The sequence below is a fragment of the Pseudomonas rosaeacicularis genome (assembly GCF_057128745.1).
The window spans coordinates 1-57091 of sequence record NZ_JBSKHT010000019.1; the positions used below are offsets into that span (position 1 = coordinate 1).

The 57091-nt window shown below is 58.7% G+C and carries 51 protein-coding genes and 2 pseudogenes (1 of these 53 cut by a window edge); 24 read left to right on the forward strand and 29 right to left on the reverse strand.

The window, feature by feature from the left end:
• The 4 genes from ACWKWM_RS23135 to ACWKWM_RS23150 all read left to right on the forward strand — a co-directional run.
• A partial coding sequence (locus ACWKWM_RS23135; protein WP_483848495.1) for a hypothetical protein occupies positions 1-101 on the forward strand: 101 nt, incomplete at its 5' end.
• A gap of 117 nt (positions 102-218) precedes the next feature.
• Positions 219-956 carry a 4-oxalmesaconate hydratase gene (gene galB / locus ACWKWM_RS23140; protein ID WP_483848371.1) on the forward strand — a complete coding sequence of 246 codons (738 nt, stop codon included), beginning with the start codon at positions 219-221 and terminating at the stop codon, positions 954-956.
• The gene (locus tag ACWKWM_RS23145) at positions 953-1669 is read left to right on the forward strand and encodes a 4-carboxy-4-hydroxy-2-oxoadipate aldolase/oxaloacetate decarboxylase (protein WP_483848372.1); all 717 of its coding nucleotides are present in this window, start codon (positions 953-955) and stop codon (positions 1667-1669) included. Before galB ends, ACWKWM_RS23145 begins: the two co-directional genes overlap by 4 nt.
• Before the next feature lie 166 nt (positions 1670-1835).
• On the forward strand, positions 1836-2918 hold the full coding sequence (locus tag ACWKWM_RS23150) for a 4-oxalomesaconate tautomerase (protein WP_483848373.1): 1083 nt from the start codon (positions 1836-1838) through the stop codon (positions 2916-2918).
• Between the two features lie 310 nt (positions 2919-3228).
• Here the strand turns inward: ACWKWM_RS23150 and ACWKWM_RS23155 are convergent, their stop codons facing one another.
• Positions 3229-3834 (reverse strand): TetR/AcrR family transcriptional regulator, encoded by a 606-nt coding sequence (locus ACWKWM_RS23155; RefSeq protein WP_483848374.1) that lies wholly within the window; start codon positions 3832-3834, stop codon positions 3229-3231.
• A 325-nt stretch (positions 3835-4159) separates the two neighbouring features.
• Between ACWKWM_RS23155 and ACWKWM_RS23160 the strand changes: the two genes are divergently transcribed.
• Genes ACWKWM_RS23160 through ACWKWM_RS23170 form a run of 3 tightly spaced genes read left to right on the forward strand, consistent with a single transcriptional unit; the run spans position 4160 to position 9909 of the window.
• Positions 4160-5305, forward strand: a complete 1146-nt coding sequence (locus ACWKWM_RS23160) for an efflux RND transporter periplasmic adaptor subunit (protein ID WP_483848375.1) — start codon at positions 4160-4162, stop codon at positions 5303-5305.
• A 3-nt stretch (positions 5306-5308) separates the two neighbouring features.
• Positions 5309-8458, forward strand: a complete 3150-nt coding sequence (locus tag ACWKWM_RS23165) for an efflux RND transporter permease subunit (RefSeq protein WP_483848376.1) — start codon at positions 5309-5311, stop codon at positions 8456-8458.
• Positions 8458-9909 (forward strand): efflux transporter outer membrane subunit, encoded by a 1452-nt coding sequence (locus ACWKWM_RS23170; RefSeq protein ID WP_483848377.1) that lies wholly within the window; start codon positions 8458-8460, stop codon positions 9907-9909. Before ACWKWM_RS23165 ends, ACWKWM_RS23170 begins: the two co-directional genes overlap by 1 nt.
• Before the next feature lie 273 nt (positions 9910-10182).
• Here the strand turns inward: ACWKWM_RS23170 and ACWKWM_RS23175 are convergent, their stop codons facing one another.
• On the reverse strand, positions 10183-10941 hold the full coding sequence (locus ACWKWM_RS23175) for a helix-turn-helix transcriptional regulator (RefSeq protein ID WP_483848378.1): 759 nt from the start codon (positions 10939-10941) through the stop codon (positions 10183-10185).
• A 111-nt stretch (positions 10942-11052) separates the two neighbouring features.
• On the opposite strand from ACWKWM_RS23175, the gene ACWKWM_RS23180 reads away from it, so the two are divergent.
• Positions 11053-11871: a carbon-nitrogen hydrolase family protein gene (locus ACWKWM_RS23180; RefSeq protein WP_483848379.1), complete on the forward strand. Its 819-nt coding sequence runs from the start codon at positions 11053-11055 to the stop codon at positions 11869-11871.
• Between the two features lie 167 nt (positions 11872-12038).
• A complete protein-coding gene (locus ACWKWM_RS23185; protein ID WP_483848380.1) occupies positions 12039-13364 on the forward strand; it encodes an APC family permease in 1326 nt (441 codons plus the stop codon).
• An 80-nt stretch (positions 13365-13444) separates the two neighbouring features.
• Here the strand turns inward: ACWKWM_RS23185 and ACWKWM_RS23190 are convergent, their stop codons facing one another.
• The 5 genes from ACWKWM_RS23190 to ACWKWM_RS23210 form a co-directional block, all read right to left on the reverse strand.
• A complete protein-coding gene (locus ACWKWM_RS23190) occupies positions 13445-14692 on the reverse strand; it encodes an aspartate aminotransferase family protein (RefSeq protein WP_483848381.1) in 1248 nt (415 codons plus the stop codon).
• 100 nt (positions 14693-14792) lie between these two features.
• Complete coding sequence (locus ACWKWM_RS23195) at positions 14793-15617, reverse strand: ABC transporter permease (RefSeq protein WP_483848382.1); 825 nt, start codon at positions 15615-15617, stop codon at positions 14793-14795.
• A gap of 6 nt (positions 15618-15623) precedes the next feature.
• Positions 15624-16871: an ABC transporter permease gene (locus tag ACWKWM_RS23200; RefSeq protein WP_483848383.1), complete on the reverse strand. Its 1248-nt coding sequence runs from the start codon at positions 16869-16871 to the stop codon at positions 15624-15626.
• Between the two features lie 10 nt (positions 16872-16881).
• A complete protein-coding gene (locus ACWKWM_RS23205) occupies positions 16882-17961 on the reverse strand; it encodes an ABC transporter ATP-binding protein (protein WP_483848384.1) in 1080 nt (359 codons plus the stop codon).
• A gap of 179 nt (positions 17962-18140) precedes the next feature.
• Positions 18141-19202, reverse strand: a complete 1062-nt coding sequence (locus ACWKWM_RS23210) for an ABC transporter substrate-binding protein (protein ID WP_483848385.1) — start codon at positions 19200-19202, stop codon at positions 18141-18143.
• Positions 19203-19567: 365 nt separating this feature from the next.
• Here ACWKWM_RS23210 and ACWKWM_RS23215 point away from each other — a divergent pair, with 365 nt between their 5' ends.
• Positions 19568-20203: a cupin domain-containing protein gene (locus tag ACWKWM_RS23215; RefSeq protein ID WP_483848386.1), complete on the forward strand. Its 636-nt coding sequence runs from the start codon at positions 19568-19570 to the stop codon at positions 20201-20203.
• A gap of 18 nt (positions 20204-20221) precedes the next feature.
• On the opposite strand, the gene ACWKWM_RS23220 is transcribed toward ACWKWM_RS23215, so the two are convergent.
• The 4 genes from ACWKWM_RS23220 to ACWKWM_RS23235 all read right to left on the reverse strand — a co-directional run bounded on the left by ACWKWM_RS23220 (position 20222) and on the right by ACWKWM_RS23235 (position 23903).
• On the reverse strand, positions 20222-21124 hold the full coding sequence (locus ACWKWM_RS23220; RefSeq protein ID WP_483848387.1) for a LysR family transcriptional regulator: 903 nt from the start codon (positions 21122-21124) through the stop codon (positions 20222-20224).
• Between the two features lie 92 nt (positions 21125-21216).
• A complete protein-coding gene (locus ACWKWM_RS23225) occupies positions 21217-21753 on the reverse strand; it encodes a 2,4'-dihydroxyacetophenone dioxygenase family protein (RefSeq protein WP_483848388.1) in 537 nt (178 codons plus the stop codon).
• Between the two features lie 194 nt (positions 21754-21947).
• A complete protein-coding gene (locus ACWKWM_RS23230; RefSeq protein WP_483848389.1) occupies positions 21948-22844 on the reverse strand; it encodes a serine hydrolase domain-containing protein in 897 nt (298 codons plus the stop codon).
• Positions 22845-22997: 153 nt separating this feature from the next.
• Entirely contained in the window at positions 22998-23903 is a 906-nt protein-coding gene (locus tag ACWKWM_RS23235) for a cupin domain-containing protein (RefSeq protein ID WP_483848390.1), read from the reverse strand.
• Between ACWKWM_RS23235 and ACWKWM_RS23240 the strand changes: the two genes are divergently transcribed.
• Positions 23865-24758, forward strand: coding sequence for an SDR family oxidoreductase (locus tag ACWKWM_RS23240; protein ID WP_483848391.1), 894 nt, complete (start codon positions 23865-23867; stop codon positions 24756-24758). The genes ACWKWM_RS23235 and ACWKWM_RS23240 overlap by 39 nt on opposite strands.
• Before the next feature lie 58 nt (positions 24759-24816).
• On the opposite strand, the gene ACWKWM_RS23245 is transcribed toward ACWKWM_RS23240, so the two are convergent.
• From ACWKWM_RS23245 to ACWKWM_RS23255, 3 genes are read right to left on the reverse strand one after another with little or no spacing between them, the layout of a single operon-like run.
• On the reverse strand, positions 24817-25677 hold the full coding sequence (locus ACWKWM_RS23245) for a phytanoyl-CoA dioxygenase family protein (RefSeq protein WP_483848392.1): 861 nt from the start codon (positions 25675-25677) through the stop codon (positions 24817-24819).
• Positions 25678-25681: 4 nt separating this feature from the next.
• Positions 25682-26461 carry an ABC transporter substrate-binding protein gene (locus ACWKWM_RS23250; RefSeq protein ID WP_483848393.1) on the reverse strand — a complete coding sequence of 260 codons (780 nt, stop codon included), beginning with the start codon at positions 26459-26461 and terminating at the stop codon, positions 25682-25684.
• Between the two features lie 33 nt (positions 26462-26494).
• Positions 26495-27673, reverse strand: a complete 1179-nt coding sequence (locus ACWKWM_RS23255; RefSeq protein ID WP_483848394.1) for a M20 aminoacylase family protein — start codon at positions 27671-27673, stop codon at positions 26495-26497.
• 218 nt (positions 27674-27891) lie between these two features.
• Here ACWKWM_RS23255 and ACWKWM_RS23260 point away from each other — a divergent pair, with 218 nt between their 5' ends.
• Entirely contained in the window at positions 27892-28806 is a 915-nt protein-coding gene (locus ACWKWM_RS23260; protein WP_483848395.1) for a LysR family transcriptional regulator, read from the forward strand.
• A gap of 41 nt (positions 28807-28847) precedes the next feature.
• Here ACWKWM_RS23260 and ACWKWM_RS23265 read toward each other — a convergent pair whose 3' ends face one another.
• Both ACWKWM_RS23265 and ACWKWM_RS23270 read right to left on the reverse strand, forming a co-directional pair.
• Positions 28848-29231, reverse strand: coding sequence for a GFA family protein (locus tag ACWKWM_RS23265; protein ID WP_483848396.1), 384 nt, complete (start codon positions 29229-29231; stop codon positions 28848-28850).
• A gap of 143 nt (positions 29232-29374) precedes the next feature.
• Positions 29375-29560 carry a hypothetical protein gene (locus ACWKWM_RS23270; protein ID WP_483848397.1) on the reverse strand — a complete coding sequence of 62 codons (186 nt, stop codon included), beginning with the start codon at positions 29558-29560 and terminating at the stop codon, positions 29375-29377.
• A gap of 41 nt (positions 29561-29601) precedes the next feature.
• On the opposite strand from ACWKWM_RS23270, the gene ACWKWM_RS23275 reads away from it, so the two are divergent.
• Positions 29602-30459, forward strand: coding sequence for a helix-turn-helix transcriptional regulator (locus ACWKWM_RS23275; RefSeq protein ID WP_483848398.1), 858 nt, complete (start codon positions 29602-29604; stop codon positions 30457-30459).
• Here ACWKWM_RS23275 and ACWKWM_RS23280 read toward each other — a convergent pair.
• The 5 genes and pseudogenes from ACWKWM_RS23280 to ACWKWM_RS23300 form a co-directional block, all read right to left on the reverse strand.
• Positions 30401-30988 (reverse strand): LysE family translocator, encoded by a 588-nt coding sequence (locus ACWKWM_RS23280; RefSeq protein ID WP_483848399.1) that lies wholly within the window; start codon positions 30986-30988, stop codon positions 30401-30403. The two genes, ACWKWM_RS23275 and ACWKWM_RS23280, sit on opposite strands and share 59 nt — an antisense overlap.
• Before the next feature lie 293 nt (positions 30989-31281).
• Positions 31282-32496, reverse strand: coding sequence for a putative bifunctional diguanylate cyclase/phosphodiesterase (locus tag ACWKWM_RS23285; protein WP_483848496.1), 1215 nt, complete (start codon positions 32494-32496; stop codon positions 31282-31284).
• Between the two features lie 171 nt (positions 32497-32667).
• Positions 32668-33072, reverse strand: a pseudogene (locus ACWKWM_RS23290) (GAF domain-containing protein); the annotation flags it as partial.
• A 150-nt stretch (positions 33073-33222) separates the two neighbouring features.
• Positions 33223-34308, reverse strand: coding sequence for a methyl-accepting chemotaxis protein (locus ACWKWM_RS23295; RefSeq protein ID WP_483848497.1), 1086 nt, complete (start codon positions 34306-34308; stop codon positions 33223-33225).
• A 72-nt stretch (positions 34309-34380) separates the two neighbouring features.
• A pseudogene (locus ACWKWM_RS23300) lies at positions 34381-34890 on the reverse strand (MCP four helix bundle domain-containing protein); the annotation flags it as partial.
• Positions 34891-35192: 302 nt separating this feature from the next.
• On the opposite strand from ACWKWM_RS23300, the gene ACWKWM_RS23305 reads away from it, so the two are divergent.
• Both ACWKWM_RS23305 and ACWKWM_RS23310 read left to right on the forward strand, forming a co-directional pair.
• Positions 35193-36770 (forward strand): gamma-glutamyltransferase family protein, encoded by a 1578-nt coding sequence (locus ACWKWM_RS23305; protein ID WP_483848400.1) that lies wholly within the window; start codon positions 35193-35195, stop codon positions 36768-36770.
• A 105-nt stretch (positions 36771-36875) separates the two neighbouring features.
• Positions 36876-37568, forward strand: coding sequence for a GntR family transcriptional regulator (locus ACWKWM_RS23310; protein ID WP_483848401.1), 693 nt, complete (start codon positions 36876-36878; stop codon positions 37566-37568).
• 520 nt (positions 37569-38088) lie between these two features.
• On the opposite strand, the gene ACWKWM_RS23315 is transcribed toward ACWKWM_RS23310, so the two are convergent.
• The 4 genes from ACWKWM_RS23315 to ACWKWM_RS23330 are packed head-to-tail and all read right to left on the reverse strand — an operon-like array spanning position 38089 to position 43894.
• Positions 38089-39342 carry an amidohydrolase family protein gene (locus ACWKWM_RS23315; protein ID WP_483848402.1) on the reverse strand — a complete coding sequence of 418 codons (1254 nt, stop codon included), beginning with the start codon at positions 39340-39342 and terminating at the stop codon, positions 38089-38091.
• On the reverse strand, positions 39339-41831 hold the full coding sequence (locus ACWKWM_RS23320; protein WP_483848403.1) for a branched-chain amino acid ABC transporter ATP-binding protein/permease: 2493 nt from the start codon (positions 41829-41831) through the stop codon (positions 39339-39341). Before ACWKWM_RS23320 ends, ACWKWM_RS23315 begins: the two co-directional genes overlap by 4 nt.
• Positions 41828-42697: a branched-chain amino acid ABC transporter permease gene (locus ACWKWM_RS23325; RefSeq protein ID WP_483848404.1), complete on the reverse strand. Its 870-nt coding sequence runs from the start codon at positions 42695-42697 to the stop codon at positions 41828-41830. Before ACWKWM_RS23325 ends, ACWKWM_RS23320 begins: the two co-directional genes overlap by 4 nt.
• A gap of 3 nt (positions 42698-42700) precedes the next feature.
• Complete coding sequence (locus ACWKWM_RS23330) at positions 42701-43894, reverse strand: ABC transporter substrate-binding protein (protein ID WP_483848405.1); 1194 nt, start codon at positions 43892-43894, stop codon at positions 42701-42703.
• A 185-nt stretch (positions 43895-44079) separates the two neighbouring features.
• On the opposite strand from ACWKWM_RS23330, the gene ACWKWM_RS23335 reads away from it, so the two are divergent.
• Positions 44080-44478, forward strand: coding sequence for a nuclear transport factor 2 family protein (locus tag ACWKWM_RS23335; RefSeq protein WP_483848406.1), 399 nt, complete (start codon positions 44080-44082; stop codon positions 44476-44478).
• 27 nt (positions 44479-44505) lie between these two features.
• On the opposite strand, the gene ACWKWM_RS23340 is transcribed toward ACWKWM_RS23335, so the two are convergent.
• Complete coding sequence (locus ACWKWM_RS23340) at positions 44506-45525, reverse strand: LacI family DNA-binding transcriptional regulator (protein ID WP_483848407.1); 1020 nt, start codon at positions 45523-45525, stop codon at positions 44506-44508.
• Between the two features lie 324 nt (positions 45526-45849).
• Here ACWKWM_RS23340 and ACWKWM_RS23345 point away from each other — a divergent pair, with 324 nt between their 5' ends.
• The 7 genes from ACWKWM_RS23345 (at position 45850) to ACWKWM_RS23375 (ending at position 54061) form a co-directional block, all read left to right on the forward strand.
• Positions 45850-47523 (forward strand): ABC transporter substrate-binding protein, encoded by a 1674-nt coding sequence (locus tag ACWKWM_RS23345; protein WP_483848408.1) that lies wholly within the window; start codon positions 45850-45852, stop codon positions 47521-47523.
• A gap of 156 nt (positions 47524-47679) precedes the next feature.
• The gene (locus ACWKWM_RS23350) at positions 47680-48633 is read left to right on the forward strand and encodes an ABC transporter permease (RefSeq protein ID WP_483848409.1); all 954 of its coding nucleotides are present in this window, start codon (positions 47680-47682) and stop codon (positions 48631-48633) included.
• A gap of 2 nt (positions 48634-48635) precedes the next feature.
• The gene (locus ACWKWM_RS23355; protein ID WP_483848410.1) at positions 48636-49529 is read left to right on the forward strand and encodes an ABC transporter permease; all 894 of its coding nucleotides are present in this window, start codon (positions 48636-48638) and stop codon (positions 49527-49529) included.
• A 2-nt stretch (positions 49530-49531) separates the two neighbouring features.
• The gene (locus ACWKWM_RS23360) at positions 49532-50572 is read left to right on the forward strand and encodes an ABC transporter ATP-binding protein (protein ID WP_483848411.1); all 1041 of its coding nucleotides are present in this window, start codon (positions 49532-49534) and stop codon (positions 50570-50572) included.
• A complete protein-coding gene (locus ACWKWM_RS23365; protein ID WP_483848412.1) occupies positions 50569-51576 on the forward strand; it encodes an ABC transporter ATP-binding protein in 1008 nt (335 codons plus the stop codon). The genes ACWKWM_RS23360 and ACWKWM_RS23365 overlap by 4 nt, the downstream gene beginning before the upstream one ends.
• Positions 51573-52754, forward strand: a complete 1182-nt coding sequence (locus ACWKWM_RS23370) for an amidase (RefSeq protein WP_483848413.1) — start codon at positions 51573-51575, stop codon at positions 52752-52754. The genes ACWKWM_RS23365 and ACWKWM_RS23370 overlap by 4 nt, the downstream gene beginning before the upstream one ends.
• Positions 52755-52792: 38 nt before the next feature.
• Positions 52793-54061: a Zn-dependent hydrolase gene (locus tag ACWKWM_RS23375; protein ID WP_483848414.1), complete on the forward strand. Its 1269-nt coding sequence runs from the start codon at positions 52793-52795 to the stop codon at positions 54059-54061.
• A 90-nt stretch (positions 54062-54151) separates the two neighbouring features.
• Here the strand turns inward: ACWKWM_RS23375 and ACWKWM_RS23380 are convergent, their stop codons facing one another.
• The gene (locus ACWKWM_RS23380; protein ID WP_483848415.1) at positions 54152-55045 is read right to left on the reverse strand and encodes an AraC family transcriptional regulator; all 894 of its coding nucleotides are present in this window, start codon (positions 55043-55045) and stop codon (positions 54152-54154) included.
• Positions 55046-55237: 192 nt separating this feature from the next.
• On the opposite strand from ACWKWM_RS23380, the gene ACWKWM_RS23385 reads away from it, so the two are divergent.
• Entirely contained in the window at positions 55238-55987 is a 750-nt protein-coding gene (locus ACWKWM_RS23385) for a glucose 1-dehydrogenase (RefSeq protein WP_483848416.1), read from the forward strand.
• A gap of 97 nt (positions 55988-56084) precedes the next feature.
• Here the strand turns inward: ACWKWM_RS23385 and ACWKWM_RS23390 are convergent, their stop codons facing one another.
• Both ACWKWM_RS23390 and ACWKWM_RS23395 read right to left on the reverse strand, forming a co-directional pair.
• Positions 56085-56516 carry a nuclear transport factor 2 family protein gene (locus tag ACWKWM_RS23390; protein WP_483848417.1) on the reverse strand — a complete coding sequence of 144 codons (432 nt, stop codon included), beginning with the start codon at positions 56514-56516 and terminating at the stop codon, positions 56085-56087.
• 87 nt (positions 56517-56603) lie between these two features.
• Positions 56604-57091, reverse strand: the 3' end of a protein-coding gene (locus ACWKWM_RS23395) for an MFS transporter (protein WP_483848418.1). It continues 928 nt past the right edge of the window; only the last 488 of its 1416 coding nucleotides appear in the window; the start codon falls outside the window, past its right edge; it ends in the stop codon at positions 56604-56606.

Consider the following 57091-nt stretch of genomic DNA (forward strand, 5'->3'; position numbering starts at 1 on the left):
CGGATCTGGCGCGCTGGCTGATGGAGCAGGGCATTGAGAGCGTTTCCCTGAACCCTGACTCGGTACTGGAAACCTGGCTTTATTTGGGCGAAACGCAGTGAGCTGCGGCCACGGATTATCTTCAAATCTCTCCTGAGGCCGCTTGGCAGTTAGATCGTGAAAAGGTCTAAGTTCCAAACAGCGGCGTTTTGAACAATGGAAACAAAAAGGGTTACTTCATGAATAACGCATTTAAGACCGCTTTAGTAGTCAGCGCACACAGTGCCGATTTCGTCTGGCGCGCTGGCGGCTCGATCGCCCTGCATGCCGCCCAGGGCTACAAGGTGCATATCGTCTGCCTGTCGTTTGGCGAGCGTGGCGAGTCGGCCAAGCTCTGGCGCAAGGGCGCCGAGATGACCGAAGACAAGGTCAAGGCCGCGCGCCGTGAAGAGGCCCAGGCCGCCGCCGACATCCTTGGCGCCACGGTGGAATTCTTCGACATCGGCGACTACCCGATGCGCGCTGATAAGGAAACCCTGTTCCGCCTCGCAGATGTGTTCCGGCGCGTGCAGCCCGAATTCGTGCTCAGCCATTCGCTCAAAGACCCGTACAACTACGACCACCCGCTGGCCATGCACCTTACCCAAGAGGCGCGCATCATCGCCCAGGCCGAAGGCTACAGGCCGGGCGAGCAGATCGTCGGCGCGCCGCCGGTATATAGCTTTGAGCCGCACCAGCCCGAGCAGTGCGACTGGAAGCCCGACGTGCTGCTGGACATCACTGAGGTGTGGGACAAGAAGTATGCCGCCATTCAGTGCATGGCCGGCCAGGAGCACTTGTGGGAGTACTACACCCGCGTGGCCCTCCAGCGTGGCGTACAGGCCAAGCGCAATATCGGCATTACCGCGAAGAAAAACATCATTTACGGTGAAGGCTACCAGAGCATTTTCCCGCGCGTAACGGAGAGTTTGGGATGAGCATTGTTGGCAAAACCGGTGTAGTGGTGCGCAATATCCCGCGCGCCGACCAAGCGTTGATCGCCGAGCTCACCCAGTATGGAGTAGCCACGGTGCACGAAGCTCAAGGGCGCAAGGGTTTGCTGGCGCCACACATCCGGCCGATTCAACAGGATTTCGCCCTCAGCGGTTCGGCAGTGACGGTGCTGGTGGCTCCCGGGGATAACTGGATGTTCCATGTCGCGGTGGAGCAGTGTCAGCCTGGGGACATTCTCGTGGTGGCGCCGAGTTCGCCGTGCTCCGACGGGTTTTTCGGCGACCTGCTGGCGACTTCGCTCAAGGCTCGGGGCGTGACCGGCCTGGTGCTGGATGCCGGGGTGCGTGATACCCGCACCCTGCGCGAGATGGGCTTTGCGGTTTGGTCGCGGGCAGTGCATGCACAAGGCACGATCAAGGAGACGCTTGGCTCGGTGAATATCCCCATCGTCTGCGCCGGACAGCTCGTGAACCCAGGTGACGTGGTGCTGGCGGACGACGACGGCGTGGTCATTGTATCCCGTGCCGAATTGCCGGCCGTGCTTGTGGCCAGCCGCAAACGGGCCGATCTTGAGGAGCAAAAACGCCTGCGTTTGGCGGCCGGGGAACTGGGGCTGGACATCTATGACATGCGTGGCCGCTTGGCGGAGAAGGGCTTGAAGTACTTCGACAGCCTGGAAGAGCTGCGGGGCTCATAGCCCGAACAAATGCTCTTGTCATGAGCAGTCGAATTAGAAGCTGACTTACCTGCAGGTTTTTAAAAGCGGTATGGCCACGAGAAAGCTCGCAGGCTCCCGTTCTTTAGGGCGCGCTCGTTTGCTGACTGCCCGAATAACAAACTGAAAAGATGGGGGCCTGAGAGCCATGCAACAAACCCGAATCCCCTGCCTCATGATGCGCGGGGGCACCTCTAAAGGCGCTTATTTTCTGGCCGACGATTTGCCCGCTAATCCGGCAGCCCGGGACCGCGTGCTACTGGCCGCCATGGGTTCGCCGGATCTGCGGCAGATCGATGGTATCGGTGGCGCAGACTCGTTGACCAGCAAGGTAGCGATTATCCGTCGTTCATCTCGTGCTGATGCGGACGTCGATTATCTGTTTGCGCAGGTTGTGGTCGATAAGGCTCAGGTCGACTACGGCCAGAACTGTGGAAACATCCTCGCCGGTGTTGGCCCGTTCGCGATCGAGCGCAATCTAGTCCCGGCCAAGGACCAAATCACCCAAGTGAGGATATTCATGGAGAACACCGGCCAAGTGGCGGTGGCTAATGTTCTCACTCCAGGTGCAGAGGTCTGCTATTCCGGGGATGCGCGTATTGATGGTGTTCCCGGAACTGCCGCGCCGTTGATCGTCGAGTTTGAGGATATTGCGGGGTCCAGTTGCGGTTCGCTGCTACCGACTGGAAATGCAGTGGATTATTTCGACGAGGTTCCTGTGACCTGTATCGACAACGGGATGCCAGTGGTCATTATTCAGGCGGCTGAACTTGGTCTGACCGGATACGAGACGCCCGAGGAATTAGAGGCTGACTTAAACTTAAAGAACACGCTGGAGTCGATTCGCTTACAGGCGGGGGCTGCGATGAATCTTGGGGAGGTGAGTGAGAGAACCGTGCCTAAATTGTCGTTGGTTGCTGCGCCGCTAAGTGGAGGGGCAATCTGCACGCGTACTTTTATTCCGCATCGTTGCCACACTTCCATTGGCGTATTTGGTGCTGTAAGCGTGGCGTCAGCTTGTCTGATCCCTGGCTCGGTCGCCAGCGAGATAGCGCAGATCAATCCTGGAGACGAAGTTTCGGTGTCTGTCGAGCATCCCACGGGTGAGTTTACGGTTACCCTCTGCCTGCGAGATGGACAATTCGTGCGTTGTGGTTTAGTTCGAACTGCGCGTCTGTTATTCGATGGTGTCGTACTGATCCCTAGAGAAGTGTGGTCGAATCAGTGCTAGACGAGTGACTGATTCGTCGTTACTGATCTCACCTAAAGCTGGCTATTAGTGCTTTAGGTTACGCTGGGTATTGGTATAAGCCGCCCATGGGGCGGTGCGAGAGGGCGTGTCGGCATAACTCAAGTCGCGGGCCGGGCGTGTCACATCCATCTCTAATAGAACAAGAAGGTCGGCAGTCGAGATCAAAGCAGGAGGCAGCATAACGGAGGGCGTAAAGGTCCCGTTATGCTGTCTCTCCTAGAGTCTTGTGGTGCCGGACTAAGGCATGTGTACAAGTTTACTGTGCAGTTAGTCTCAGAGCACACCACACTTATTTCGAAAACCCATACGCATTTTGAATCATCGCAGCTGCATCTGAAGACACTTGATCCAAAATCACTTCCTCGATTTCCAAGACTACCCCACGCAACCGACGCTCAATCAGATCGCTCATCAGCAGCGCTCGATACTGCAAGGCCACTGTCCAGATACCAGATTTGGGGATGCGCTCCGGATCGAGGCGCGGCTCAAGAAAGCTCACGACCTGTTTCCAGCCATCGAGCACGCCTTCTTTGTAAAGGAGCGCGCCCAACCTGCCATCTTTACCTTCAGAAATGGCCAGCCGCGTGATCTCGAGCATTTCAGGTGCAAGGTAAAAGCGCAAATAGGCCTTGCCGAACCGTTCCAAGACGGTGGTGAGGGATTTCTTTCCCGGGTTGTCGAGCTGCGCAAATGCCTGTGCGGCATTTGGACGCACAGCCAAGGTCATTACCTCGGCGAATAGCTCCTCCTTCGAAGAAAAGTAGTTGTACAAGGTCCCCTTTGAGCCGCCGATCTTAGCCGCTACTCGGTTCATAGACGCCGCCTGGTAACCCATTTCCTGGAAAACTGAGGTGGCCGCCTGGACGATGGCCAAGCGTTGCGCTTCGGTTTTCACTCTCAAAATAAATCCCTCTTAATCGTACAGCATGGTGCATTTAAGGCTTGACGCCGCTACCTGCTCTCAATAATCTACCGTACTGTACGGTTATGACTTCAAAAACACAATCATAACCCTCCTTTTGCTCGTCCCGTAAGGGGCAGCCCGACAGCTTTCCTCTGAGCAAATCTTCCGTCGCTGCGGTTTTTTCGGCTCATAGATTCGCTGGTATGTGAGCGGGTAGAGATTGGATTGATAGTTAGCTCCCTAATTATAGGGGTCGGGCGAGCGCCTGATTCCGCAATGTTTATTGCGTACACGCGCACTTAAGTCGAGGTTTCACATGCATCTTAAGACAACCATCGCTCCGCTCGTAGCGGCAGTCGCTCTCGCCGTTACGCTTAGCGGGTGCAAAAAAGAAGAAGCTGCTCCGCCGCCCCCGACGCCGCAGGTGGGTGTGGTGACCCTCCATCCTCAAACATTTACCTTGACCGCTGATCTTCCAGGAAGAATCACAGCCTTCCGTGTGGCTGAAGTCCGCCCTCAAGTCGACGGCATCATCCTCAAACGGTTGTTCAAGGAAGGTGCGGACGTCAAAGCCGGTGATCAGTTGTATCAGATTGATCCATCTGTTTATGACGCCACTTTGTCGAGTGCGCAAGCCAGCTTGGCTTCCGCCAAGTCATTGGCAGGACGGTACCAGCAGTTGATCAAAGAGCAGGCGGTAAGTCGGCAGGAGTACGACGATGCCACGTCAACCAAACTTCAAGCTGAAGCAACGCTCAAGAGTGCCCAGATCAATTTACGGTACACCAAAGTTTTGGCATCGATCTCCGGTCGGATAGGTCGTTCTTCGATTACTGAGGGGGCGTTGGTCAGCAATGGTCAGACAACGGCACTGGCGACCATTCAGCAGCTCGATCCCATCTACGTCGACGTCACACAGTCGTCCTCAGAAATACTGAAACTGCGCCGCGACCTCGCTAACGGTCTGTTGCAGAAAACTGGTGAAAACTCCGCCAAGGTGGCGCTGACACTGGAGGACGGAAGTCAATACGGCCAGCCGGGGAAATTGGAGTTCGCGGAAGTGTCGGTGGATCAAGCCACTGGCTCGGTTACGTTACGGGCGATGTTTCCGAACCCAGAACACACTTTGCTGCCGGGAATGTTCGTTCATGCCAAGCTGGATGTTGGCACCCAGGCATCAGCTATCCTCGCGCCCCAGCAAGGCGTGACTCGTGATCTCAAGGGCAGTCCTACTGCCATGGTTGTCAACGCGCAGAACAAGGTTGAGTTGCGACAGCTGAAAACAAGCCGCACTGACGGTAACAAATGGGTCATCGAGGATGGCCTGCACGATGGCGACCAACTGATCACAGAAGGTCTGCAAAATATCAAAGCTGGCGATACGGTCCAGGTTTCCGAAGCAAAGAACGTTAAGCCAGCTACTTCCAATGCTCAGGCTAACGCCTCGGCGAAGGAGGAATAGGTCATGTCTAAATTCTTCATTGATCGACCTATTTTTGCCTGGGTTATCGCCTTGATAATCATGCTGGTTGGTGGATTGTCCATCCTCAACCTGCCGGTCAACCAATACCCCAGCATTGCTCCACCCTCTATCGATATTACGGTGACCTACCCGGGGGCTTCTGCGCAAACTGTGCAGGACACGGTGGTGCAGGTGATCGAGCAACAGCTCAACGGAATAGACAACCTGCGATACATCGCGGCCGACAGTAATTCCGATGGCAGCATGACCATTACGGCAACGTTCAACCAGGGAACAAACCCAGACACGGCTCAGGTCCAGGTGCAGAACAAACTAAACCTGGCAACGCCCTTGCTCCCGCAAGAGGTACAAAGTCAGGGGATCCGAGTGACCAAGGGAGTAAAGAACTTTCTTATGGTGCTTGGTCTCGTATCCGACGATGGCAGCATGACCAAGGACGACTTGGCGAACTACATCGTGTCAAATATGCAGGATTCTATATCCCGGACCTCGGGGGTAGGCGACTATCAGGTCTTCGGTGCGCAGTACGCCATGCGCATCTGGCTAGACCCGGCCAAGCTCGACAAATATCAACTGACACCGGTTGATGTCTCCACTGCTATCACCAACCAGAACGTACAGGTTGCTTCGGGCCAATTGGGTGGTCTCCCAGCCATCAAAGGCCAGCAACTCAACGCCACCATCATTGGCAAGACTCGCCTGCAGACCGCGGAACAGTTCAAGAAGATTCTGCTAAAGGTCAACGCCGATGGCTCTCAGGTCCGTATCGGTGACGTTGCTGATGTGGCACTGGGCGGCGAAAGCTACAGCATCAGTTCTGAGTACAACGGCAAAGCAGCCTCCGGTATGGCCATTAAGCTGGCTACGGGCGCAAACGCTCTCGACACTGCGACAGCGATTCGCAATACCGTCAAACAGCTTGAGCCGTTCTTCCCGCCCGGCGTAAAAGTGGTATATCCATACGACACCACGCCAGTTGTCACCACCTCGATTCATAACGTATTGGAAACACTGGTCGAGGCAATTGTTCTTGTCTTCTTGGTCATGTACCTGTTCCTGCAGAACTTCCGTGCGACCATCATTACCACGATGACCGTTCCGGTGGTGTTGCTCGGAACCTTCGGTATTCTTTCCGCTGCCGGTTTCAGCATCAACACTTTGACCATGTTCGGCATGATCCTGGCTATCGGCTTGCTGGTAGACGACGCGATCGTGGTGGTGGAAAACGTTGAGAGGGTTATGACCGAGGAGGGCTTGTCGCCTAAAGAAGCGACACGCAAATCTATGGGGCAGATACAGGGCGCCTTGGTCGGTATTGCGATGGTGCTGTCGGCGGTGCTTCTGCCTATGGCGTTCTTTGGCGGTTCCACGGGGGTGATCTACAGGCAGTTCTCGATCACTATTGTCTCGGCCATGGCATTGTCGGTGTTGGTGGCCCTGATCTTTACGCCGGCACTCTGCGCAACAATGTTGAAGGCTGTGCCGAAAGGTCAGCCTCATGCTAAGAACCGTGGTTTTTTCGGCTGGTTCAATCGCAAGTTCGACGCCACTGTTCAAGGCTACGAGCGCAGCGTCACGCATATTCTACGACGCAAGGCACCTTATCTGGTGGCTTACCTTCTGATCGTTGTCGGGATGGTTTGGTTGTTCACTCGCATTCCTTCAGCTTTCCTTCCCGAAGAGGACCAAGGCGTGCTTTTTGCTCAAGTGCAAACGCCTCCGGGGTCGACCGCTGAACGCACGCAGAACGTTGTGAACGACATGCGCGACTATTTGCTTAAGGACGAGGCTGGCGCGGTCAGTTCGGTGTTCACCGTGACAGGATTTAACTTTGCCGGTCGTGGCCAAAGCTCTGGCATGGGCTTCATCATGCTGAAGCCGTGGGATGAGCGAGGCTCGAGCGATACGGTGGCGAAAGTTGCGGAGCGCGCTCAACAGCATTTCACCAGCTTGCGTGATGCGTTGGTATTTGCATTCGCGCCGCCAGCGGTGATGGAGTTGGGTAACGCGACGGGCTTTGATATATACCTGCAAGACCAGGCTGGTGGCGGTCACGAGAAGTTAATGGACGCGCGTAATAAGTTTCTGGCGCTCGCGGCACAAAGCAAGATTTTGAGTCAGGTGCGTCCTAATGGCTTGAGTGACGAGCCGCAGTACCAACTGCAGATAAACGATGAGCTTATCGAAGCTCTGGGCGTGACGGTCTCCGACGTTAACAATACGTTGTCCTATGCCCTGGGGGGCAGCTACGTAAACGACTTCATTGATCGTGGACGTGTCAAAAAGGTGTACATCCAGGGGCAGCCAGAGTCTCGAATGAACCCTGAGGACCTCAACAAATGGTATGTACGTAACAGTTCAGGAACCATGGTGCCATTCTCGGCATTCGCCAGCGGTACCTGGACTTATGGGTCGCCAAAACTATCCCGCTATAACGGCGTACCAGCGGTTGAGATCCTCGGCTCCCCGGCACCTGGTTACAGTACGGGTGAAGCCATGGCTGAGGTCGAGCGGATCGCGGCCCAGTTGCCATCGGGTATTGGCTTTTCCTACACCGGTCTTTCTTATGAAGAAAAACTGTCCGGGTCGCAGGCACCCGCCTTGTATGCGCTCTCCATGCTGATGGTGTTCCTCTGTCTGGCGGCGCTGTATGAAAGCTGGTCGATTCCTATCGCCGTCATGCTCGTCGTACCGCTTGGGCTACTTGGTGCGCTACTGGCTACTAGCTTGCGCGGTTTGTCCAACGACGTGTATTTCCAGGTTGGCCTGTTGACCACAATTGGCCTGGCTGCAAAGAACGCGATCCTGATCGTGGAGTTTGCCAAAGAGCTTCATGAAGAGGGCAAGAGCTACATTGAGGCGGCTGTGCAAGCCTGCCGCATGCGGTTACGCCCGATCATAATGACGTCTTTGGCTTTCATCCTCGGGGTTGTTCCTCTTGCCATTTCCACAGGCGCCGGTTCGGGCAGCCAACACGCCATCGGTACCGGCGTAATTGGCGGTATGTTGACTGCTACATCGCTCGCCATCTTTTGGGTACCACTGTTTTACGTGGTTGTATCCACACTGTTCGGCGACAAGCGCAAAAGTGATAAAGCCGAGACTGAACTGACTACCAGCGAGGCTGAGTAATGCATAAGTCCATACTAGCCATCGCTATCACTGCTGTTGCACTGTCGGGGTGTTCGTTGATTCCAGAGTACCGGCAGCCAGCCTCGCCGGTCGCGGCGCTTTACCCGCACGAGCTGTCTGATACTTCAAGTCAGGCGGGCGAATCGGCGGCCGCTGGCGAGCAAGGCTGGCGGAATGTGTTCCGTGATTCAGCATTGCAGCAACTTATCCAGGTTTCGTTGACGAATAATCGGGATCTGCGGGTGGCCGCACTGAACATCGAATCGTACAGAGCGCAGTACCGTATTCAGCGCGCTGACCTGTTCCCTGCAGTAGCAGCTAACGCCAGCGGTACCCGAGAGCGCTTGCCTGCTGATTTGAGCAGTACTGGCAGAGCGGGTATCTCTAGTAGCTATTCAGCTAACCTAGGCATTAGTGCCTACGAGCTGGACTTTTTTGGCCGTGTTCGCAGCTTGAACAAAGAAGCACTAGAGACGTATTTAGCAAGCGAGGAAGCTCGTCGCTCCACGCACATCGCCCTAGTGGCAAGTGTGGCTAATGCCTACTACGCCTGGCAAGCAGACAAGGAGTTGCTCCAGCTGACACAAGATACGCTGGGGGCTTATGAACAGAGCTTGAAGTTGACTGCGCGTAGCACTGAAGTAGGTATAACCTCAGCGTTAGACCTGGCACAGGCCCGCACTTCTGTGGAGTCTGCACGTGTCAGCCTGGCGACTTACCAACGTACTGTCGCGCAGGATAGGGACGCGCTGGTTCTGCTGCTGGGTACTGAGCTACCAGAGGACCTTCCGGCAAGTCTTCCGCTGGACTCAAAACAAATTACAGAAGTGCCGCCTGGGATTACTTCCGATCTACTGCGTCGTCGGCCAGACATCCTTGAGGCGGAGCATACACTTATCGCGTCCAACGCCAACATTGGTGCTGCGCGCGCGGCTTTCTTCCCCAGTATCAGCCTGACTGCTAGCGCCGGTTCCTCCAGTGCTCAGTTAGGCGATCTGTTCAAAGGAGGGCAGGGAAGCTGGTCCTTCGCCCCGAGCCTCAGCTTGCCGATATTTAACGCCGGTAGTCTGAGAGCAAGCCTGGATTACTCGAAAATACAGAAGGACATTAACGTCGCTAACTATGAGAAGGCCATCCAAACCGCTTTTCAGGAAGTCTCCGATGGCCTGGCAGCTCGTAAGACTTATCGCGATCAATTGCAGGCGCAGCAGGATTCCGTCAAAGCCAACCAGAATTACTACCATTTGGCGGAACTGCGTTATCAAGCAGGTACCGACAGCAACTTGACCTTCCTGGATGCTCAGCGCTCGTTGTTTTCATCGCAGCAATCGGTGATCACCGATCGCTTGGCACAGTTAACCAGCGAAGTGAATCTGTTCAAAGCCCTCGGTGGCGGCTGGATAGAAACCTCCGCTGCGCAGCGATCTGCACAGGTCAACAACGAAGGCTGACGTACCTCCCGGGGGCTGCCCAGGCAGGCCCCGTGGAAGCCACGCCGCACATTTGTAATGTCCTCGCATGACTCGTTCTGGAGCATTGTGAATGTGAGCTTTCATCTATTCTAGGCTCGTCCTTGAGGAGCAAAAAACCTTCCTATCGCACGGGCTGGAGAATGCAACGGATCTTTGGCACGGATTGAACATATCAGAGCAATGTGAAATGAGCGCTTCTGGCCGATAACCGCCTTTCAATTGCTAACGCTCGCACAAACGCTAGCCCTACCATCACGGCGACAAAAACGAACAAAACAGCTCTGACTGAGTGTTAATGCCCAGTTTGCTGTAGATGTGCCGACGGTGGGTCTTTACGGTATCGACTGAGATGTCTGACAGGTCCGCGATGCGTTTGCTTGAATGGCCGCTGAGCATCAACTGACAGATGTCGAACTCTCTTGGCGTCAGCATGGCTCGCAAATTCTCAAGACCCTGATGCGACTGCGATCGCAGCGGCTGTGGATCGGGCGGGTTGTGCGCCATGTGTTGGCGGATCAGGGCATCCATCCACCCCTGGAACAGCGTCAAATGTGCGATTTCATCGTTGCTGATGGGCGTACGTGAACCGAACGACAGGCAGACCAGTTGCCGCTCGTCTATGCGGCAGTTGAATTGGATTTCGTCGGCTACCACGTTCAGCTGGAAGTAGCGCTGGTAGTACTCGGTCTGTTCGAAACAGTCGGGCGCGACGTCTCGTAGTTGGAATAACCCACTCTGCGCCTGTTCACAGTTGACCCGGTAAAACGGGTCGACCAGATAAATGCCGTGCAAGTAGTCCTGAAACAGCGTGTCTGGGCCGCCGTCCGCAGCCGGTGATTCATCGAGCAGGCAAGGGCGTCCGTCGAGAAAGAGCAGCGCGACCCAATTATCGAACTGCAGCACGTCTCTGACCCTTCGAACCACCGTCTGCCAGAAATTCGGCTGGCCGATGGCGCCAATCAGGATGCCGAACGTTCGATGCCAGGCGATCTCATGCAATGTCGGTGTCATTGTCACTCCTTGGGATTACCCACGACGTGTGATTCCCCTTCGCCAGCGGGCGTTGATAATACCCTAACGAAATGTAACCGGCGTCGGCCGGCGTTATGCGGAGAACCACACATGAATGTCGAACTTGCTCAAGTCAACGGTCGGGATGGCGATGTCGAGTACAACCTGGGGCGCACCCTTGCCCTGATCGAGGCTTGCGCATCGGACACCGGGCTTTTGGTGTTGCCGGAAACCTACCTGACTGGCTTTCCCACCAAAGCCAATGTCGCGCTGATTGCCGAACCCCTCGACGGGCCTACGCTTGCCCGCGTCCATCAGGCTGCGAAGGCTAGAAATCTCGCGGTCGCGGTGGGTATCGCCGAAGTGCATGACGGGCGGTTCTTTAACACGACGGTGCTCATCACCCCTGAAGAAGGCATCGCGCTCTACTACCGCAAGACTCATCTGTGGTCGGGAGAGCGTGACGTGTTCGAAGCCGGTGACCGGATGTCGACGGTCATGTGGAAGGGGATACGCGTGGGGCTGATGATCTGCTACGACATCGAATTCCCTGAGCCCGCCCGCGCACTCGGTCAAATGGGCGCGCAGTTGCTGATTGTCACTAACGGCAACTTCGATCCCTATGGCCCGACACACCGCACTTGTGTCATGGCTCGGGCACTGGAAAATCAGGCCTTTGCGGTCATGGTCAATCGGGTTGGGAAAGGTGACGACGGTCTGGTGTTCGCCGGAGGCAGCGCTGTTGTCGATCCGTTTGGCGATCTACTGGTGGAGGCCGGCCGTGACGAAGCGACCCTTCGGCTCTCCCTTGATACGAAGCTGCTGGCCAAGGCACGCGAACCCTATGTTTACGACCATCACCAGCGTATGCGACTGAACGGCGAAATCCTCGAAGTCGGGGAGCGCCGCGAACTGATCATCGGCCAATGACCTGACCGCAAAAGCAGACCATTTTTCATTCAATTCTCCGGCCTCAGCAATGGATTGAATGCGCTTACCGCTATCCCCCTAAAAATTAATAGCTGTTGATTTTCTTGCCACTGCCATACATCCGGCTCGCCTTGTGCGGACGACTAAAAATATTATCGGAGACGTTAATGGCTCATTTAAAACGCACTTTATCGCTCGGCACTTTGGTCATTTTCGGGGTAGGGCTGATGACCCCGATCATCGTCCTCGGCACCTTCGGCATTCTCGCTCAATCGAGCGGCGGGCATGTGCCCATGGCGTATCTCGCCGCGCTGGTGGCGATGCTGTTGACCGCGATCAGCTATGCCCATATGGCGAAGGCGTTCCCGGTATCGGGCTCCTCCTATACGTACGTCAGGAAAGCCATCGATGCACGGCTGGGGTTCATGACAGGCTGGGCGATTCTGCTGGATTACCTGTTCCTGCCGATGGCGATCTGGCTGATCGGTACCGCGTATCTCAACTCGGCGTTCCCTGAGATCCCGCAGTTCGTCTGGCTGTTGGCATTCATTGCGCTGACCACCGTGATCAACATCTATGGGCTCAAACTGGCGACTGCCGTGAACATCCTGTTGCTGTTGCTGCAGGTGTTGATTCTGGCGGCGTTTATCGTGCTCTGCGTTCATTACACGCTGGGTGATCCCTCCAAACCGTTGTTTACCCTGGCACCGTTCGCCACGGGCGGGGCGCACTGGTCGATGATCATGAGTGGTGCTGCGATCGCCTGTTATTCCTATCTGGGGTTCGATGCCGTGAGCACCCTGACCGAGGAGACCCACGACCCCGAGCGCAACATGCCGCGGGCGATTCTTTGGGTGACCTTGATCGGCGGCCTTATCTTTGTAGGCACTTCGTATGTGGTGCAACTCGCCCAGCCTTCGTTGCAATTTGCTAACGTTGACTCGGCGGCCTACGAGATTGCCAAGAACATCGGAGGGGACCTTTTCGTGTCGATCTTCCTGATCGGACTGGTGATCGGACAGTTCACCTCGGGCATCGCCGCACAGGCCAGCGGCTCGCGACTGCTCTATGTGTTGGGACGCGATTCGGTGCTGCCCAAAGGCTTTTTCGGCTACCTGTCGCCGCGTTTCGGAACTCCGGTAGGCTGCATCCTGCTCAGCGCTGTGGTGGCATTACTCGCGCTGAAAATGGACGTAACCACCTCGACTTCGTTCATCAACTTCGGCGCGTTTCTGACTTTCATCATGGTCAACCTTTCAGTCATATTCCATTACTGGATCGGGCAAAAACGGCGTGGCTTGAAGGCGATGATTCTCTATGTTCTGTTGCCGCTCGCCGGTATGGCGGCCGATTTGTGGCTGATGTTCAGCCTGGACTCCAATGCCGTCGAATTGGGGTTGTCCTGGCTGGCGATTGGTTTTGTGTACCTGATGTACCTGACAGGAGGGTTGCGTCGGCAACCCCCTGAGCTCACGCTGGAAGATGCGATTTGAATCTGGTTTAAAACGCGGATTACCCCAAAACAAAAAAAACCAGTCGGCGCAACCGACTGGCATTTTTTTGCTTGGGGAAATCAGCCTTTTGCGAACTGCGGTTTTAGTTGTTTAGCCGCTTTGTCAAACGCCACCTTCATTTCCTCGATCACCTCATCGCTGTGCTCGAAAGAAATGTATATGCGTCCATAAGGCGATGGCATCATTAGCACGCCCGCTTCACGCAGGGCCAGATGCAGCGCTTTGGTGAACGCAGGGCTAGCGATCCTGGCGGCTTGCTCATAGGTGACCGGGGCCGTTGCAGCGGGCCAGATGCCGAAGACATTTCCGTAGCCGCTGGTGGCGACGGCGATGCCATGGGATTTGAAGGTTGTCTCTATGGCACCCCGCAGTTCCTCGCCACGCTGGATCAGTTGCTCGTAGTCACACTTATCCAGCAGCGCCAGCGTACTGCTGACCGCCGCGCACGCCAGCGGGTTACCGCTGAATGTGCCGCCGCGCGCCACGCGTCCTTGCTCGAAGCCCGCGAGAATAATGGGTTTGCCCACCACCGCAGACACCGGTACGCCGTTGCCGATCGCCTTGCCGACACAGGCCAGGTCTGGGTCCAGACCCTCACGTAGCCCAGCGAGTCCCGCAAACAGACGGAAACCCATCAGCACTTCATCGCAGATCACCAAAGCGCCGTGCCTGTGGGCGACATCCTGCACGTGCTTTAGGTAGCCGGGCAGCGGCATGATGCAGCCCGCGTTGGCGAGCATGGGTTCGAGAATCACTGCCGCAATGTCAGAGTCCTCAGTGAACAGCCGTTCGACGTCAGCGAAGTCATTGAAACGAATCAGCGTGGTGCGTTCGGTGGACGGACGTGCGCCGTCTTTGAAGCTTGCTTCGTCGGAGGTCACGTTGCCGTAGCTGACGTCATCGAACCAGCCATCGAAACCGGCGGCCATTTTGGCGATTTTTGCGCGACCGGTGTACGCCCGCGCGGCTCGGCAAGCCAGATGTACCGCTTCGCTGCCCGAGTTGGTGAACATGACTTTCGTCAGTTCGCCCGTGTGCGAGGCCAGCGCGGTGGCCGCCTCATGTTCGCGAACATGAGCCCAGGAGGGGGCCGCGCTATCGTCAAGGGCTTGGGTCACGGCAGCATTCACCAAATCGTTTGCATGCCCCAACAACACCGCGCCAAAGCCCAACGCGGTGTCAATGTACGTGCGGCCCTTGTCGTCCCAGAGATGGGCGCCTTTGCCTTTGCGGATGAACAACGTCTCGCCGTTCAGCGGCGGCAGGATGCGCGCGGCGCTGGATACATCGCCCACTAAGTTAGTCATTCTCAACCTCTGAATCTGGACAGGAGTTTGCTGTCCCGAGCAAGACCCGGGACGAAGTTATGGGGTGTTCAATGCGTCTAAAAGGACTGCGCCCGCCTGTTTATTCTTGTTTTACCTTGAGCTTCTGATTACGACGCCGCAGCACTTCCAGGGTCAGCAGCATCAACACCGAGAGCACGACCATGATGGTGGCCACGGCCGCGATATTCGGGCTGATGTTCTCTCTGATGCCGGCAAACATTTGCAGCGGCAGAGTGCGTTGCGAGGGGCTGGCGAGGAACAGTGTCACCACCACTTCATCGAAGGAGGTCGCGAACGCGAACAGACCGCCGGAGATGACACCCGGTGCAATCAGCGGCAGCACCACGCGAAAGAAAACCGTCAGTGGCGGCGCGCCGAGACTGGCAGCAGCACGACTGAGATTGGTGTCGAAGCCCTGCATCGTCGCGTTGACCGTGATGACCACGAACGGCACGCCGAGCATGGCGTGGGCCAGGACCAGACCGATGTAGCTGTTGAGCAATTGCAGTTTGGCGAAGAAGAAGTACAGGCCCACCGCGACGATAATCAGCGGCACGATCATCGGCGAGATCAGGAACGCCATCACCACGCTCTTGAAGCGAAAATCGCCCCGGCACAGGCCTACCGAGGCCATCGTGCCGAAGATCATCGCCAGCAACGTGGCGCCGGGGGCAATGATGAAGCTGTTCTTGAACGCCTGCTGCCACTCCTGGGAGGACATCAGTTCCTCGTACCACCGAAAGGAAAATCCGTCCATTGGGTAGGTCAGGAACGACGATGCATTGAACGACAGCGGGATGATCACCAGGATCGGCACGATCAAAAACAGCAGAATCAGGATGGACGCCGACACCAGTGCGAACCGAGCCAGCTTTTCTACGGGAGATGCGTATGGTTGCAACATGGCCAATTACCTCGCCTGCGTCGGGTTAGTGAGCTTGCCGTACACCATGTAAAGCAGCAGGGTGGCGATCAGCAGCAGGCTGCCGAGCGCGGACGCCATGCCCCAGTTCACTGTTTTGTTGGTGTAGAACGCGACGAAGTAGCTGACCATCTGATCCGCCGCGCCCCCCACCAATGCCGGGGTCACGTAGTAACCGATGGCGAGAATGAAGGTCAGCAAGCCCCCAGCGGCGAGGCCTGCGAACGTCTGCGGCACGTAGATTCGCCAGAAGGCCACAAACGGATGAGCCCCCAATGAGATCGCCGCCCGTACGTAATTGGAGGGAATGGCTTTCATCACGCTATACAGCGGCAGAATCATGAACGGCAGCAGCACGTGGGTCATCGCGATGATCACCCCGGTGCGGTTGAACACCAGCTGAATCGGGGAATCGACGATGCCCACAAACATCAGCGTGCGATTGATCAGACCGTCTGATTGCAGCAGCACGATCCACGCCGCGGTGCGCACGATCAATGAGGTCCAGAACGGCAGCAGCACGCAGATCATCAGCAGGTTGCTTTTGCCTTCAGGCAGGATGGCCAGCCAGTACGCCACGGGGAAACCCAGCAGCAGGCAAAGCACCGTGACGATCGCGCCGATGTAGAAGGTGCGGGCGAAAATATCGACGTAGATCGACTGATTGGCATCGGCCTTGACGATGCTGCCGGTGGCCGAGTCAAAGCGATGATCCAGGGCGGCCAGCAGGTAGTACGGCGTCAGTTTCGAGGAGGCCTGCTTGAGCGCTTTCCAGTAGGCGACATCGCCCCAGGCCTTGTCGACTGCGATCAACGCCGAGCGTTTTGAGGCCGCGTTTTGATCCGGTAAGTTGCGCAGGGTCTTGCTGATCACTGCGCGGTAGTCAGCAATCTCGTAGTTGAGCCGTTTGCTCAGGGCGAGAATCTGGCCATTTTCCTTGGCATCTGCCAAGTCCTTGATCACCGCAGCATAGGCGCCTTCATCTGGCAAAGCGTCGCCAGTCCAGGTGCTTAACGCCGCTGTAGTAGCAGGCATGGACGTGTTGACTTCAGGATTGTCGACACTGCGGCTGAGCATCGTGCCGATCGGGAAGGCGAAGCACACCACCACGAAAAGGAACAGCGGTGCGATCAGCGCGAAGGATTTCAGTTTATAGGCGCGTTGGGACTTCTTGAGCCTGGCTCTCAGGTCCACAGTGTCCTCATCGCGCGGCAGCAGAGCGGCGGTTTGATTCATGATCGTCGCCTCAGTGCGCAATGACGTCGAGCGCACGAATGTGCTCGGGCGCCCAGGAGAGGCAAATGGTGCTGCCGACGGTCCAGCTGCTGTCCATTTTCGTGGCTGCAAGCTTGATCATGAAGTCGGGCTGCCCGGCGATTTCGGCGATCATTCGCACGTGATCGCCCAGATAGATGTACTCGCGAATGCGGGCGGCCAACGGCGTGGTACCCGCAGCGCTGACGATGACCCGCTCCGGACGGATGCACAGCGCGACCGGTTCGCCTGGCTGGATCAACGTCACGGTCACCGCCTGGATCTGGCTGCCGTCCTTCAGACGCACCGTTGTGTGAGTGGCGTCCTGGGACAACACCGTACCCATGAGTGTGTTGTTTTCCCCGATGAACTGGGCGACGAAGCTTTTGGTCGGGGTTTCGTAAATGGCGGCAGGGCTGTCGATCTGCTGAATGATGCCGTCGTTGAATACAGCGACGCGGTCGGACATGGTCAGCGCCTCGCTCTGGTCGTGAGTGACGTAAACCACGGTCAGCCCCAGTTGCTTGTGCAGGTGCTTGATCTCCAGCTGCATGTGTTCGCGCAGCTGTTTGTCGAGGGCGCCGAGTGGCTCATCCATCAACACCAGCTTGGGTTCGAACACCAAGGCTCGCGCCAGGGCGACGCGCTGCTGCTGGCCCCCGGACAACTGCGACGGATAGCGTTTGGCAAAATCGTTGAGTCGCACCATGTCCAGCGCGCGACGAACCTTTTCGACGCGATCGATGCGATTTATCTTGCGCACCGACAGCGGGAACGCGAGGTTTTCCTCGATAGTCATGTGCGGGAACAGCGCGTAATTCTGGAACACCATGCCGATATCACGCTTGTGCGGCGGCAGGTTGTGCAACGGTTGGTCTTTGAGAAATATCTCGCCCCGGGTCGGCGCTTCGAAGCCGGCGAGCATCATCAGACTGGTGGTTTTGCCGGAGCCGGAAGGGCCGAGGAGGGTGACGAATTCCCCTTCCTTGATGTCCAGGTTCAGATCTTTCACGACGGGACGAAAGCCGTCGTAGGTTTTCTGGATGTTCTTGAAGCTCACCAGGTGTTTCATGACGCAGCCCTCATCAGGGAACAGGCAGGTTCGATCTTCGCCACTCATCTGCCTGTTCACGCAAAATGAAGGAGCAACCGTCGACCGGCACGTTGCGGCAGGCGCGACATGGCGGTCATTGAGTGTGGTGCTGCCACCCTGAAGCGGGCGGCAGGAAAGGCGCGACCCAGTCGTGATGCTTACTTCTGGGCGATCCAGGCGTTGAAGCGCTCGGTGAGCGATTCGGTGTTGTCGACCCAGAATTCGACGTCCAGTGGCAAGGCAACCGCCAGGTTGTCTGGCGCGGTCGGCAGGTCCGCTTTCAGCTCTGCCGAAACCAGCTCGTTGGCCTTTTTGTTCGGCAGGCCGTAGGCGATGAACTTCGGCAGTTTGGACAGGTTTTCAGGCTTGCTGGCAAAACCGATGAAATCCATCGCAGCGGCTTTGTTTTCACTGCCTTTGAGTACGGTCCAGGAGTCGATGGCTGAGACGCTGCCGTTCCACAGGAACTTGAAGTGCTTACCCTCGCTGCGATTGAAGCCCGTAATGCGGCCGTTGTAGGCAGAGCTCATGACCACATCGCCGGCCGACAGCATCTGCAGCGGCTGAGCGCCGGCTTCCCACCAGACGATGCTGGATTTGATGCTGTTGAGCTTATTGAACGCGCGGTCCACACCTTCAGGCGTACGCAACACGTTGTAGACGTCGGCTGGTTTTACGCCGTCGGCGATCAGGGCGAACTCCAGCGAGTACTTCGGCCCTTTGCGCAGGCCGCGTTTGCCAGGGAATTTGCCGGTATCGAAGAAATCGGCCCATGAGGTCGGGGAGGTCTTGAGCTTGTCAGCGTCCCACGCCACGCCGGTGTTCCACACGATCGCGCCGACGCCGCAGTCATTCACGGCCTCAGGGATGAAGTCGGCCTTGTTGCCGACCTTGGCCCAGTCGATCTTTTCGTAGAGCCCGGAATCACAACCCAGCGCCAGGTCCTCGGCTTCCACTTCGACCACATCCCAGTTCGGGTTGCCCACTTTCACCTTGGCGTCGAGCACGCCAACGCCGCCATCCCAGCTCTGGTCGAGCACTTTCTTGCCGGTCTGCTGGCCAAACGGTGTGAAGAAAATCTCCCGTTGCGCGTCCTGAAAGTTTCCTCCCCAGGAGACGATGGTCAGATCACGGGCGCTTGCAGACTGTGCAGCGGCAAGCCCGGCGAAGGCAAACGCGAGAGCGGCTAGAGCGTGGCACGGCTTATGCTTGTTGTGCATGTGGAACCTCGACGCAGATGTTTTGTGTGGGTGGTAAAAATTTTTACCACTGCGAAATCTACGAAGCAAGTTTTATTTTCGTTCGCCCCTTAATTCTGAAAATCGCCCGGATCACCGGTAAGCGATTGATTTTTCATGCCTGAAATTTGATAGTTGGCAGCCGCAGCGATTACCCGTTCAAGACTTATCGAACCGATTGTGGCGTTCCGATCAGGTGAAGGACGGTCATACGCTGTAACTTTTGCGCTTGTCAGGTGAAGCGCGTTGGTGCGAAATACCCAACGTGGTGCGCCGTAACGTATTCGGGCTCCCGGCATGCGCCTGCGCGCCGCCACCACGTGCCGAGTTCATTCGAGGAACAAACCGTGACAGATACGCCGGCGATCAGCCGCAACCCCCACGCGCCGGAAGAGCTGCCCGAAGACGAAACGGCGGGCGAAGATTCCGCGTCGGTCGGTGAGCGTCTCAAGGCTCTGCGCCAAAGCCGGGGCCTGTCGATCCGTGGCCTGGCCGAGCTGGCAGGTGTTCCCCACGCCACGCTGTCGATCATCGAACGCGACAAATCCAGCCCCTCGGTCAGTATTCTCAAACGCCTGCTCAGACCCTTGAACGTCACGTTGAGCGTGTTCTTCTCAGATTCGGCCGTGGTCGATCGCGCCGTGTTCTACAAGGCAAACGACCTGGTGGAACTGGCCGACGGCAAAATGCTGTCTTACCGTCAGGTAGGGGCCAACCTGACCAACAGCTCGATGATGATTCTTCACGAGCGCTACGAACCCGGCGCCGACACCGGGCAGGAAGGCGAAGAACTTTACTCACACGAAGCCGAGGAGGGCGGCATCATCATCGAAGGGCGGCTGGAAATGACCGTCGGCGATGAGGTCAGAATCCTCTCGCCGGGCGATGCCTATTACTTCGACAGCCGCTTGCCCCATCGCATGCGCAACCCATTCGAGGAAGTCTGTGTGGTGGTCAGCGCCGTGTCGCCCCCCACGTTTTGATGAAGTGGCCAGCGCACATTATGCCCATGGGTTTTCCTTCAGTTTTTGCTCGAGAAAGTCGCGGAAGACTCGAATTCTCGGGCTCAGATGCTTCCTGTTCGAATAGACCATGTAGAGGGGCTCGGTCCCCGGCAGGTTGAATTCACTCAGCAGCGGGATCAGATCTCCTAGCTGAATGTCCGCGCCGATGTGAAACTGCGCCAGCTTGACGATTCCCGCACCGGCCAACGCCATTTCCCGTAGCAGATCGCCTTGAGCGAACACCGCCTTGGGCGCAATCGGTACGGTGGTTATCGCGCCCTCGCTGTCGAGGAATTGCCAGGTATTCCAGGCGCTGTGAAAACCAAAATTGAAACAGTCGTGGCCAAGCAAATCATGTGGTTGAACGGGCGTACCCCTGCGGGCGAGATAGTCGGGCGACGCGCAGGTGATCCAGGCGCTTTCGCCAATTTTGCGCGCGATTCTCGATGAGTCGGGCAGCCCGCCGCTGTGGATGGCAACGTCCAGCCCCTGATCAAACAGGTCCACGTACTGTGGCCCCACCTGCAGATCGACGTTCAGGCCGGGATAGGTCGCGAGGAATTCGGGTAGCCAGGGCAAAATCTGGTGCTTGGCGAACGTCGTCATCGTGTGGACACGCAACGAGCCACTGACCCGCTCGGGAAACGCCTGCGCCAGGGAGTCGGCCTCGGCCATGGCATTGATCACAGCTCTTGCGCTGACCAGATAGGCCGAGCCTTCTTCAGTCAGCGTGAGGGTCCGCGCGCCGCGCTGAAAAAGTCGCACCTGCAATCGGTCTTCGAGCCGAGTGATCAGTTTGCTCACCGCCGACGGGGTCAGGCCATTCGCCCGCGCCGCAGCAGTGAAATTGCCATGTTCGGTTGCCCACACGAAGGCGAGCATTTGTGAGTAGTTATCCATCGAAACGCTCACGGCAGGCTACGGTTGGCACGCAGCCTGCCAGTATTCGAACCCGCGAACAAGTCGCTCGACCTGTGCCTGATGGGCACATGTCAGCGGATGAACTGCTCGATGTAGTTGTCCGGCAAGCCCAACGATTTGTAGTGCTTGCGCGCAGCTTCCAGCTTGGTAAACACGTCCTCGTAACCCACCGCAACGCCCTGCGGATCGACATAGGTGTAGCCGCCCTGAACGTGGAACCAGGTGACCATTTCCTCGACGTCTTCCGGTACGAAAAGGGTATGGGTTTCCCCCGGTGGCTCATAGGCGAACGAACCTTGATCGGCGACCCAGTCATGTTCCAGGTAATACCAACGGCCCTTCAGGACGAGTGCGTGGACCCCGCCGCTGTGGCGATGACGGGAGAGGACACCGCTTTGGCGAACCCGCAGCAAGTTGATGTAATAACCCCCGGTGGTGCTGAGCAGCAACGGCTTGAACGAGACCGTGCTGGTCACCGGTACCCAGAGATTGTCGTCTTCGAGCCAAGTGGTGAGGACGCCGGCATGCACCATGTCTGGCGTCATGTAGGGCACCTGTGGCAGCTGATAGGGAATAGCGAGTTCGTCTGGCTTGGAGGGCGTGCTCATCGTTCTCATTCCACGGTCTGTGATCGGAGTCCCCGAATCCTGGGGTGTCCGGGGTGAAAGCAGAGTAGATGAGCCTGGCGAACAGCAAAACAGCATTTCAGTCACAGCGGGTGTGAACGGCTGTCATGGATGGACGTCATGGGTGCTCGACCCATAGCGGTCATCCGGCGAATCATGAGGCCGACGCCAAGGGCTTAGACGCCTACAGCCTCCTGCCGCAGAATGTGCGTCAGCTGTCCAACAACGATGGCTTCGACGGCACCTTCTGTGGCGCCCGCCTCAAAAACAGCGCAACTAGCCGATACATCGCCGTCGCACATACGGTAGACAGCAATGACACTGCCTGGCCCGCAGCCAGTGTGCCCGCATAGGGAATATCCGCCATCAATCGACCCCTGCATGACACCAAGGCCATAGCCCGGCGTGATCCATGGGCGCCCGGGAATCGGGCCGCCCAATGTTCGTGCTGCTTGCATGTCCTGAAGCAAACCCATGGGAAGAAGCTCTGCGCAGAAGAGGCGATCCAGAAACAGCGCGGCTTGTGAAATTGGGCCGATCAACAAGCCGTGGTAAACCCATGCAGGGTCATAATTTGAGGAGCTTCCAAGATAGCTCGTTTGTAGGTCTGCGCGCGTTTTAGCAAAGCGAACGTTCGACAGGCCCAGAGGGGAAAGTGCCCGTTGAATCACCGCGTCCTCAAGCGTCAGGTCAGTCAGCCGTTCAATCAGCCTGCCGATGAGCATGTAGCCCACATTCGAGTACCGCCAACTTGTTCCAGGACTGTATCGAAGTCGAGCACCGTCAAGGCGCTGCATCATTTCATTTGCCGACCAGGCTGGCTCACTGTTCGCAACGGCGGCGTGATACTCCTTAAGTTCGCCGTAATCAGCCAGACCTGCCTCATGCCGCAACAGCTGGCGTAACGTGAAAGGCTGATCAAACACTGAGTCGTTCAATCTGACCAGCCCGTCACGTACCAACGACAGCGCTGTTGCAGCCAGGACCGTTTTCGTAAAACTCCACCAGGGGGCAATCAGTTCCGACGGGGCAAGTGTTTGGGGCTGACCATTCGATATGAGTGAAGTGAGCATTGGCTTCCTTGGCATGTTGAGCGAATCGGCAGCTCAACACGATATCTCATTCACTCTTCCTCTTGGAATGTCAAATCCGGTATCCGTAAATACTGAGCTCTGTGTCGCGGCATAGCAGGAGTTATGCGGAGTGTGTGTTCATTTCATAGGCATTCATATAGCGATTTCGTCCCGCGAATAGCGTCCAGGTGTAAGCCCGGTATAGCGCGTAAACGCAACACTGAATGCGCTCACGGAGCTGTAACTGATCCGCTGCGCAATCTCGGCAATACTGTCGTCTCGACCACGCAGCAGGTTTTTTGCCAGCGCCATTCGCCAGGTCAACAAATACGCCATCGGCGCCATGCCCAATGCTTGCTTGAAACGTTCGAAAAAGGTGGAGCGGGATAGAGCAGCTTCCCTGGCGAGCTGCGCCACAGTCCATGGCTGGCTCGGATGTTCGTGCATTTGGCGTATCGCGACAGCCAGACGTTCATCGGCGAGTCCGCGCAGCAGCCCGGCCGGCGCAGCTTCGGTTGCAGTGGAGCGAAGAGCTTCGATGAACAGAACCTCCAACAGATGTGCAAGGATGACATCCCTCGCCGGGCACTGCCCGCGCGCCTCTTCGGTCACGAGTTCAACCAGCGTTGCCAGCCGGCGTTCGCCGCGAACATGTATCAGTTGGGGTAGCACTGATACCAGCAGCGCGGCATCCGGAGAACCGAACGTGCAGTGGCCTACCAACAATTGAACATCGGGCGGAATGTCTCGCAGGCCAACACGAATGTCACGTGGCCGCACCTCGACGGGAAGAGTGTCTGCGTCCCCATCCGCCAGCGGCTGAAGGCTCATCATCGTGAAGTCGTAGGCGGCCGGAATGAGCACAAAATCGCCAGCCTGCAAGGTGATCGCAGGCTGCCCGGCCACTGACAGTCGGCTACCACCGTCGAGAATCGCGCAATAAAACGGTTGGCCGTACACCGACCGGCGCACACGCCAGGCTCCCGCGCCACTCACCACCTTGGAAAACGAGGCCCCCGGTTGCAGGAGCGTAACGACCTGCGCGAGTGGATCAAACATTTCGGACTCCTGCGAAAGATTAGCGGACTGGCGATGATAGTCAGTCCGGGCACGACAGCCTATCGTTGCATTCCTGTCAACCGCCCACTGGACCCACCAATGAAAACTGTGCTGATCACTGGATGCTCTTCAGGTTTTGGCCTGGCCACCGCTCGCTATTTTCTTGAGCGTGACTGGAAGGTCATCGCGACCACGCGCACACCAGACGAGGAACTCTTTGCAGCATCCGAGCACCTTCGTGTGCTTGCTCTGGATGTGACCGACCCAAGCAGTATCCAAGGGGCGGTACTGGCTGCCGGGCCGATCGACGTGCTGGTCAACAATGCCGGTATCGGTTTACTCGGGGCGCTGGAAGGCAGCTCGATGCAAGCGATCCGCGGCATTTTCGAGACCAACACCTTTGGCACCATGGCGATGATTCAGGCGTTCCTGCCGCAGTTTCGGCAGCGTAAATCCGGGGTTATCGTCAACGTCACCTCAAGCGTGACGATAAAGTCACTGCCGCTGCTCAGTATCTATACCGCGAGCAAAAGCGCGGTGAATGCGTTCACCGAGTCGCTTGCGCTTGAGCTTGAACCGTTCGATGTTCGGTTGAGTCTGGTGCTGCCGGGGCGAGCTCCCGCGACCGACTTCGGTAAGAATGCACAACCACGAATGCAGGGCAGCATTCCAGAGGCTTACTCTGATCTGGCGCAGCAGATTTTTGCCGAGTGGGCGCAGCCAGCCGAAGTCACCGACGCTCAAGATGTCGCTGAGGCGGTATGGCGTGCAGCAAACGACCCAACCTCGCCGATGCGAATTGCCGCTGGGGCTGATGCCGTTGCTTTGGAAAACGAGCAACGCACCCCGGCATAAATGCGTGGCTGATAAAGCTGGTCATCTGCGCCACAGCCGTATAGTGCGCGCTCGAAACCTATCGGCCGGCGCTCACTCGATTCGGGTAGATCACTGGAAAAAGAGGGTGGTCCATAACGGCGCCTTCGGCCAGGCTTTCCCGCAGTCCGGGAAATTCGGGCGAGGTGATCCATGGCCGTGGCGCATGCCGCACATCGTCCCCGAGCATGCGTACTGAAAACGCACGGCGTCGCTGATCACCGCCCACGCCGGCAGACGCATGGAGGGTGAGCATGTTGAAGCACACCAGATCCCCCGGCTGTAAGGCCCAGCCTAAAATCGGGAAGTCTTCACGGTGTTCTTCGATGTTCGGAAGATCGGCAAGAGAGCCTTCGGCGAACCACTTGGCCTGGTTGTCCATGAAGGACCTAGGCATCAGCCACGGTCCTTTATGGGAGCCGGCAACAAATTCAAGCGTCGAGGCCTGCGCAACCGGATCGACCGGAATCCAGAAGCTGATCGTGTCGGAGCCTGTGATGTTGTAGTACGGCTGATCCTGATGCCAGGGCGTACGTTGTCGGGTGTTGGGTTCCTTGACCAACAGGTGATCGTGATAAAGCCGAATCTGCTTGCTAGCCAGTAGACGCTGGGCAATGGCGGCCAAGTCTGAATCATGGATAACGCTGCGGTACTGCTCATTATCCTGCCAGTTGCAGAAGTCCTCAAAAAACCACCCCGGATCGTCGGCGCTGCTCGCCACCTTGGCCCGAGGGCTGGGCTGTGCAAGGTTCTGATCGATGCCGGTTTTCAGTTGCTCGACCTGTTCTTTGGTCAATGCGCCGCGAATGCACAGCGCGCCGTGTTCAAGAAAAAAGCGCCGGGCGGCATCGCCTAATTCGCTGGCGTTGAAATCCCCGTCGGTGGGTGCGAATGCGGTCATGGCCTTACTCACCGTATACGTCGTAGGCAAAGTACTTCTTCGCGATGCGGTCATACTCACCCGATTGACGCAGCGCGACGATCGCCGCGTTGATCTTGTCGCGCAGGGCCGTATCGTTCTTGCGAATACCGATCGCCACGCCGTTACCAATGATGCTCTTGTCGGTGATGGGTTCGCCCGCGAAAGCAAAGTCCTTGCCCTGGTCTTTCTGCAACAGGCCGATGTCACCTTGCACGGATGCCTGGAAAGATCCATCCAGACGGCCGGATATCAAGTCCATGAACACCTGATCCTGAGTCTGATAAGAGTGGACGATCGCCCCAGCCGGTGCCCACTCTGATTTGGCGTAGCTCTCCTGAAGCGAGCCCTGGACGACCCCCACCGATTTACCTTTGAGTGATGCCGCAGTCGGCAACAGTCCGGCCCCTTTTTTTACGATCAGCGAGGAGGGCGCAACGTACAGGCGCTGGCTAAAATCGACCTGTTTACGGCGCGCCTCCGTATCGCTGAACGCTGAGAGAATCCCGTCGAATTTCTGCGCCTTTAGTGCGGGGATCATGCCGTCGAAGTTCTGCTCGACCCAGACGCAGCGCACTTTGATCTGCGCGCACAACGCATTGCCCAGATCGATATCGAAACCACTCAGCGAACCGTCCGGCAGCTTCTGTTCGAAGGGCGGATAGCTGGGGTCGACGCCAAAGCGGATCACGCTTGCCGCCTGGCTCGTGGTGGCCATCAACAACCCGGTGAGAAGGGCAGCATAGTGCAGGTTCAGTCGGAGCATAGAAGCCTCATCAGAGTCGGTTGGAATGGGAAATCATTGGTCACGCACTGACAAAAAGGCCTCAGTCAGCTTGATCCAGTAGCCAGCACCGCGCATCAGGTTGTCATCGTTGAAGTCATAGCGGGGGTCATGAATCATGCAGCTCTTCTCACCTTCGCCGTTACCGATGATCAGATAGCAGCCGGGACGTTCTCGAAGGAACCAGGCGAAATCTTCGCTGCCGTTGAACGGCGCAATATCGGTCAGTACCTCATCTTCTCCAAGCCAGTCGATTGCCACCTGAGTGGCGAACTCGGTCATGGCGGGATCATTGACCAGCAGCGGGTAATCAGCACTGTAATGAACCTCGGCGGTGGCGCCGAATGCATCGGCCTGAGCGTGAATCAAACGTTTGATCTGCGCTTCCAGGCGATCACGCACGGCATTGTTCAGCGCGCGCACGGAGATCAGCATTTCTGCGCTGTCCGGTATGACGTTGGACGCCTTGCCTGCCGTAATAGCCCCCACCGTAATCACGCTCATTTCCTGGGGCGACACATTGCGCGAAACGATGGTCTGCAACGCCATGATGATGCTTGCACAGACCACCACCGGGTCGACGCATTGGTGGGGCATGGCGCCGTGGCCGCCGTGGCCCTGGACGGTCACGGTGATTTGATCCGCCGACGCCATGAAAGGCCCGGCCCGAAATCCCAGCTTGCCTTGCGGGTAGCCGGGCATATTGTGCATGGCAAACAGGGCGTCGCACGGGAACCGCTCCAGCATTCCCTCCCTGATCATTCGGCGCGCGCCGGCCAGGCCTTCTTCGGCAGGTTGAAAAATCAGTCTCACGGTGCCGTCGAACGCGCTGTCATGCGCCAGTGCCCAGGCCGCCGCAAGTAGCATGGTGGTGTGACCGTCATGCCCGCAGGCGTGCATCTTGCCGGGCACCGTGCTCGCGTAGGGCAGGCCGGTCTTTTCCAGAATCGGCAACGCATCCATGTCCGCGCGCAGCCCGAGTATCCGAGAGCTGCTACCCTTTTTAAGGGTGCCAATCACCGCGGTTTCCGCGAGTCCTCTGTGCACCTCGTAGCCCCATGCCAGCAGTCGTTCGGCGACCAGTTCACTGGTGGCATATTCCTGATAGCCGAGTTCCGGATTGGCGTGGATGCGCTGACGCAATTCACGCATTTGGGCTTCTATCGGCAGTAATCGGCGGGTCACGTGCGGCATTGGCAAGAATCTTCCATAGTCGGTCTGTTGCTGGACCGGCAGGTCAGCGGTGGGGCGTGCGGCGCCTTGTGTGCCTTGCTCACCGCTTTAGCGTGGAGCAGGGCGCTTCGTTGTGGTGCGGGCGGCTTCACGGGCATGGCTTGAGCATAGGCCGTCGAGAAACGGCCACAAGACAAACGGCGCTGAACGCGGCAACCCAGGGTTAACAGGCAGACATCATGAAGTTCTATCAGCTCAACGCGTTGGTGGCAGTGGCCGAAGCGGGCAGTATTCGAGGCGCTGCAAAACGACTGGATACATCACCGGCGGCCGTGACCAAGGCTATCCAGAAGCTGGAAACCGAGACCTCGCTGCAACTGCTGGTGCGCAACACCTCCGGCATTGACCTCACTGACGCCGGCAAGCGCTTGCTGGTACAGGCGCGGCTGCTGGTGGCGCAGATGGTCAGTGCCAGTCATGTGGTGGCTGACTGCAAAGGCGAACTGACGGGCCGTCTGGCAGTGGCGGTGACGCCGTGGCTCGCGATGACCTTGCTGCCTCAGGTGACCATGATTTTTCGCGCACGCTTCCCCCACGTGCAACTGGAACTCCACGAGGGATTGTCATCGATTGCGTATCCGCGTCTGCGCGACGCCAGTCTGGATCTGTTCATCGGCCGGCTCGACAGCCAGTGCTCCAACGTTGATCTCAATTATGTCCCGCTGTTTACCGCCGATTGCGCCGTAGTAGCGCGGCGTGGGCATCCGCTGGCAGATTGTCGTTCACTGGATGAGTTGGCCTTTGCGGACTGGATTCTATCGACGCCACATGACGGGGAATTCGTGGCGCCGGGGCATGTGCATTTCGCGCATTCGCTCTCCATCATGCTCAGCCTGCTGCGCGAGACTGACATGCTCAGCGTCTTTCCCTGGCCGCTGGTGGAGGTGTGTGCTCAGCGCGAAGGCCTGTGCTCCCTGCCACTGCGAGAGCCGGTTGGAAACGCCCTGGTCGGTGCGATCAGTAGAGCTGGCCAACCGTTGCGGCCAGCCGCCGAAAAGTTTCTCGAATGTCTGATCGCTACGATCCAGAAAGAAATGAGCGAACCGAACTCTCCGTACCGACGCATGTTGCAGACGGTGGAATGGGTTTCCTGAGCTACCGTTAGCGACTCTTTAGACATGAAGGTGTAGCAAGTTCAGTCCAGATAGGCCCATGTGTCCGCACCGTCAAAGACCTTCACTGGCGTGTTCCGGGTAAGTCGCTGATCAAAGTTATTCAAATTAACACCGACCTCGGCGCCTGCCTCCGGGGTAAGCGCTTCCCAATGGGTGGCGCATCCGCAGGTTTTACACCGCATCGTCTTCAGCGTTTCTCTACCCCAGACATAGGCCGAGGTGTTTTGAGGATGCCCTTCAATACTCACCATTGCAGCCTCGTAATGAGCCCACAGTGCTCCCAGTCGAATACAGATCGAGCAGTTGCATTTGATGGCATGAACCGGTGGTTGGGAAACGACTATGCGCACCCTCCCGCAGTGGCAGGAGCCTTTCAACAGTCCATCTTCAGGTTCGACAGCCATAGCTGCTCCAGAATTTTAGCCCGCAGCGCGGTCGCTTTGGGTGAGCTTATCACTCGCGGACGGACACCAAGCGACCGTTGCGGGCAGAGCCGGGTCCAGAGTTCGCCTTGCCCTATCAGCGGCTCATTACCTAGAACACGCTTTCACTGGCTGGCGGCAACGTAAGGCGACACCATTTTTCGAGGATCGACGATGCGGTCAAATTGCGCTTCATCGATATACCCCAACTGCAGCGCCGCATCCTTGAGTGTGAGGTCGTTGTCCATAGCGTGATGGGCGATTTTTGAGGCTTTGTCGTGGAGCACAGCGTGCTTGCGAGCTCTGATCATTTCACGCTACAACCCAGCGTGTTTCGACGATCCGAGCATCTATGTCCCACTACTGGCGTCACCATGCTGTCCCTTATATCGAGGTCCGCAACGTCGAGGACGGTCGCACCTTCACTCATGGGCGACATTCCCACACGACCTTTTCTATCGGCGCGATCATGACGGGGCAGAGCACCTATCTGCATGGCCATAGCTGCCGTCCAATTGCCAGTGGCAGCGTGGTCATCATCAGCCCGGGCGTGGTACATGCATGTAACCCTTTGCACGACCAGCCGTGGGGTTATCGGATGTTCTACGTTGATGCGGCCTGGCTGGGTTCGCTGCAAGGGCGAAGCGGTATCGATGTGGCGGGGTTCGTTCCTTTTGAAGAAAATTACAGTACTGATCCCAATCTTTTTGCCGATTTGGACAGGCTGTACTGCACCTTGACCGGGATCGATACAACACCTGAAACCCTGCAGGCTGCAACGCTGGATTTCTTCCAGCGACTCATTGCACGACTGACGCCGGCTAGCAGTCACGACACAAGTGGCTTGCGCAAGGTAGCCGATGCTGCAGATTTTATCCGCGAACACTGCATGCAACCCCTTTGCCTGGATGACATCGCTGCGGCAGTGCAGCTTTCACAGTCCTATTTGATTCGTACGTTCAAGGCTCACTACGGGCTGACGCCCCATGCGTTCTTGATTGATTGTCGCCTTCAGTTGGCGCGCGACTGCCTGCGCCGCGGCGATGACATCGCCCAGGTCGCGGCCCATGTCGGGTTCGCAGATCAAGCGCATCTGCAGCGGCTGTTCAAACGCACGCTTGCCGCTACGCCTGGGCAATACCGGGGTTTGATTACTCAAGCAACAAATAAACGGCGCAACCTGCGAGCATTGCGGCCATGCCCCGATTGAACCAGCGCACCGCAGCGGCATGCTTCAGATAGCCGCGTAATGAGGCGCCGGCCCAGGCCCAGCAGGCAAGTGACAACCAGCAGATCACCAGATACAGAAGGGAGAATACCCACACCATCTGCACGTCGCCGTCAGCCACAAAGGCGCCCATCCCCGCCATGGAGGCTAACCAGGCCTTGGGGTTAAGCCACTGCATCAGGGCCCCATTAATTGCCGAGGGTATGTTCTGCTCCTGCTCAGTGTTCAGCCGCCCGTCATCGTCAGCCAGCTGATAGGCCAGATACAGCAGAAATGCCACGCCAGCGATACGGATCACCTGGGTCAACAGCGGCCAATGGCGCAGCACTTCATTGAGCCCTAGCCCTATCAGCAAGAACAGCAGGATAAATCCTAAGGTAGCGCCGGTGACATGAGGCAGTGTGGCGCGCAGGCCGTAGCGCGCTGCGCAGCCCAAAGAGACAATATTGACCGGGCCAGGGCTGATGGAGCAGGCCAGGGCAAAAGTGGCCATGGAAAATACGACGTTCATCTGGAACCTTCAGTGCTCGTAAGTGAGTGCTGAAAGTAGAACCACGCGCTAGAAAGGTATTGAAGAAAACTGACCTACAGGTACGTGGTGAGCCAAGAGCAGCTTGTCGCTCTCAGTTGCAGCAACACTTGGCGCGGTGGGTGCAAATGTTTATTGGTTGAAAGTCGCAGTCATTGGCGTTCACGTGTTGTCGGCAGTGGGCATTACGATGCTTGGGCGCCCGCGTTTCAGCCCGCTTCAGCCCGCGAGGGCGAGTCCTGGCCGGCTGAAGCAGCCGAGCTGTGAGCACCCCGTCAGGATGCTGTGTTGCTTGCGGCGTAGCACTCGTCGTTGACCGGAGCCGGTGAAACAAACGTCAAGGCGATATTTCGAGAGTGCCGCTCGAAATGAGCGACGGGGAGCGGTCGGCTCAGAAAGTATCCCTGGGCTTCCTCGCAACCGAACTCTCGAACAAGGCTCATGCAACGGAAGGTTTCGACGCCCTCGGCGACGGTCCGGTAGCCCAGGTCTTTTGCCAACTGTAAGACTGAACGGGTAATGATGCGGTTGCGCGGGCTGTGCTCCAGGTCAGTGACGAGTGACCTGTCCAGTTTCAGAATATTGGCCGGGATCTCATGCAAGTAAGCAAAATTGCTGTAGCCCGTACCGAAATCATCGATCGCTACGTCGACGCCCAGATCACGGATGTTTCTGAGCTGAGTGATCACACTCTTGTCTGATCGCATCCATTCCCCTTCGGTAATCTCCACTTCCAGCCTTGACGCTGCGATGCCTTTCTTATGACAGGCGCTTTCCAAAGCCTGCGCTATGTCCATGGTCCGAAAATCCAGAGGTGAAAGGTTGATCGCCAATCTAATATCCTGATCCTGCCAGCCAGCCAAATCGTCCAGCGAGCGATTGATCACCCATTGGCTGACCGAGCTGATCTTGCCGGCGCTTTCGATCAAAGGGATAAATTCAGCCGGCGATATCTGGCCCAATGTCGGATGTGTCCAGCGGATCAGCGCCTCTACACTCAGCAAGCGTCCATCCTGAAGACTGAATCGCGGTTGGTAGTCCAGGTAGATGTCGCCGTTGGTTAATGAATCGCTGAAATCGTTGAGCAGGGCAAGGGCCCTGCGCTGTGCGCAATCTTCTGCCTCATCGAACGCAGCCCAGGGCTCATGACGATCCATAGCGACTCCGACCGCAAGCGTGGCTTTGCGCATGAGCGCAGCTGCGGTTTGCTGGCCACTGTCACAAAAACTCAGTCCGACATGCACTGAGAGGTCTGCCGACGGCTCGGTAATCAGCGCCAGCAAAGCCCGAAACAGGCTGTCTCGTCGGTGAGAATCGCAGCTCACTTGCAAGCAGAAATCCAGCTCGCTGACATGGTAAAGCTCGGCGACACTTTCCAGCCGATGGCGCAGACGCTGAGCGACTTCGCGAAGCAGTTGCTGGGCACCAACGTTGCTGATGACACTGAGTTCGGCGGCCGCCTGAATGGGCTGGATTCGAATGACGATCATCAGCTGCACCTGATTTTTGCTCAGCGCAAGGCCTTGAGTGTCGAGCAGAAACTGATTCAAGTTAGGAAGGCGAGTGGTAGCGTCCTGATACTTGAGTAAGTGGCAGTGCTCAATCTGCATCATCACCATTTGCGCGTAGTCTTCCAGCGCTACAACGTCCTCTGGCCGGAGTTGGCGCGGCTTTACGTCGATAATGCACAAGCTGCCAATCGTATGACCGTGGCGACTGCGCAGCGGCGCGCCTGCATAAAATCGGATGCCGCCTGGTTTAACGACCAAGGCGTTATCGACAAAGCGCGCGTCCAGCAAGGCGTCCGGCACCACCATGACGCCCTGTCCTTTGATGGCATAGCGACAGAAAGATTGTTCGATAGGTGTTTCACTGGCCTCGAAGCCAACACGCCCGGCAAACCACTGCCGATCTTTCTCTACCAGCGATATCAGCACCGTAGGGACGTCAAAATGGATCGCGGCAAGGCGGCAAATACGGTCAAAGTTCCCATGGGCGGCGCTCTCCAGCCATTGGAGTGCATGCACGGCAGCGAGCCGACTGCGCTCACGCTCTAAATAGTTCATGGGGGGCCTCCAGCGGCAAATCGTCAGTCATGGATGATATCTCATTGCCACCATTTGCAGGGCTTTGACCGGACAGGAGGGCTGACGTCGGCCCACATCCGGGTTAGTTGGGCGACTCGCGACTTGTCTCATCAAGGCCCTGAGCAGTCATTATTTGGAGGACGCTTTGCTCAAACCCATTTCGGCTTTGAAGAACGCGACCTTCTGCGTGAGTTGATCCGCCAGCTGGGTCAACTCTTGACTGGCGACAGCTATCTGCTGGGACCCGTCCGCAGATTCCACAGTCGATCCATGGATACGGTTAATGTTGGCCGCAACGTCTTCTGCCACGGCGCTTTGCTGCACCGAGGCGCTGGCGATCTGCGCGTTCATGTGATTAATCGCGCCCACTTCCTGACTGATTTTGGACAGCGCTCCCTGGGCGTTGCGGGTTTGCGTCACGGTAACGCCTGCCAGGTCGCAGCTTTCGCGCATCGTTTGCACGGCGGTATCAGTACCGGTTTGAAGCGTGCTGATCATCTCCCGGATGTTTTGTGTCGACTGCTGTGTGCGATTGGCCAGCGACCGGACCTCATCGGCAACGACCGCAAATCCTCGGCCATGCTCGCCGGCTCTGGCCGCTTCGATGGCAGCATTCAACGCCAGCAGATTGGTCTGGGAGGCGATCGAGTTAATGACTTCGATGACCGATCCAATCTGTTCGCTTTGTTTGGACACTTTTTCCACTGTCTTGGTGGTTTGCTCCAGCGAGCTTGCCAACTGTTCAATGGCCTGAGTCGTTGCTGCTACCAACTGGTTACCGCTTTCGACTTCGTTATCTGCCAAGCGCGCGGCGTCTGCTGCCTGGGCGGCGTAACCTGACACCTCACTGGCGGTAGCTGCCATTTGGGTAATGGCCGTCGCAACCTGCTCTGCTTCGCGAGTTTGCAGGCTTATGTGTTGATTGTTGGTGGACGAAGTGGCGGATAGCAGTGCCGAGGACTCGGTAACGTGCTGAGCGGCTTCACGTACCTTGGTGATGGTGTCTGCTAAACGGCTGAGCGCGGTTTTCAGCACTCCCATCACGCTGTGTGGATAGTCAGTCACGATCTCCTGTTGCAGATCGCCTGCTGCCAGACGCTGGATAGCCTGTGCGACTTCGGTCGGCTCTGCACCCAATGTTGATTTGACGAAGCGAATGATCACAACCGACAAGATAATGCTCAGTAACAAAGCAACCCCCGTGACCAAGAGCATCAATCCGCGAAACTGGCTGGCCGTGGCCTGCACAGCGCCCAGTTGCGAGTTGATCGATGCCTCTTCATGGTCAATCAGGGCGTTTATGCGTTTGAGCCATTCGCTGTAGTCGGCAGATGTCTGGTTAAGCAGCAAAGCTTGAGCGCCGGCGATATTTCCGGAGCGACGCATCGCAATCAGCGAGTCGGTAGCGGCCAGAGTCTGCCGTTCGATGTCTTTGATCGCGTTCAGCAAAAGCTTTTCCTGAGCGGAGACTCCATTTCCTTCGAACAACAGATCCATTGGCGCGGCAGATTCGGTGTAGGCCTTTTGCAACTGACTGACGTCTGCCAGATGCTGCTCAAGATCCTTGTCATTGTTCACCAGAACCGCATCGCGCAGAGCAATCGCCCGGTTATGCACGCTACCGCGAAAGTTAATGGCGTAACGCTGAACCTTGGCGGCATTACGACTGACGTCTTCAAGGGTGTTATCGATAAAGCCCACCCTCTGGATACCGACGGCAGTTATCACGATCAGCAACGATACGACGGCAGCAAAACCGAGGCCGATACGAGCGCTCAGCGAAATGGAGGTCTTCATGGTTACGGCTCGGTATGAGAGGGTGATTAGGGTGCAATATCATTGCGCCATCTTTTGGGCAGGGGCCACGGTATGCCTGCTCTGCGCAACGGCCTAATCAATCGTGACTAAAGGCGGAATAGCCAAATGCTATGGAATTATCAGAAATTTTGAACGGAAACAGCGGAACCTGTCAGTCGCTCAAATAGACGGATGCAGACGAAGACATCCGGACACGGCCTATGGGCGAGCAAGGAGGGCATATTTTTTGCTTTGCTAACAATAAATTTCCAGATAGCTAGCAAAGCCAAGGTTCTGAAACCATGATCGCCACTTCCAGTCGTGCTGTGATTTGTACGCCTCATGCCCACGCCAGTGCCGCAGGCATGCGGGTTCTCGACGCGGGCGGCACTGCCATTGATGCGATGTTAGCGGCCAGTTCCATGCTGGCAGCGGTGTTTCCACACATGACCGGGCTGGGCGGGGACGCCCTATGGATGATCCACGACAGCAAGGTGCGCACCATCGTGGGGATTGGGCATGCTGGTCAGCGCTTGCCTGAGGGCGGAACCATTAGCTTGCGAGGTCCGGCGTCGGTCGCGAGCACGGCGGGGGCGATGGCCAGTTGGCAGACTGCGGCAAACATCAGTCGGCACGAATGGGGCTCAAAACTGGGTTGGGCTGATCTGTTGGGAGACGCCGCGAGCGTGGCGGATGCCGGCATCCCGATTTCGCAATCACATCTGTTTTGGCAAACCCTGCGTCAGCCGCTCATCGAGCAATTGCCGGACCTGCATCGTCTGTGCAAAACCAATGGGCGCTGGCTGCGCGAGGGCGATACGCTGCGTCAGCCAGAGTTGGCCAACACCCTGCGTCATCTGGCAAAACACGGTGTCGAGGATTTCTATACGGGCGAGCTGGCTCACGCGTTCGGCGCAGCATTTGATCGGCTGGGTTGCGGCTTGACGACAGCGGATCTGGCCGCCACCCAAGCACACGAAACCGCCCCCGTTTCGGTTCGGTACCGAGAAGGGCGGCTCTACAATGTGGCGCCGCCGTGCCAAGGCCTTTACACCTTGCAGGCCATGGCCGTACTGCAACACAAACCGCTTGCCGACGTCGGCAACGGCAGCGCGCTTTACTACCACTATCTGGTTGAAGCCATCAAACAGGGCCTGCTCCTGCGTAACGAGCAGTTGTGCGACCCCCTGGCCCAACCCTGGGATTTTGCAGCCAATCTCGACGACGCGCAGATCCGGCATTACGCCAATGCAATCAATGACCAGCGTGCATCGCCGTGGAATGAGCCGGGACGTCCCGCCGATACCGCCTGGATGGCCGCCACCGATTCCCAGGGCCGGACCGCCTGCCTGATCCAGAGCCTGTTTCATGACTTCGGTTCGGGCTGCATTCTGGGTGACACCGGCGTGCTGTGGCAGAACCGTGCGGCGGGTTTTAACGCCAACCCTGAACACGTCAACGGCTGGGCTCCGGGCAAACGTCCGGCGCACACGCTTAATCCTTCGTGTTACCTGTCTGACGATGGCCGGCGGTGGTTCTTCGGCACTCAGGGCGGAGATGGTCAACCGCAGACACAGATGGTCCTGGCGACCCAGCTGATCGACTATCAGCAGCCAATCGATCTGGCGCTGCAGACCCCGCGCTTTCTGTTGGGTCGCAGCTTTTTCGACAGCACTGACAATCTCAAGCTGGAGGGCGACATGAGCACCACTACGGTTCAGGGGCTGGCAGCGCTGGGGCACGAGGTCGAAACCATAGCTGCCCGCAGTCCTCTGACTGGCCACGCGGGGATCATTGCCATTGACGCCGATGGTGTGCGCAGCGCCATGCATGATCCGCGAGGCGAGGGCACGAGTCTTGGCCAGGCCGGTGAGCATTGAGCCGGTATTTGCCGGGTGTGGGCGGCTGGCGGATAATGCCGCCGATTGCCCGTCATCCGCTGCTTTGCGTGTTGGCATGAGGCTTTCTGGACAACAGAGGAAAGGATGGGCTTGAGCACTGTCACCGCCAAACAGCTTGAGGTGCAACGTATCGCCGATGCGCTGTTCAAGGCTATTGCCCAGCATCGCCTGCCGCCCGGCACCCGGTTGGTCGAAGCCCACATCGTCGAAACCCTGCAGGCCAACCGCAATCATGTGCAAGTAGCGCTACAGCGGCTGGCGATGCAAAAAGTGGTGACCATCGAAGCCAATCGCGGCGCCATGGTTGCCCAGCCGACGGCCAAGGAGGCGCGAGATATTTTCAGCGCCCGTCGAGCCATTGAACGGGCGATCGTCGACGCCATCACCCCGGCCGCGATGCGCAAACACCGCCAGCGCATTGCCACCCATATGAACAACGAGCGCAAAGCCACCAGCGATACCGATCGACGCGCCATCGTCCGTGAGCTGAGCGAATTTCACCTGCTGCTCGGCGACATCAGCGGCAACGCGGTGCTCAGCGACATCCTCTCCAACTTGATGGTACGCAGCTCACTGATCATGGCGCTGTATCAGCGTAATGACGTGCCGTCCTGCGCATCGGATGAACACCAGGAAATCATCACCGCGCTCGAACAGGGCGATAACGCCAAGGCCGTGGCGGTCATGCTCGAACACCTGAACGAACTGGAAGGGCAATTGGCGCTGGAAGAACGCGTGTCCGAGGAATTCAACCTCAAGCAGGCGTTGAGTGAGTGAACAAGTCGCTGATGCGATGGGCACCGCATATCTGCTTCTGCCCGAAGGGCGTGGGAGTTGACGTGTCCGCGAAGCCGATTGGTCAGACGCCAGAGAGGGGGCGGATGTGGCGGCCTCTTCGCGGACAGGTCCGCTCCCACGGGTTTTGTGGTCGTCTGGCAATGTGCGGTGGACACGCAACCTGTAGGAGCTGACGAGTAGCACGAGGCTGCGATCGCGGTGTGTCAGGTGTACCGCATCGCAGCCTTCGGCAGCTCCTACAGGATTTGCGATAAATCGGAGTTTCAGCGATGCCCAAATATATTGTGGGAGCGGACCTGTCCGCGAAGCCGATTGGTCAGACGCCAGAGAGGGGGCGGATGTGGCGGCCTCTTCGCGGACAGGTACGCTCCCACAGGTTTTGTGGTCGTCTGGCAATGTCCGGTGGACACGCAACCTGTAGGAGCTGACGAGTAGCCCGAGGCTGCGATCGCGGTGTGTCAGGTGTACCGCATCGCAGCGTCCCGTTGCTCGTCAGCTCCTACAATGGGTTCGTCAGCTCCTGCGATAAGTTTGGGTTCAGCAATTTGCCGGCCGGCCGGCTAAAGGTTTGCATCCCATTTTTAAACCCCATCAACGGCGCGCTGATCTCGGCGATTACGGCGGCGGGCGAGGGCGCGTCGAAGACGATGAAGTCGGCGCGGCAACCGGGCAGCAGGCCGTAATCGGTCAGCCTGAGCAGGCGTGCTGACTCGCTTGAGACCCAGGCCAGGCATTGCAGCAGTTCCGGCGCCGTGCCCATCTGACTGACGTTGGCGAACAGATTGGCCTGACGGATCAGCGACGCATCGCCATAGGGCGTAAACGGATTGCCGATGTTGTTGGTGGACACCGAACAGGTCACACCGCACGCTTTTAAATGCGCCAGTGGCGCGAGCCCCCGGGGTTTATTGTGAAACGCCTCGCGGCCCATCAAAAACAGATCGGTGCTGGGTAGGCACGTCACCTGTACGCCCACTTCGGCCAGGTGCAGCGCAAGTTCCGTCAACGGCTCTTTGGGCAGCGTCGAGAGCTTGGTCACATGGCCGATGGTCACGCGTCCGCCCCAGCCATGCAGCCGGGTGCAGCGTGCGACTTCCATGACGGTCATGCCTTCAGGGTTCAAGTCGAAATCCAGATGCAGGTCCAGATCGCAGTCGTAACGCGCCGCCAGTTCGAACAGACGCTGAATCTGCCCAAACGGGTCGCTGTCCATGTATGGGCAGCCGCCGAGGACGGTGGCGCCGCTGTCCAGTGCCTGACACAGCAGCGCTTCAGTCCCCGGATTGTTCAGCAGCCCTTCTTGTGGGAAGACGCAGATTTCCAGGCTGATCGCCCAGGCATAGTCAGCCTGCAAGCGGCGAATCGCCTTGAAGCCGGTCAGGCCAACCTGCGGGTCCAGTTCGACATGGGTGCGCATGTGCGTGGTGCCTTGCACGATCGCCTTGTCCAGCACTTGGGCGCCGCGCCGATAAACATCGTCTTCGGTGAACCCGGCCTTCGCCGCCCTGGTCTGGGCAACAGCTTCGGCCAGCGTGCCTTCATGGAGGTGGCAGCGCTGCATGATGCAGGCCTTGTCCAGATGGATGTGGGTTTCGATCAGGCCGGGCATGAGGAGCTGGCCTTGCAGATCAAGGGTTTCACAATCGCGAGCGGCCGGGCTCAAGGCCGCGACGAAGTAGCCGTTCTCGACGTACAGCTCAGTCTGGAGATGGTCGTCACCAAGCCGCGCGTTGATGATTTTCAAAGCCTTCATACGCTGACTCCTTCACCCAGGTAAGCCGCAGCCAGTTGTTTATCGTTACGCAACTCGGCGGCGCTGGCAGCTTTGACGATGCTCCCGGTTTCCAGCACGTAAGCGCGATCGGCCACTTGCAGCGCCAGGTTGGCCATTTGATCCACCAGCAAAATCGTCACGCCCTCATCGCGCAAAGCCGCCAATGCGTCGTACAGCTCGCCGATCATGGACGGCGACAAGCCGAGCGACGGCTCATCCAGCAGCAAGATTTTTGGCTTGGCCATCAGCCCGCGACCCACCGCGACCATTTGTTGTTCGCCGCCCGACAGCAGGCCGGCCGGGTTATCGATGCGATCACGCAGGCGCGGAAAGCGCGCAAGGATGGCCTCGATTTCAGCCTCAGCGTCAAAGGCTTCGCGACGTGAATAACCACCCAGCAACAGGTTGTCGCGCACACTCAGATAAGGGAACACCTGACGACCTTCCGGCACCAGCGCCAGGCCTTTTGCAGCGATGGTGCTGGCGTTGGCGTGTTCGATATTTTCGTTGTCGAGCAGGATGCTGCCGCCGCTGGCGCGATGCAGGCCCGCCAGGCATTGCAGGATGCTGGATTTGCCGGCGCCGTTTGCGCCAAGAATCGCCACCAGCTCGCCGGGGTTGACCACGAGGCTGACCTTGTCGACCACTGCCGAGGCGCCGTAGTCGATGACCAGATCCTTGACGAACAGACGCGCATCGCGACTGCCATCCCAGTCCTGCGCGCGAGGCGTGGCCTGATAGTCGGTGCCGCCCAGATACGCGGCGATGACTTGCGGGTTCTGCCGTATTGCAGCCGGCGGGCCGGACGCAATCGGCTTGCCTGCGTCGAGCACCAACAGGTGCTCGGACACCGACATCACCAGCGCCATGTCGTGCTCGACCAGAATCACCGTGAGGCCAAAACCCGCCAGTTTGCGCAGCAGTAGGGCTAGATCATCAGTGTCGCGACGACTGAGGCCCGCTGCCGGTTCATCCAGCAACAACACCGCAGGCGCGGTGGCCAGTGCGCGAGCGATCTCCACCAGGCGGCGATCCACGTGGGGCAAATCTTCGGCGGCTATGTTCACTTCGCCGCGATAGCCCACCAGTGCCAGCAGGTCCAGCGCCAGGGTGCGCTGGGCTTCAGACGCAAGACTGAACGGCTGACCCAGGCGACCCTTCTGCATTGCCACCAGCAGGTTGTCGAGCACCGACATTTCGCCGAACAGCAGGGTGGTTTGATACGTGCGGGCAATACCGGCCCGGGCGCTTTTCCAGGCCGGCAGGCCAGCCAGCGGCTGTTGCAGCTCGATCTGACCGCTGTCGGGCGCGTAAAACCCGCTGATCATATTCAGCACAGTGGTTTTGCCCGCCCCGTTGGGGCCGATGATGCTGGTGATACTGCCAGCCGGTGCATGCAGGTTGACGTGTTGCGCTGCCTGCACACCGCCGAAGCGAATGCCGATATCCGTCACCCGCAAACCTGACGACGGGCCACGGCTGCGCAGGTGATCGGCGATGCGCTGCTGATTGATCTGCGTCGGTGGCAGCAGGCGCGCCGGTTTGATCCAGCGGCGGGCGAGGGCGCCCAGCAAACCGTTGGGCGCGATCCACAGCACCAAGAGCAGCAGCACGGAAAAAATCAGCAAGCGGTATTCGGCAAAATCCGACAACAGTTCCGGCACCAGCACGATCAACAGCGCGCCGATCAGCGGTCCGAACAGCATGCCGCTGCCGCCGACAATCACCGCCAGCACAAACAGAATGGACTGGGAGAACGGAAAGGATTCCGGGTTGATGAACATCAGCAGCGGCGCGAGCAATCCGCCCGCCAGACCGGTCAAGGCCGCAGACAAAGCGAACGCGAGGGTTTTGCTGATGACCGGGTTAAAGCCCAGCGATCGAGCCGCGATTTCCGAGGCTTTCACCGCGCGCATTGCCTTGCCCCAACTGCTGTGGCTCAGCCGCTGATAGAACAACAGCGCGCCGATCATCAGCGCTCCCGCCGACAAGGCGAGCAGGATTGCCGGATCGAGGCCAGCGAATTCCGGCAGCGGGATACCCATCAAGCCATTAGAGCCCCCTGTGACATCGCGCCATTCGATCAGGCTGTGATGCACCACAAAGGCAAAAGCGATGGTGATCATCGCCAGATAGGGGCCGCTGACCCGAAGTGCGGGGATCGCCAGCAGCGCGCCAATCAGCCCCGCAACAGCACCGGCCGCTGGCAGCGCGAGCCACAACGGCCAGCCGGCCATGGTCAACAGCGCCGAGACATAGGCCCCGGTGGCGTAGAAGGCGATATGCCCGAAGGAGATCTGTCCACTCAAGCCAATCAGAATATTCAGGCCGACGCCCACTACCGCCGCCAGCGCGCAGAGGGTAAAAACCAGCAGTGAGTAGCTGTCCAGCGTGAACGCCATGACGCCACAGACGACAGCGAGCACGGCAATGAACGCTGGAGCAGCCAGGGTTTTGATGTTTTTCATACTTTCACCAATGCCTGGCGGCCGAACAGACCGTTGGGACGAATCGCCAGCGCCAGAATGACCAGCGCAAACGTCAATATCTGGGTGAATGCAGAGCCTAAGTACAAGGTGATCAACGCTTCAGCCAGACCGAACAGCAGCCCGGCAGCGAACACGCCGCCTGCGCTGCTGATGCCGCCGAGAATCGCCACCGCAAACGCCTTGAGTCCGAACAACATGCCCATCTCGGCGTTCACGCTGAACAACGGCGCGATCAGCAAACCCGCCACCGCCGCGAAGACCGTCGAAATAGCAAAGGCGATAGCGACCACACGATTGACGTTGATGCCCATCAGCATCGCTGCGCGTGGGTTTTGCACGCAGGCTTCGAGCACCTTGCCCAGCCGGGTGTAACGCAGCACCAGATACAACGCCAACGCGATCGCCGCCCCCGCCAGCGGAATCAGCAGTTGCAGGGCGCCGACATTACTACCGAACAGTTCGACGTTCATGTTCAGCAGGCTGCTCTCGAACTGGCGAGGTTCCTTGCCGAAGGTGAACAACGCCAGGTTGTCCACCAGAATGCCGCCGGCAACCGTCGCCATCAGCCACGCCTGTGAGCCTCGGCTGTGAAACGGCCGCACCAGCCAGCGCTCGATCGCCAGGCCATATAGCGCGCAGAGGATCAACGTCAGCGGCAGAGCCAGCCACAGCGACCAGCCCCAGGTGATGCAAAAGGTGTAGCCCAGCACTGCGCCGACCATCATGGCGCTGCCTTGGGCAAAGTTGACGGTGCGCGAGACGACGTACGTCAAGTGAAAACCCAACGCCAGTAACGCGTACATGCTGCCCAGGCCGAGCCCGGTAATGATGGCGGCGGTGAACATCGCTTACTCCTGCGGCTTGAGCGGTACGATCTGATCGTTCACGAAGTGCGTGAAGATGTAGTCGTCAGGGCCCAGCGCATCGTGCTTTGTTGCGCTGAATGGCTGCTTGTAGTGCTTGATCAAACCGTCGTAGTCGCTGATGGCATAGAAACCGTCGCGTACGGCCGGGCCGTCGGTGCTGCCGGCTTTTTCGATGGCTTGAACGGCAAGGTGCAACGCGTCGTAAGCATTGGCGATGCCCACCGCCGGCGTGACATCCGCCAAGGTCTTGATCTGCGGGTAAGCGGTTTTCAATGCCGCCAGCAGTGCATCGCCTTTGGGGCTGTTGTGCTCGGTGAACACATAGGTCTGGATGAAGTGCACCCGAGAAGCGCTTGGCCCTGCCAGTTCGCCGAATCGACCACCGGCCGGCCCCCAGTGAGAAACCACTGGCACGTCCCAACCCATACGGTCCAGGGATTTGACGACCTGCGCCGACGGCCCCACGTTACCGACCATCAGCAGGGTGTCGGCACCTGCGTTTTTCAAGCGGGTCAGTTGCGGCACGACATCAAGATCGCTGTCTTGGATGCGTTCGACGCCGGCATTGGTCAGGCCGCGTTTTTCCAAAGCGCGCTTGAAGCCCGCCTCGTTGGATTCGCCCCACGGATTGTTGATGAGGATCATCCCCGGCTTTTTCATGCCGTTATCCACGCCGTATTTCACCAGCGCTTCGTCCACCAGCTCATCGACTGCCGAGACGCGGAACACGTAATTATCGGCGGCGCCGTTCTCAGTGATTTTCGTACCCGCGGCCCAGATGCCCATGAACGGCACCTTCATCTGATTCGCCAGCGGCACAATGGCCAGAGAAACCGGCGTATCCAGGCCACCAAACAGCACGGTGACTTTTTCGCGCTGGACCAGCTCGCGCGCGGCGAGCATGCCCTTGGACGGGTTGCTTTCGTCATCACGACGCACCAACTCCAGCTGGCGCCCAAGCACGCCGCCGCTGGCGTTGACTTCATTGATGGCCATGGTCAGGCCGCGAGTCAGGGCTTCGCCGGACTTGGCCGACTGCCCAGAAAGGGCTGCCACCAGACCGACTTTGATCGGCGGTTCGGCCGCTTGCGCGCCACCGAACATCGCCACAGTGAGCGTGACTGCCGCAGTCACGGGGAACAGCAGACGTTGCAGGTTTGGAAGCCGGTTGGCCATGGTTATTCTCCTGATTGCTAGCAGTTGCATATTTATTGCTAGCAAGTAGGATGCCAGTCGTAACCATCCCGGAAACGGCTAATTGCGCCGATAAAAGCTGCTGTTTACGCGCCAAAACAAAGCGTTTTGCACCAAGCAGAGGCATTCTCGGTCAGCGGATATTTCTTGAGTCAGGAGTTACAGCGATGATTGATATCAACGAAGACGTACAGATTGTTAGCAATTTTCTTGAGGCTTCCATGGCGCCGGATCCGGTGCGCGCCGCGACGTTCATGAGTGATGAGGTGAAGATCACGTTTACCGGCGGGCGGGCGATGGCCAATCCCCAGGCGATCACCGCGTTCAACGGATCACGCTACGCCTGGGTCAAAAAGGCTCTGGGCAATTTCGACTGGATGGACCGGGGCGACCACACCGTGGTGTATTCCAACGGAACGCTGTACGGCGAATGGCCCGACGGCCGCAGCTTCTCGGGGAATCGTTATCTGGATCGTTTCGAGGTGCGTGACGGCAAGATCCGCCGCATGGACGTCTGGAATGACAGTGCTGAATGGTTGCTCGCGCCGGAGATTGCCAAGGCCTGAACTGAATCCGCGTCAGATCATGGCCAGTCACGTTGGGCGGCACAGGCTGCTGGCGCGCACGTTCAATCGGGCCGGGAAGCGATGGGACTGAGCCGGCTCGCCGGCAAGGCGCCGCAGCAGTGTTTCAACGGCGCGTACGCCCTGGGCATGCATGCTGGTGGCGATGCTGGTCAGTTGCAGGTGTTCGGCGAGGGGCGTGTCGTTATAGCCGACTACGGCGATGTCGCGTCCGACCACCAGACCCCGTTTGCGCAGGGCACCAAACAACCCGATAGCGAGGAAATCGTTGACCGCAAAAATTGCCGTTGGCGGCTCGGGGTGCGCGAGCAGAATCTCACCGCTGTCGAAGCCGGTCAGGGTATCGAAACGCCCGGTGATAATGCGCTCGGCGCTGATGCCGATACCTTGTTCCCGGTAAAACTCGAGAAAGCTGGCCGTGCGCTCACGGGCGTTGCTGCTATGGGCTTCACCGGCAATCACGGCCACTCGGGTATGGCCTTGGGCGAATAGATGTTCCGCCACCAGCCGGCCACCCATTTCGTCGTCCGAGGTGACCGAATAATGATCGCCACGCCTGCGACTGACGAGCACAAAGGGTACCTGTCGCGCTTCAAGCTCTTCGAGAAAACCGGGTTCGCTGGTTGCATGCACGTCACTGATGATCAGCCCGGCGACATTGCGCGCCAGCGCCCGCTCTGCACGTTCACGCTGACGTTCCGGCAGGTCCAGCGTGTTGGCGACAAACGAGGTATAGCCCAGGGCGCTCGCGGCTTCGTCAATACCTTCATAGATCGTCGCCAGGACGATGTCCGACAGCCTCGGGACCAGCACACCAATTTCGCGGCTATGACGTGTCTTTAGGGTTCGGGCATGGGTATTAGGTTGGTAATCAAGGCTGGCCGCCAGATTGCGAATGCGCTCGATGGTGTCTTTGGATGCCGCACGACCGGCATGATCCAGCGTGCCGTTGAGCACCCGCGACACCGTTGAGACATGAATATTGAGCTGTTGGGCGATACCGCGAAGCGTAGCCGGACGTCTGTTCATGGGTATGCCTTGGGTGCGGATGAGCAGGACGCAATGCTCGCATCAACCCGGGCCGCCACACAAACCCGGCCCTGGATGAACATCGAGCGCAGCCCTTGCGCCACGATGAAGCAGTGCGTACCAAAAGATTGCATGATCCGGCGCGCAACACTACCCAATCGTTTGGGTAGAAATCCGCGAAGTTTGTTCATCCGATCCAAGCCTTTGAAATAAAAAGGACTTTGTTGCGTGGGGCGTGCACTGACCAAGTGAAGCAAAAAAGTTGGTATGAGCATTGCGTTGGGCCCTGTCAGTTCTGCTTACCTGACTGATGGGAAATCCGCCATGACGCATGCTTCCGAACCCCGCGCACGTTGCCTTACCCGACTGGCACTGGCCTGCTCCGTTGCCGTCGCAGCATTGTCGCCACTGGCCGCCATGGCCGAAACCACGTTGCGCGTTGCCATGACGGCCGCCGACATCCCGTTGACTCACGGTCAGCCGGATCAAGGTTATGAGGGCAACCGTTTTACCGGGATCACCATGTTTGATGCGCTGGTGGAGTGGGATCTATCCCAGAGTGAAAAACCCAGCACGTTGATTCCCGGGCTTGCGACGGAGTGGGCGGTCAATCCAGACGATCACACCAAGTGGACCTTCAAACTGCGCCCTGGCGTGAAATTCCATGACGGCGCCGCGTTTAACGCAGATTCGGTGGTGTGGAACGTCAACAAGGTGCTCGACAAGCAGGCACCGCAATACGCGCCGGGGCAGATCGGCGTGACCGTATCGCGTATGCCGACCCTGCGCAGCGCGCGCAAAATCGATGACCTGACCGTTGAGTTGACCACCAGCGAACCCGACGCAGTACTGCCCTATAACCTGACCAACCTGTTCATGGCGTCGCCGACGGCCTGGCAGAAGGATTTGGCTGCCGTGCCGGCGACCACGACCGATCCGGCTGAGCGTTCGAAACAGGCCTGGACGGCATTCGCCAGCCACTCGGTGGGCACCGGGCCTTTCAAAATGGACCGCATGGTGCCGCGCCAGGAGTTGGTGCTGGACAAGAACGCCAATTACTGGGACCCCAAGCGCGTTCCTCGGGTGGACCACGTGGTGCTGATTCCGCTGCCCGAAGCGAACGCCCGCACGGCAGCGCTGTTGTCCGGTCAGGTGGACTGGATCGAGGCACCTGCGCCGGACGCCATCGACCAGCTAAAGAGCAAGGACTTCAAGATCTACGCCAACGGCCAGCCGCACCTGTGGCCGTGGCAGTTCTCGTTTGCTCCCGGTTCGCCGTGGCTCGACAAACGTGTGCGTCAGGCCGCTAACCTGTGTCTGGACCGCAGCGAGCTGAAGGCTTATCTGGGCGGATTCATGCAAGAAGCCACGGGCATCTACGAGAAGGATTCGCCGTGGTACGGCAACCCGGATTTCAAGATCAAATATGACCAGGCTGCTGCTCAGAAACTCATGGCTGACGCCGGTTTCAGCAAGGATCACCCGGTCAAGGTCAAGGTGCTGACGTCGGCCTCCGGCTCCGGGCAGATGCAGCCGTTGCCGATGAACGAATACATCCAGCAGAGCCTCAAGGGCTGCTACTTCGACGTGGATATCGCGGTCACCGAATGGAATACCCTGTTCAGCGGGTGGCGTCTGGGGGCCAAGGACCCGGCGGCCCAGGGCGCCAATGCGATCAACGTCAGCGCGGCGGTCATGGACCCGTACTTCGGCATGGTGCGGTTTTCCAGCGAAAAGGCATTCCCGCCGGTCTCCAACAACTGGGGCTACTTTGCCTCCCCGGAAGTCGAGAAGCTGATCACCAGCGTGCGCAACTCGTTTGACCCCAAGGCCTTGGACGAGGCGTCCGGCAAGCTGCATGCGGCCATCGTTGATGAAGTGCCGTTCCTGTTCGTGGCCCATGACGTCGGCCCGCGCGCGATCTCGCCAAAAGTGACGGGCGTGGTCCAGCCGCAAAGCTGGTTTATCGACTTGTCGCTGGTTTCCAAGCAGGACTGAGGAGCCGCTGTTGATGGCCGGTTTCTCTGTAGGAGCGAACTTGTTCGCGAGGCGTCAATTAAGGCGACATCTGCAGCGACTGAACCACCGCCTCGCGAACAAGTTCGCTCCTACAGGTTCGTGCAAAACCTGTGATTCACCCGAGTGAGGAAACCTATGCTCGCCTATATCTTTCGCCGCATTTTGCTGGCGACCCCGATTCTGTTGGGCGTGGCGCTGGTGTGTTTCATGCTCGTGCACATGGCGCCCGGTGATCCGTTGGTGTCGGTGATGCCGCCGGACGCTTCCGAAGCCCTGCGCGAACAACTGGTTCAGGCCTACGGCTTCGACAAACCGCTGCCGGTGCAATTTGGTCTGTGGATCTGGCATGCCGTGCACGGCGATCTGGGCATGTCCATCGCAAGCGGCCGTCCGGTCACCAGCGAAGTGCTGAACGCCGTGAGCTTTTCATTGCGTCTGGCGGTGCTGGCGACGTTGTTTGGATTCTTGCTGGGCAGCCTGTTTGGCTTCGTCGGCGGCTATTTTCAGGACAGTTGGCTGGACAAGATCGCGTCGGCGATTTCCGCCATTGGCGTCAGCGTGCCCCATTACTGGCTGGGCATGCTGATGGTCATCGTCTTTTCCTCGCAACTGGGCTGGCTGCCGGCCACCGGTGGCGGGCCCATGGGTCAATCGGCGTGGGCATGGGACTGGGCGCATTTTCAATTCATGATCCTGCCGGCCATTACCCTGTCGGTGATCCCCACCGGCATCATCGCCCGCACCGTCCGCGCTGAGGTGGCGGAAACCCTGTCCCAAGAATTCATCATCGGCCTGCGCGCCAAAGGGTTGGGGGAGTGGGGCTTGTTCAAGCACGTGGTCAAAAACGCTGCCCCTACCGCCATGGCCGTCATGGGGTTGCAGATCGGCTACCTCATGGGCGGCTCGATTCTGGTGGAAACCGTGTTCGCCTGGCCCGGCACCGGGCTGTTGCTCAATTCGGCGATCTTTCAGCGTGATCTGCCCCTGTTGCAGGGCACCATCTGGGTCCTGGCCTTGTTCTTCGTCGCGCTCAATCTGCTGGTGGATATCCTGCAGACGCTGCTCGATCCACGAATCAAAAGGGGCTGAGCATGAACCTGTCGATGCTGCGACCGGCCACGCCGGTCATCACCCCGGTGGACAGTTCGCCGGGTTACTGGAGCGAGGTTTTCGGCCGGGTGCGTCGTGATCCTGTCGCGCTGCTGGTGGCCGCGGTGATTCTGGCGCTGCTGATCCTCGCGATCTTCGGCCCGTGGATTGTGCCGGGCGATCCGTTCACCACCTCGATGTTCAAACGCCTGAAACCCATCGGCACCGAAGGCTTTCCGCTGGGCACCGATGAGCTGGGTCGCGACTTGTTGTCCCGCCTGATGCTGGGGGCGCGGCTGTCGCTGTTCATGGGCATCATACCGGTGATATTCGCGTTCTTTATCGGCGGTGCAATCGGTGTGATTGCCGGTTACTTCGGCGGCTGGCTCAACAGCCTGATCATGCGCACCGTGGACGTGTTTTATGCGTTTCCTTCGGTGCTGCTGGCGATCGCTTTTTCCGGCGCACTGGGTGCAGGCGTGAACAATGCACTGATCTCCCTGACGCTGGTGTTCGTTCCGCAGGTGGCGCGGATTGCCGAGAGCGTCACCACGCAAGTGCGTAACCGCGATTACATCGAAGCGGCGCGGGCTTCAGGCGCCGGGTCGTTCACCATCATTCGCACCCAGGTGCTGGGCAATGTGTTGGGGCCGATCTTTGTCTTCACCACCGGCCTCATCTCGGTGTCGATGATCCTCGCTTCGGGCCTTTCCTTTCTCGGGCTTGGGGTCACGCCACCCGAGCCGGAGTGGGGCCTGATGCTCAATACCTTGCGCACCGCCATTTATACCCAGCCGCTGGTGTCGGCGTTACCGGGGGCAATGATTTTCATCACCTCGATCTCTTTCAACGTGCTTGCTGACCGCTTGCGAGCGGCCATGGCGATAAGGAGTTGACGATGACCACGCGCGATATTGGCGGTCCAGCGCAGCCACTGATGAAGGTGGAAAAACTGGTCAAGCACTTCCCGGTCAAGGGCTCCCTGGGAAAACGCGCCGTGGTCCGTGCCGTGGACGGCATCGACTTCGTGGTGCACAAGGGCGAAACACTGGGCGTAGTGGGGGAGTCGGGCTGCGGAAAATCCACCACCGCACGGTTGCTGATGCAACTGATCGAGCATGACAGCGGCGAGCTGGTGTTCGACGCCATGACCGTGGGCGGTCATCAACTGCCGCTGCGTACGTACCGGCGTCAGGTGCAGATGGTGTTTCAGGACAGCTACTCGTCTCTCAATCCGCGCCTGACCATGGAACAATCCGTCGCGTTCGGTCCCTCGGTGCATGGCGTCAGCCAGCGTGAATCCATGCAGCGCGCCCGGGACCTGCTCGGGCGAGTGGGGCTTGAGCCGACCCGATTCGCCGGGCGCTATGCCCACGAACTGTCAGGCGGGCAGCGTCAACGGGTCAACATCGCTCGCGCCCTGGCTGTGGACCCGCGCCTGGTGATCCTCGATGAGGCGGTTTCCGCTCTGGATAAATCGGTGGAAGCCCAGGTCCTCAACCTGCTGCTGGACCTCAAGGACAGCCTGAACCTGACGTACGTGTTCATCAGCCATGACTTGCACGTAGTGCGTTATCTGTCCGACCGGATCATGGTCATGTACCTGGGTGAAATCGTCGAAGTCGGCCCGGCCGAAGCGCTGTTTTCCGAAGCCCGGCACCCGTACACCCAGGCGTTGCTGACCTCCATGCCGTCCATGGACCCGGCGCATCGCACCTTGGTTTCGCCGCTTTCTGGCGATCCCCCCAGCCCGATCAATCCGCCCTCGGGTTGCCGTTTTCACACTCGTTGCCCACACGCCGAAGCGGTGTGCGCGCAAACTGCGCCGCAGTTGACCATGACCGGCGCCGAGCATTTTGCTGCTTGCCTGATGGTGCAGCCGGGGGCGGGGCATAGCCAAAGTCCTTCGGCGCAACTGATCACAGGAGCCCTGGCATGAACCCACAAACCATGGTTGCCGTGCGCGACCTCAAGGTGCGTTTCAAGCGGGGCGGGCAAACCCTGTCGGCAGTCAACGGCGTCAGCCTGTCGGTGGCTCGGGGTGAAGTGCTGGCGCTGATCGGCGAATCAGGCTCTGGCAAAAGCGTGACGTTGCGCGCCCTGATGCGCCTGCATTCCGAACGTTCTACGCAGATCGAAGGCCAGATCGAAATCGCCGGCCAAGACCTCATGGCCCTGTCGCGCACACAGTTGCAGGCGTTGCGCGGCCCGGTGGCGGCGATGATTTTTCAGGAGCCGCTACTTGCCCTGGACCCGGTTTACACCATCGGCCAACAGATTGTGGAAGCGCTGCGTCGGCATCGCCCGATGTCCAAGGCCGAGGCGAGGGCGGCTGCGCTCGAGGCGTTGCGCAGCGTACGCATTCCCAGCCCCGAACAACGGCTGGATGCCTATCCGCACGAGATGTCCGGTGGCATGCGTCAGCGGGCAATGATCGCGTTGGCCCTGGCCTGTCAGCCGCAAATCCTGCTGGCAGACGAGCCGACCACGGCGCTGGATGCCACGGTCCAGATCCAGATTCTGATCCTGCTGCGCGAATTGCAGCAGGCGCTCGGGCTGTCGATTATTTTCGTGACCCACGACATCGGCGCGGCGGTGGAAGTCGCTGATCGAGTGGCGGTGATGTACGGCGGGCGCATTGTCGAGCAGGCGCCGCTGGCCGAACTGCTGGACAACCCGCAGCATCCATACACCCGCGTGCTGCTGGGCACCCGGCCCAAGGATGGCCTGCGCAAGGGCGAGCGATTGATCAGCATTCCCGGTGCGCCACCGGACCTTGCCAACCTGCCGGACGGTTGCGCCTTCGCCCCCCGTTGCCCGCGCGCCAGCGATGTGTGCCGCCGCGTGGTGCCTGCCATCGAAGACGTCATTCCCGATCATTCCGTGAGCTGTCATCACTGGAATCAGGTCTCTGTTCAACCTCTTTGTGAGCCTTTGTCATGAGCGATTCTGCCTTTGCTTTGATGCCTTACCCCGCAGTCGATGTGCCCCATGCCGCCAGCGGCCCGCTGGCCGGTTACACCTTCGCCGCGAAGGATCTGTTCGACGTCGCCGGTTACCCGACCGGGGGCGGAAATCCTCATGTCCTGGCCATGTCCGGGATCAAAACCACCACCGCGCCGACGATCCAGCGCTTGCTCGATGCGGGCGCGGAACTGATCGGCAAGGCCCACACCAACGAGATGGCGTTTTCCATGAGCGGCAAGAACGCTCATTACGGGACGCCGCGCAACGGCGCGGCCCACGACCGCATTCCCGGTGGCTCATCCTCGGGTTCTGCGTCTGCCGTTTCCAACCATGTGTGCGACTTCGCCATGGGCAGTGACACCGGCGGTTCGGTGCGCACGCCTGCCAGTTATTGCGGGCTGTTTGGGCTGCGTCCGAGCCACGGCCGCATTTCGCTGCAAAACACTCAGGCGCTGTGCGAAAGCATGGACACAGCCGGGTTTTTCACCCGCGACGCGAAACTGTTCGGTCTGGTGGGGGAGTGCCTGTTAGGGGCCGACACAGCGCCCTTGTCGGACACGCCTGAGTTGGTGATCAGTGACGCGTTGTTTGCGATGCTGCCCGCCGAATCCGTCGCTGCCTTGGCACCAGCCCTGGCGCAGATCCAGTCTTGGTGCGGGCCCATGGCAAAACTGGAAGGCGAGCTGCCCTCGCTTACCGATGCCTACTGGGCGTTTCGCTACATTCAGGGCCGCGAAGCCTGGCAGGCTCAGGGTGATTTCATCGAGCAAAACGGCTTGTGCCTTGGCTCCGACGTGGCGGCGCGTTTCGCTTGGTCCAAGGCCGTCACCGACGATCAATACAACGACGCCTGCGCGTTGCGTGAACGTTTCGCAGCGGCCTGGAACGAACTGTTGGGCGACCGCGTGCTGGTCATGCCGACGGTCCCGGACATCGCGCCGTTGCTCAGCGCCAAGGACGAAGAAATCGAACAGACCCGGCAGATCTCCCATCACTTGCTGGCGATCTCCGTGCTGTGCCGCACACCGCAACTGACCATCCCTCTGGTCAACAAGGACGGCGCACCGCTGGGCATTTCGCTGATGGGGCCGCGTGGCAGTGACTTGAGTCTGGTAAAGCTGGCCGTGCGGTTTGCCGGGCACCACGCGGCCTGAACCCATGGAACATTGTTTTGAGCTGATGGGAGATCAACATGAATACCCGAATCGATCCTGAGCTTTTTACCTCCAACGCCCCGCTGATCAACAGCGAGCGCCTGTGGCAATCGCTGATGGATCTGGCGCAACTGGGCGCAACGGCCAAAGGCGGCGTGTGTCGTCTGGCGTTGACCGACCTGGACCGCCAGGCCCGCGACCTGTTCGTGAAGTGGTGCGAGGAGGCCGGTTGCACCGTGACCGTGGACGCCATCGGCAATATCTTCGCCCGCAGGCCGGGCAAGGACCCGCTCAAAGCACCGGTCATGACCGGCAGCCACATTGACACGCAGCCCACGGGCGGCAAGTTCGACGGATGTTTTGGGGTCATGGCCGGGCTTGAAGTGATACGCACCTTGAACGATCTGGGCGTGGAAACCGAGGCGCCGGTGGAGGTCGTGGTGTGGACCAACGAAGAAGGCTCGCGCTTCCCGCCGTGCATGATGGGTTCGGGGGTGTTCGCCGGTAAGCTCGATCTGGCCGAAACCCTCGCGAAACAGGACGAGCAAGGCTTGGTGGTAGGCGAAGAACTGCAACGCATCGGCTACGCCGGACGTCGCGCGGTCCTGGGCCATCCCGTAGGCGCTTATTTTGAAGCGCACATCGAGCAGGGGCCGATTCTTGAAGACCAGCGCAAGACCATCGGCGTAGTCATGGGCTGCCTTGGCCAGAAGTGGTTCGACCTGACCCTGAGCGGTGTCGAAGCCCACGCCGGCCCCACGCCCATGTCGCTGCGAAAGGACTCGCTGGTTGGCGCCGCCCGCGTGGTCACCGCCGTCAATCAGATCGCCCATGCCAGTCAGCCTCATGCTTGCGGCACGGTGGGTTGCCTGAGCGTGCATCCCGGCTCGCGCAATGTGATCCCGGGCGAGGTGAAAATGACCATCGATTTCCGTCATCTGCACAGCGATAAATTACAGGCGATGGTCGATGATCTGCGCCAGGCCATCGAACTGGCGTGCGCCGACAATGGCCTGACCTACGAACTGACGCCGACGGCGGACTTCCCACCGCTAGACTTTGCCAGCGGCTGTGTCGATGCCGTGCGCGAGGGCGCACAGCGTTTAGGCCTGAGCCACATGGACATCGTCAGCGGTGCGGGACACGACGCTATTTTCATCGCTGAACTGGGGCCTGCCGGGATGATTTTCGTGCCGTGCGAGGGCGGCATCAGCCACAACGAAATCGAAAATGCGACCCCAGCGGATCTGGCAGCAGGTTGCGCGGTATTGCTGAGGGCCATGGTCAGCGCCGCGCAATCATGCTGATCCGCTACGCCGCGGCTTGTGGCTGTCAATAAAGACCCAATCAATCGCAGACGTTTGGTGTGTCTTGGCCGGGTAGGGAGCGGTTCGCGCTCAATCGGTTGCTGTCAGCTCGCGGGTCCGGTTCCGCACTGGGGCAGGGGACCTGAATCTTGCCGCATCCCGCGCAGGTGGCAGACCGAACAAGCGCGCGTACTCTCGGTTGAATTGCGAGGCGCTTTCATAACCCACGTTGTAGGCGATTGATGTCGCATCCAGCGTATCGAACAGCAGCAGCCAGCGCGCCCTCAGCAGGCGCAGCCGCTTCTGGTACTGAATCGGTGTCATGGCAGTCACCGACTTGAAGTGCCGGTAGAAGGCGGCAACGCTCATGTCGGACATAAGCGCCAGCGGCTCGACCCGAAAGGGCTCGGTGTAGTGCTCCCGAATCCACTGCGTCACCCTGCGGATCTGCGTCATGCGCCCGTCTGGCCGCGCCACGTCACGCAGAATGCCGCCCAATGGACCCTGCAACGCACGGAACAGAATCTCGCGTTCGATCATCGGCGCCAGCACCGCAGCATCCTGGGGGCGATCCATCAGCCGCATCATGCGTAGCCACGCATCGATCATTTCTGCTGGGGCCAGCACGCCCTGAAAACAAGTATTCTGCGGCGCCCTTGGCGTCTTGCCTTCATCCATCAGCAGCGTAGCGATCACATCCGGGTCCAGAGTCAGGCTGACGGCCAGATAGGGCTGATCCACGTCGCCGGGGTGAATCTGCCCCGTGGCAGGCACGTCCACAGGCACCAGAAAATAGCTGCCCGCCGGATACTTTGAAACGTCGTCACCTATGGACAAGGTCTTGGTGCCTTGAAGCACCAGATGCAACATCGGCTGATAGACCTGATCGGCACACGCCTCGGCCCGGACCATCGTCACACGAGGCAATCCGGTGACCGTCCATTTGTCTTGTGCGCGCATCACGAGGCGGCGCAGTTCTGCCATTGAATTTTCCATGCTGCTACCGTGGGCCGTATCAGCTCGCTTGGCAAGCCAACTGAGAAGAATAGGCAAGGATGTGCGAGTAACCGGCAAACGCTTGCGCTTTCGAGGACCCAATACTGATGGCACGCGGTTCGAAGGGCTTGATCAAGGGCCGGTAAAACCGAACATCACTCAATTTCAAAAGGTCATCTCATGAAACTCGAAGGAAAAATAGCGGTTGTCACCGGCGCGTCCAAAGGCATTGGCGCAGGGATTGCCAAGGCACTGGCGGGGCAGGGTGCGACGGTCATCGTCAATTACGCCTCCAGCAAAGCAGATGCCGATGCCGTGGTGGCTCATATCACCGAGCACGGCGGCTCAGCATTCGCGGTACAGGCAGACATGAGCCAGTCGGCCGATGTGGTCCGCCTGTTTGAAACCGTGCGCACTCAGTACGGAACGCTGGACGTGCTGGTCAACAATGCCGGCGTTGCGGTGTTCCAGATGATCGACGACCTGACCGAAGAGGCGTTCCATAAGCAAATCAATCTGAACGTGCTCGGCTACCTGCTGGCAGTGCGAGAAGCCGTCAAATTGCTGGGCCCCAACGGCAGCATCATCAATATCAGCTCGATCCTCAGCACCGATCCGTACCTGGCGTCGAGCGTGTACTCGGCCACCAAGGGCGCCGTCGATACCTTGACCTTCGCTTTGGCCAGAGAGTTGGGGCCACGTGGGATTCGCGTCAATTCGATCTTGCCGGGGCATACCAATACGCCGGCGACTGAAGGGCATTTTGCGGGTGAGTTAGGCGAGAAGATTCTTGCGGGTACTCCGCTGGGTCGCTTCGGCGAGCCCGAAGATATCGCTCCGTTGGCAGTGTTTTTGGCATCGCAAGATTCGCATTGGGTGACAGGCGAGTCGATCCGGGCATCCGGTGGCGTGCGAGGTGTGGGTTACTGAAGGGAGCCGGCTGAGCGCACGGCACAGGGCAGCGGCACAAGACTTGTCGGCGTGGCGATGGAAAATCATCCACGCCGACAGTTCGGCTGGGGCTAGATTAGAATTTGAATGCCTGACGGCCGATCAGCAGCCATTGGCCTTTTTGTTTTTGCCAGATCTGGAAGTTTTCGATCTCTGTCGGGACTTCCACTCCGCTGTTTACCGCTTGAGCGGAGAAGTGGTTGCGGACCAGTGCGACGTCGCCATCCAGGGTGATTTTCTGGTTCAGCATCTGCAGCGTTTTAAAACCACTGCGGCCGGTTTCGATGTCAGCGATGAATTCCTGTTTGTTCTGAATCTTCCCGCTCGAGTGCCCATAAGTGACGTTGTCTGAGGTGAGGGCGCTGAGGGCCTTGGTGTCCTTGTGCAACATCGCCTGGGTCATTTTATCGACAGCCTTGGCGACATCTTGCTCGTCCGCAGCGGGTGCTGCGGCGACATAGCCCGAAAACAGACATAGAAACACTGCCATCAGTTTGAACTTGCTCATCAATCTTCCTTTTTATTGTGATTGGATGCCAAACGCATCCGGTCTACAGGCGCGCAGGCACCCGAACGTATCGTTTTGTACAGTTGCTCAAAGATCGGTGATCTCTTTGTGGCGTGGCACCAAGGCCTTCATCACAGTCCATGCCACCAGATACGCCAACGCGCAGATGGCGAACATGATCATGTAGCCGGTGTGAATGTCATTGATCGACTTGTAGTAGTCGAACACCCAGCCGCCGATCTTGGTCATGACCACGCCGCCCAGGCCACCCGCCATGCCGCCAATACCCACCACCGACGCCACGGTCTTTTGCGGGAACATGTCAGACACCGTGGTGAAAATGTTGCAGGACCACGCCTGGTGCGCGGACGCTCCGATCCCGATCAACAACACGGGCACCCAAAAGCTGATATAGCCCAATGGTTGCGCCAGCAGCACCACTAACGGGAACAGCGCGATGATCAGCATCGCTTTCATACGGCCGTCGTACGGCTTGTCGCCGCGAGCCATGAAGTAGCTCGGGAACCAGCCACCGCCGATGCTGCCGACCATGGTCATGCTGTACAGAGCGAACA

Coding starts and splice junctions, on each gene's coding strand:
- galB (WP_483848371.1), top strand. CDS start 219: ATGAATAACGCATTTAAGACCGCTTTAGTAGTCAGCGCACACAGTGCC.
- ACWKWM_RS23145 (WP_483848372.1), top strand. CDS start 953: ATGAGCATTGTTGGCAAAACCGGTGTAGTGGTGCGCAATATCCCGCGC.
- ACWKWM_RS23150 (WP_483848373.1), top strand. CDS start 1,836: ATGCAACAAACCCGAATCCCCTGCCTCATGATGCGCGGGGGCACCTCT.
- ACWKWM_RS23160 (WP_483848375.1), top strand. CDS start 4,160: ATGCATCTTAAGACAACCATCGCTCCGCTCGTAGCGGCAGTCGCTCTC.
- ACWKWM_RS23165 (WP_483848376.1), top strand. CDS start 5,309: ATGTCTAAATTCTTCATTGATCGACCTATTTTTGCCTGGGTTATCGCC.
- ACWKWM_RS23170 (WP_483848377.1), top strand. CDS start 8,458: ATGCATAAGTCCATACTAGCCATCGCTATCACTGCTGTTGCACTGTCG.
- ACWKWM_RS23175 (WP_483848378.1), bottom strand. CDS start 10,941: ATGACACCGACATTGCATGAGATCGCCTGGCATCGAACGTTCGGCATC.
- ACWKWM_RS23180 (WP_483848379.1), top strand. CDS start 11,053: ATGAATGTCGAACTTGCTCAAGTCAACGGTCGGGATGGCGATGTCGAG.
- ACWKWM_RS23185 (WP_483848380.1), top strand. CDS start 12,039: ATGGCTCATTTAAAACGCACTTTATCGCTCGGCACTTTGGTCATTTTC.
- ACWKWM_RS23190 (WP_483848381.1), bottom strand. CDS start 14,692: ATGACTAACTTAGTGGGCGATGTATCCAGCGCCGCGCGCATCCTGCCG.
- ACWKWM_RS23195 (WP_483848382.1), bottom strand. CDS start 15,617: ATGTTGCAACCATACGCATCTCCCGTAGAAAAGCTGGCTCGGTTCGCA.
- ACWKWM_RS23200 (WP_483848383.1), bottom strand. CDS start 16,871: ATGAATCAAACCGCCGCTCTGCTGCCGCGCGATGAGGACACTGTGGAC.
- ACWKWM_RS23205 (WP_483848384.1), bottom strand. CDS start 17,961: ATGAAACACCTGGTGAGCTTCAAGAACATCCAGAAAACCTACGACGGC.
- ACWKWM_RS23210 (WP_483848385.1), bottom strand. CDS start 19,202: ATGCACAACAAGCATAAGCCGTGCCACGCTCTAGCCGCTCTCGCGTTT.
- ACWKWM_RS23220 (WP_483848387.1), bottom strand. CDS start 21,124: ATGGATAACTACTCACAAATGCTCGCCTTCGTGTGGGCAACCGAACAT.
- ACWKWM_RS23225 (WP_483848388.1), bottom strand. CDS start 21,753: ATGAGCACGCCCTCCAAGCCAGACGAACTCGCTATTCCCTATCAGCTG.
- ACWKWM_RS23230 (WP_483848389.1), bottom strand. CDS start 22,844: ATGCTCACTTCACTCATATCGAATGGTCAGCCCCAAACACTTGCCCCG.
- ACWKWM_RS23235 (WP_483848390.1), bottom strand. CDS start 23,903: ATGTTTGATCCACTCGCGCAGGTCGTTACGCTCCTGCAACCGGGGGCC.
- ACWKWM_RS23245 (WP_483848392.1), bottom strand. CDS start 25,677: ATGACCGCATTCGCACCCACCGACGGGGATTTCAACGCCAGCGAATTA.
- ACWKWM_RS23250 (WP_483848393.1), bottom strand. CDS start 26,461: ATGCTCCGACTGAACCTGCACTATGCTGCCCTTCTCACCGGGTTGTTG.
- ACWKWM_RS23255 (WP_483848394.1), bottom strand. CDS start 27,673: ATGCCGCACGTGACCCGCCGATTACTGCCGATAGAAGCCCAAATGCGT.
- ACWKWM_RS23260 (WP_483848395.1), top strand. CDS start 27,892: ATGAAGTTCTATCAGCTCAACGCGTTGGTGGCAGTGGCCGAAGCGGGC.
- ACWKWM_RS23265 (WP_483848396.1), bottom strand. CDS start 29,231: ATGGCTGTCGAACCTGAAGATGGACTGTTGAAAGGCTCCTGCCACTGC.
- ACWKWM_RS23270 (WP_483848397.1), bottom strand. CDS start 29,560: ATGATCAGAGCTCGCAAGCACGCTGTGCTCCACGACAAAGCCTCAAAA.
- ACWKWM_RS23275 (WP_483848398.1), top strand. CDS start 29,602: ATGTCCCACTACTGGCGTCACCATGCTGTCCCTTATATCGAGGTCCGC.
- ACWKWM_RS23280 (WP_483848399.1), bottom strand. CDS start 30,988: ATGAACGTCGTATTTTCCATGGCCACTTTTGCCCTGGCCTGCTCCATC.
- ACWKWM_RS23285 (WP_483848496.1), bottom strand. CDS start 32,496: ATGATCGTCATTCGAATCCAGCCCATTCAGGCGGCCGCCGAACTCAGT.
- ACWKWM_RS23295 (WP_483848497.1), bottom strand. CDS start 34,308: ATGCTCTTGGTCACGGGGGTTGCTTTGTTACTGAGCATTATCTTGTCG.
- ACWKWM_RS23305 (WP_483848400.1), top strand. CDS start 35,193: ATGATCGCCACTTCCAGTCGTGCTGTGATTTGTACGCCTCATGCCCAC.
- ACWKWM_RS23310 (WP_483848401.1), top strand. CDS start 36,876: ATGGGCTTGAGCACTGTCACCGCCAAACAGCTTGAGGTGCAACGTATC.
- ACWKWM_RS23315 (WP_483848402.1), bottom strand. CDS start 39,342: ATGAAGGCTTTGAAAATCATCAACGCGCGGCTTGGTGACGACCATCTC.
- ACWKWM_RS23320 (WP_483848403.1), bottom strand. CDS start 41,831: ATGAAAAACATCAAAACCCTGGCTGCTCCAGCGTTCATTGCCGTGCTC.
- ACWKWM_RS23325 (WP_483848404.1), bottom strand. CDS start 42,697: ATGTTCACCGCCGCCATCATTACCGGGCTCGGCCTGGGCAGCATGTAC.
- ACWKWM_RS23330 (WP_483848405.1), bottom strand. CDS start 43,894: ATGGCCAACCGGCTTCCAAACCTGCAACGTCTGCTGTTCCCCGTGACT.
- ACWKWM_RS23335 (WP_483848406.1), top strand. CDS start 44,080: ATGATTGATATCAACGAAGACGTACAGATTGTTAGCAATTTTCTTGAG.
- ACWKWM_RS23340 (WP_483848407.1), bottom strand. CDS start 45,525: ATGAACAGACGTCCGGCTACGCTTCGCGGTATCGCCCAACAGCTCAAT.
- ACWKWM_RS23345 (WP_483848408.1), top strand. CDS start 45,850: ATGACGCATGCTTCCGAACCCCGCGCACGTTGCCTTACCCGACTGGCA.
- ACWKWM_RS23350 (WP_483848409.1), top strand. CDS start 47,680: ATGCTCGCCTATATCTTTCGCCGCATTTTGCTGGCGACCCCGATTCTG.
- ACWKWM_RS23355 (WP_483848410.1), top strand. CDS start 48,636: ATGAACCTGTCGATGCTGCGACCGGCCACGCCGGTCATCACCCCGGTG.
- ACWKWM_RS23360 (WP_483848411.1), top strand. CDS start 49,532: ATGACCACGCGCGATATTGGCGGTCCAGCGCAGCCACTGATGAAGGTG.
- ACWKWM_RS23365 (WP_483848412.1), top strand. CDS start 50,569: ATGAACCCACAAACCATGGTTGCCGTGCGCGACCTCAAGGTGCGTTTC.
- ACWKWM_RS23370 (WP_483848413.1), top strand. CDS start 51,573: ATGAGCGATTCTGCCTTTGCTTTGATGCCTTACCCCGCAGTCGATGTG.
- ACWKWM_RS23375 (WP_483848414.1), top strand. CDS start 52,793: ATGAATACCCGAATCGATCCTGAGCTTTTTACCTCCAACGCCCCGCTG.
- ACWKWM_RS23380 (WP_483848415.1), bottom strand. CDS start 55,045: ATGGCAGAACTGCGCCGCCTCGTGATGCGCGCACAAGACAAATGGACG.
- ACWKWM_RS23385 (WP_483848416.1), top strand. CDS start 55,238: ATGAAACTCGAAGGAAAAATAGCGGTTGTCACCGGCGCGTCCAAAGGC.
- ACWKWM_RS23390 (WP_483848417.1), bottom strand. CDS start 56,516: ATGAGCAAGTTCAAACTGATGGCAGTGTTTCTATGTCTGTTTTCGGGC.